Source organism: Deinococcus yavapaiensis KR-236 (genome assembly GCF_003217515.1).
GTDB classification, from domain to species: domain Bacteria; phylum Deinococcota; class Deinococci; order Deinococcales; family Deinococcaceae; genus Deinococcus_A; species Deinococcus_A yavapaiensis.
The window spans coordinates 114,514-172,184 of sequence record NZ_QJSX01000010.1; the positions used below are offsets into that span (position 1 = coordinate 114,514).

Below are 57,671 nucleotides of genomic sequence, written 5' to 3' on the forward strand. Positions count from 1 at the left end.
GGAAGACGTTCGGGGAACGTTCAAGAAAGCCTGAGCGCCGCTTGGCAGCTCTCTTCGGTAGCATCGACCCGAGAGAGCCTCGGTGTCCGAGCGTCCGTCTCGGGGCGTGGCCGTTTCCTCGGGGCGCTCGTCGAACCTCACCATGGCAGACCAAGATCCGATCGTCCACGAGCGACTCGCCGCCCTTTCCGCGCGCGTGCAAACTCTGGAAGCGGAAGTCCAGACCGCGACGCGGCACGCGATGACGCTCTTCAGCGAGGCGCCCGCTCCGTACTTCCGCCTCGACCGACAAGGCCGCGTGACCGCCGTGAACGCCGCCGCGTGCGGTCTGCTCGGGCGAGCGGAGGACGCACTGGTCGGCAAGACGTTGACGCCGTTCATGACCTCGTCGTCGCGCACGACGTTCGAGCGCTTGTTGCGGCAGGTGTTCGAGGACGAATTGAAGCAGCGCGGCGAAGTGCAGTTGCTGCACGCGGACGGCGCTCCGTACGACGCGCTGCTCGACCTCGCCTTGGACCGCCGAGACGGCGGCGACCCGGGTTGCTTGCTGATCGCCACGGACATCACGGCGCACAAGCGAGCGCATCAAGACCTTCTGAGCGCGAACGCCGCGCAGGACGTCGCCCTCAGGGATCACGCTTTGAAGGTGCGCTTGCTGAGCCAAGAGCTCGAAGCGATCGTGACGGCGTTCATTCAGCAACTTCATCCGTCCGTCGCGCGCGCCATGAGCTACCTCGGCATCGTCGGGTCGTCGCTGGGCGACGAGGCGGAGTCGGCTCGCCGTCCCCTGTTGCACGTGGAGAGGGCCGTGCAGGAGATCCTCGCGCTCCTCGCGTCCATGGACCGCCACATGCAGATGCGGCGCATGCGCGTCCACGTGCGGCCCGTGGACCTCAACCGGGTGCTGGCGGAAGTTCTCAAGAACGCGCAACCCGTCATGGCGGACCGTGACGTCGAGGTCACGAGCGACGTCCTGCCGACGGTGCAGGGAGACAGCCGAGCGTTGTACCTCGTGCTCGACGAGTACGTCGCCAACGCCTTGAAGTACACCAAGGGACGAAGTGGCGCGCGTGTGCACGTTCGCGTGCACGAGACGGTCTCGGAGTACCAGATCGGCGTGCAGGACAACGGCGTCGGCTTCAACATGCGCTCGAAGGACAAGCTCTACCAGTTGTTCGGCCGGTTGCATCCGTCGAGCGAGTTCGAAGGAACGGGCGTCGGACTGGTGACGGTGCGGCGGGTGTGCGACCGCTTCGGCGGGCGGGTCTGGGCGGAAGGCGTTGCGAATCGTGGCGCGACCTTCTGGTTCGCGTGGCCGAAGAAGCCGACTTTGCACGACGTGTGACGGCGGTCCTCGAGCGACGCCACGTTTTTGGCGCGCGGCTGTAGACGTGAACGACGGCTCAAGCTCGACCGCGAGGAAGGCGAAGCCGCGAGCCGAGCGGCGCCGCTACACTCTCGCCATGTCGACGCTCGGAGCAGGAGGCGCGAAGTGAGCCTCACCGTGATCTCGAATCGAGGGCCTTACACGCCGGAACGCGATTCGGACGGAACGTTGCGCTGGAAGCCTCCGGCGGGCGGCCTCACGGCGGCCCTCACGCCCATCGTGGAACGCCAAGGAGGCCGTTGGGTGGCGTGGGCCGACGCCGAGCCCGACGTGAAGTCCGTGGACTTGCCGCAGGAGGAGGCGCGCTTCACGTTGGACCGCGTTTCGCTCAGCGACGAGGAAGTCGAGCGGTACTACACGGGCTTGTCCAACGGAGCGATCTGGCCGGTGTCGCACGGCTTGTCCAACCTCGTGACGCTCAGCGAAGCCGATTGGCGAGTGTACCGCCAAGTGAACGCCCGCTTCGCGGAGGCGACGTCGCTTCACGAGGACGCCACGGTGTGGGTGCAAGATTACCAGTTGGCGCTCGTGCCGAACTTGCTGCGGCGCGCGAGTTCGCGAGCGCGCGTCGGCTTCTTCTGGCACATTCCCTGGATGCCGTACAGCATGATGCGCGTGCTGCCGTGGCTGGACGAGGTGACGCGCGGTATCCTCGGCGCGGACCTCGTGGGCTTTCACACCGAGGAGTACGCGCACGACTTCGTTCGAGCGGCGCTCGCCCTTCCCGGCGTCACGCGGACGGAGGGCGGCGTGCGGTTCGAGGGGCGCGACGTTCGCGTGGAAGCCCATCCGATCAGCGTGGACGCGCGCGAAATCATGGCGCTCGCCGAGTCCGAGGAGGTTCGCGAGACGGCGCGGACGTTGCAGGGCACTCTGGGAGGCTCGCGCGTGCTGCTCGGCGTGGACCGCATGGATTACACGAAGGGCATTCCCGAGCGGCTCGAAGCGTTCGAAGTGCTGCTCGAACGCCGCGAGGACCTGCGCGGTGAAGTCACGCTCGTTCAGTTTGCCGTGCCGGGCCGCGAAGGTTTGGAGGAGTACCGCGCGCTTCGCGAGCGCGTCGAGCACCTCGTGGGCCGGATCAACGGTCGCTTCGGCACGAGCTTGTGGTCCCCGGTGCGTTTCGTCGCGCACGGCGCGAGCCTCTCGGAACTCGTCGCGCATTACCTCGTGACGGACGTGATGCTCGTCACGCCGCTTCGCGACGGGATGAACCTCGTGGCGAAAGAGTTCGCGTGCGCGTCGAAGCGGGGCGTGCTGCTGCTGTCGACCTTCGCGGGAGCGAGCGAGGAGTTGCAAGACGCCTTGCCGTGCCATCCGTACAGCCCCGATCACCTCGCCGACGCGCTCGAAGCGGCCCTGGCCTTGCCCGAGGAGGAGCGCGAGGCGCGCATGACGCGCCTGCGCGAGCACGTGCGGACGCACGACGTGCACGCTTGGGCGCAAGGCTTTCTGTCGCGCCTCGCCGAGATCACGTCGTGACGAGCGGCGTCGAAGCGTTGGCAGCCTTGGCGCGAAGGCCGCTCTTGATCGTCCTCGATTACGACGGCACCCTCGCGCCGATCGCGCCGACGCCCGAGGAGGCCGTGCCGGAAGCGGGCGCGCGAGAAGCGGTGGCGGCGCTTTTGGCGGGCGGGCGGCACTTGCTCCGCGTCCTGAGCGGCCGACCGAGCGCGCAGGTGCGGGCCTTTCTGGGATCGCCCGACTTGCCGATCGTGGGCTTGCACGGGCTGGAGTGGCCGGGCGAGGCGTTGCCGCGCGAACACACGCGCACCGTGGCGAAGCTCGCCGCCGCCGTCCCCGACTTCCCGGGGCGGCGCCTGGAGGACAAGGGTGTGACGCTCGCCGTGCATTACCGCGCGACGCCCGACGACCTCGCGGGCGACGTGCAAGCGCGGCTGGAACGTCTGCCCGTGCCCGAGGGGTGGACGCTGCTGCGCGGCAAGCGGGTGGTCGAATTTCGGCCGAGCGGCGCGAACAAGGGCACGGCCGTGATGCGCCTCGCGAGGGACGCTCCCGATCACCTGCCCGTGTACGTCGGCGACGACGTGACGGACGAGGAAGCGTTCGAGGTCTTGGCGGACGTGGGCGGCGTCACGATCAAGGTCGGCGAGGGCGAGACGCGCGCTCGGCACCGCGTGGCGAGTCCGAGTGACGTCGTGACGCTCCTGAGGACGTGGGCGAACGCGCCGAGCGAGGAGGGCGAGCATGGCTGACGAAGGCGCCGTGGACATTCGCTTGCTGGACGTGGACGTGGCGGGACGCGAAGGCGCGGCGAACGTCGTGCGCTTGCGGACCAGCCGAGGCAGCGTCGACACGCGTCTGCACCGACCGGCGAGCGGCCTCGGCGGCGCGGGCGTGCTGTGGGTGTTCGGCGCGGGCGGCGGCCTCGGCGGACCGGCGGGCGGATTGTACGCGCGACTCGCCGACGTCCTCGCGCCGCAGGGCGTGACGTCGCTGCGCGTGGATTACCGCCTCCCGAACCACCTCGTGGAGTGCACGTTGGACGTGCAGGTCGGCGCGGCGTACCTCGAAGCGCTCGGCGTGACGCGCCTCGTGCTCGTCGGACACTCGTTCGGCGGCGCGGTCGTCATCAACGCGGGCGCGAACTGCGACGCGGTGATCGGCGTGGTCGCCCTGAGCAGCCAGACGTACGGCGCGGACGCCGTCGGGAAGCTCAGCCCGCGGTCCCTGCTGCTGCTTCACGGAGAGGCGGACGAGATCTTGTCCGACGCCTGCTCGCGCTTCTTGTTCGAACGGGCGGGCGAGCCGAGGGAGCTGCGCCTCTACCCGGGTTGTCGGCACGGCCTCGACGAGTGTCGAGACGCCGTCGACCGCGATTTGCTGGCGTGGCTGCGACGCACGCTGAACGTCTCCCCTTCCCGCTGATCGAAGGCCGCGCACGAAGCGCCGCTCAAACGAGCCGCAGCACCCGTCCGAAGGGAAACTCGTGGTCGAGCTTGCCGCCCGGAGGTACGGCCCACAAGGTTTCGCCGGACGGCTCGGTCGGCGGGAACGTGCCGTGCCCGTCGGTGAGGTACACGCGAAGCGTCGCGCCGGTCGTCACGTCGAAGAACGGGCGGAAGTCCGTGCCGCCTCCGCCTCGAGGCGTCGGCAAGACGTCTTCCCGATCCGGGTCGTACGGACCGTGCAGCGTGACGTCCGCGTAATACAACTCGGCGCGCACGTGCGGATAGCTGCCGAGGATGCCGCACACCTCGCCGAGGAAGCGCGCGAGGTGCGCGGGCGTCACGCTGCCCGACGTGTCGACGCACAGCGCGACGCGCAAGTCGTGGCTCTCGAGGTCTTCGACGTACAAACCGCGGTGCACGTGACGCCGATCGAAGTCGCCGAAGTCGTCGCGGCTCGGCGTCAGGAAGCGCCACAAGGCGCTGGTCCAATCGACGCTCGGCTCGCTCGACGTCAAGGCGCGGGCGGCTCCGACGGACAGCTCGCCTTGCAGACGCGCCGTCACCGCCGCGTTTTGCAGCGCGCCGCGCCAGAAGGCTTGCAAGTCGGCCGCCTCGTCCACACTTGCTTCGTCCGCGCGGTCGAACAAGTCGCGCGCCTCGTCCGGAAGTCGAAGGCGACCGGGAGCGCTCGGCAGCAACTCGTACACTTCCTCGACGCTGAGGTGCTCCAAGTCTTCGCGCCGCACCGTTCCCTTCGGCAGTCGGTGGCCGTCGCGCACGACGATGCCGTTCACGATGACGTCCGCCGCGACGTTCCAGCGGGTCGGCTCACGTCCGGCAGAGCGGGGAACGTGGCGCAGCGCGGCGTGCAGCACCTCGTGCACGAGCACGCCCGTGAGTTCGTCGTCCGTGATCGTCTCGGCGAAGCGCGGATTGACGTAGACGCGCCGCCCGTCGGTGCAGGCCGTTGGGACGGCGCGGTCCGCGACGCGCTCGGCGGCGCTCGGCTCGGCGTGCAAGGCGAGCACGCCGAAGAAGGGATGGCGGGCGCGCAACAGGATGACGGCGCGTTGCAAGCGCGTTTCGAGCGCTCGGGTCACGACAAGACGTCCGCGTACCGATCCATGAGCGCTTCGAGTTCCGAGTCCGTGGTGAGGAGCGCCGCGAACGCCGCGAAGTGCCCTTCGGCGCGCAGGCGCGGCAGCAGAAGGCTGGCGGTGAGTTGCATCCACTCGGCGTGCGCCGCGCCGATCCACTTCAAGGCGTTGCCCGCTTCGTGCGGCGTGCGGGCGCGCAACGCGAGCGCCGTCGTGATGGCCCAGCGCTCGTCACTGCCGCGCGGAAAGGAAACGCCCGCGCGAGGACCTCGCGCGAGGATCGCCTCCGCGTCCGGCAAGCGGTCGTACACGCGCAAAAACCCCTCGAATTCACCGGCGGCGGCGTTTCCGACGGCGGGCGCGACGCCGAGGCCCGCCGCGTGCAACTGGCCCGCCATCTCCCAGGTGCGCGGACTCGGAAAGGCGAGGTCGGAGCCGTTCATGTCGTGCAGCAGAGCGGGGCGGTACCCCAGGAAGGCGACGACGTGTTCGTGCACGCCGCGCCGCGCCGCGTACGCGCGAAAGTCGCCGAGGTCTTCTTCGAGGTGCAGGTGAATCATGCGGTTCGCGACGGGCCGCGTCATGTCGAACACGGCCGCGCGGTCCTCCTTGCGGTTTCCGGCCGCCCAGATGAACACGCCTTGGGGCACCTCGTAGTCGCCGAGGCGGCGGTCTAGGATGAGTTGCTGCGCGATGCCCTGCATGACGGGCGGCGCCATGTTGAGCTCGTCGAGGAAGAGGATGCCGCGTTCTTCGCGCGGCAGGAACTGCGGCGGCAGCCACCGCGCGACGCCCCGCTCGAGGTCCGGAATGGGGAGGCCGCGCAAGTCGGTCGGCGCGAGTTGGCTGATGCGCGTGTCGAAGACCGGCAGGTCGTGCGCGCGTCCGACGTCGTGCACGATGGCGCTCTTGCCGATGCCGGGCTTGCCCCACAACATGACGGTGAGGTGCAGGCGCCGTTCGATGACGGTGTGAAGGGTTCGTTCGAGTTCACTGGGCTTCATGCGGCTCCTGCGGCGAAGGGAAATCGGGCCTCACGATACGGGAGGCGCCGCCGCGCGACCGGGCGCGCGTCACCATGCCGATCGAGCCCACGGGAGATCATGTCGGTCGTGCGTATTCGGCGCGAAGGCCAACGAATCATGATGAGGGCGGCGCATGCCGACGTCGAGGTGTCGCCGGACGACGTGCGCGACGCGGCGGCGGCCGTGGTGCGCGCCGTCCTCGGCGTCCGCTCGGAAGGCTCTCGGGCGCGGCGGCTGCACATCGGCGCCGGGGAGCACGGCAGCGTCGCGCGGCTCGACGGCGAGGAGCAGACGACGCCGGTCGACGTGGGCGTGGCCGTCGAGTGGCTTCGCGCGCTCGGAGACGCGCCGCTCGCGTGGGACCTCAGGGACGCGTTCGTGTCGTTGCGACTGTGCGGCGTGACCGTGTGGACGGCGGGATCGCGAACGGCGGCGACGTTCGGACTGGCGCTCTCGCTGCCACTGGAGCACGGCGGGGTGTTCTTCGGCGAGGAGGCGCCCTTCGAGGGCGCGTCGCCGACGGCGCTCGTTCCCGAAGGGCATCCGGACGAACCGACCGTGCATCTGCTGGCGTACACGAGGCGGCGGTACGGTCTTCAGCTTCAGGAAGTGGGCCGCGTGCCCGTTCGCGCCGCCGAATTTAGGGCGCTGCATCGGCAGTTGCTGGGCTTGCTGCGCGCCTTGACGCTGGAGCAGCCGCAAGCGGCGGGCGCCTTGCGCACCCTCGAAGCGCTCGGTCGGTGAAGCGCCCGGATTCACTCGCGAGGCGGGGCGCGCCGTCGGCGGGGTGGGGGGTGCTCCTCGTTCGGAGCTTTCCAAGACGGACTTGGCGCGGGCGTGGGCTGTGCGTCGGGCACTTGGAGCAGCAGGGGGCGCAGCAAGGCCCGCAGGGCCGAGTCGTTCGGAGCGTAGACGAGCAGGCCGGTGGAACTCGGCAGGACGCGAGCGCCTCGAAAGCGCCACTCTTGGCCGTCGTGTCGCGCGAAGGCGTCGAGGGCGCTGCGAACGTCGGCCGCGTCGCGTAGGGCGTGCACGAGGGGAAACGTGGCGAGCAAGGTCGCCTGAGCCTTCCAAGGCGCGCCCGCCGGAAACTCACGGTGCAACAGCGAGAAGTGCGGGTCGTCTCGCCACGACAGGTGCGCGGCGCTCACGTCGGCGGGTTTGGCGCGCCGAACGCTCGCGATCACGGCGTCGTCTCCTTCGAGCAGTGCCCGCGCGACCACGGTGTTCTCCACGCCGAACCCCGCATGGTACGTCACTCGCCACGGCCGTCCGGCGAGACGGCCCGACACCACGAACACGGGGCGGCCTTCGAGGGCCGCGTGCAGCAACGCTTGCAAGGAAGACAGCAATTCCAAGTGCATACCCGCTCCTCGCTACGAGGCGTCCTCGCGCCGCACTTCGGCGAGGCGGACGGCTCGCCCGACATGCACGCGGCGGCCACGATCCATGACCACGTTTCGCCTGTCGAGGAGAATACGTTCCGCGGTGAGACGGAGGAAGCCGATCGAGAGACTGGGCGGGAGCGCCTTGCCCGCGCCGACGAAAGCAATGTTCTCCCCCGCCGGCACGTCGAGCGTCCGCGGCGCAGAGCGACGTTGAAACGCGTCGGTCAGGGCGCCGTCCCGTTCAGTCGGCGCGGAGACTTCAGGCGTGAGGACGCTCGTCGTGCGCGAGAAGCGAGGACACGAGATCATGGGTTCATCCTGCGGAGCGACGCGCCGCCATGATGAGCCCGCGCGTCGCTCCGCCCCACCGATTCTTGAGCGTGCGCGGCACCCGCCCGACTTCTCCTCCGAGTCTGAAGACGCCTTGCAGGGAGTCGAGGGGCGTTCACAGCGGCGCGGGAAACTGTAGGCACACGAGGAGGACCGCCATGACGCTCGAAGGAGACTTCCATCCCGAGCCGGACACGACCGCCGACCGCGTCTTCGATCCGGCCGCCCGCGACTTCTACGTGCGAACGCTTCAGGAGTTGCGGCGCGCCGAGGTTCCGTTCCTGCTCGGCGGCGCGTACGCGCTCGCTCGATACACGGGCATCGAACGGCACACGAAGGACCTCGACGTGTTCGTGCGACCCGAGGACGCTCGGCGAACGCTCGACGCCTTGGCGCGCGCGGGCTACGAAACCGACCTCACCTTTCCGCACTGGCTCGGCAAGGCGCACCGCGGCCGGGAATTCATCGACGTGATCTTCTCGGGCAGCAACGGCGTGGGACGCGTGGACGACGCTTGGTTCGAGCATGCCGTGCACGACGAGGTGTTCGGCGAGTCCGTCTCGCTGTGCCCCGCCGAAGAGATGATTTGGCACAAAGCCTACGTGCAGGAACGCGAGCGTTTCGACGGCGCGGACGTCGCGCACCTGCTGCGCGCACGCGCCGACCGCCTCGACTGGGACCGCCTCGTCTCTCGCTTCGGACCCCACCGGCGGGTGTTGCTCGCTCACCTCGTGCTGTTCGGCTTCATCTACCCCGGCGAGCGACACCGGGTTCCCGAGGCGTTGCTCGCCCGTCTGCTCGACGAGGTGCGGGCGGAGGCGGTCGAACGAATCGAAAGCGACGAGTGCGGCGGTCCCATTTTGTCGCGCGCGCAGTACTTGAGCGATCTCGAAGACGGCGCGTTGCGCGACGCGCGCGTCACGGGCGGGTACATGACGCCAAGCGACGTCGCGCAGTGGACGGCCGCCATCGACCGCGAGGATTGAAGCTCGCCTCGCTCTCATTCACTCTCGGAGGACCTTTATGCCAAGAGACACCGTCCGAATCGCCGCCGTGAGCGACGTGCACTGCACCACGTCGTCGCGGGGCGCGTTGCAACCGCTGTTCGCGCACATCGCCGAGCACGCCGACGTGCTGCTGCTGCCCGGCGACCTCACGGACTACGGCACGCCTGACGAAGCGCGCGTGCTGCTCGACGAGCTCGCCGGAATCCGCTTGCCGACGCTCGCCGTGCTCGGCAACCATGACTTCGAAAGCGGGCGGCAAGACGAAGTGCGGGCCGTGCTGAGCGAAGGAGGCGTCAAGGTGCTCGACGGCGACGCCTACGAAGTGCACGGCATCGGGTTCGTGGGCGTCAAGGGCTTCGCCGGAGGCTTCGGCGGGGCGGCGCTGGGCGCGTGGGGCGAGCGAACCGTCAAGGCGTTCGTGCAAGAAGCGCTCGACGAAGCTCGGAAGTTGGAGGCCGCCCTCGATCGGCTGCACGTGTCGCAGAAGGTGGCGATGCTTCACTACGCGCCCGTTTCCGAGACCGTGGAAGGCGAGCCGATCGAGATCTTCGCGTTCTTGGGTTCGAGTCGGCTCGAAGAGCCGCTCGAACGTCATCCGGTCGCGGCGGTGGTGCACGGGCACGCGCACGCGGGAAGTCCGCAAGGGCGAACGCGCGGGGGCGTCCCGGTGTTCAACGTGGCGCTTCCCTTGATGCGCCGCGTGCATCCCGACGCGCCTTACCGCGTGATCGAGCTTCGGCCCGACGGGTCGAGCGCCGAGCGTTGAAGCTCGGCGCTCTTTAGGCGAACGGTTGCTCTCGGCCGTACCACGCGAACGGGGCGGTCGGGGCGCGCTCGCCTTCGGTCGCGCGACGGACGCGGCGCAGTTCGATTCGGGCGCGGTCGAGCAGGACTTGAAGCTCGTCGGGCTTCGCCGCGCCGCGCGTCAAGTCCTGCAGGAACGCCGCGAAGGCCGTGTCGATGTCTTGAACGCGCTTCACGACGTCCTCCAAGAGGCTCGAGTCGAGATCGGAGCGCTCGAGCGCTTCCTTCCAAGTCGCCCGCAAGGTGCCGAACAATTCTTCGATCGCTGCTTCGACGTTGTGCATATGCACGATGGTAGTCGCGCTTCTCGCTTCGAACGTTCGCTCGCCCTTCACCAAAAGTGAAGCCTTCGGACGCGCCGCGCCGCCGTTGGCGTGGGCTCGGCCGACGATCGAACTTGGAAGTGTCGCCGTCACGACCAACCCGAGCGTCCCGATCTTCGAAGCGCGTGGTCGGCGCGGGTGGAGCCGCCCAGGGAAGAAGTCCGAATCGAGGCGCCGCTCGACGAGTGCGAGCACGAACGCGTGATTCGCTCAGGACGTGGGCCGAGGGCGCGAACGTACGGCTTGCTCGGCCGCGCGGCGCACGCGCGCCAAGAGGGAGCGTTCGCGGGAGAGAAAGCGGGAGGTGGGAAGTTGCACCCCGATCGCCGCGACGACGTCCCCGTCGTGCACGAGCGGCACCCCGAGCGCGCAGTAACCGGAGATCCACTCCTCGACGGCGTGGGCGAAGCCTTGCTGCCGCACGCGGGCGAGCTCACCTTGCCATTCGTCGAGGGTGGTGATGGTGCTCGGCGTGAACTTCACGAACGTCGGAGGAGGCAGATCGGCGTGCGCGTAGAGGATCTTGCCGGCGATCGTCGCGTTGGCCGGCAGCACGAAGTCGGTCTGCAAGGCGTCGGGTGGAGCGTCGGGGTCGCCGAGGGCGCGGTTGATGCACACCACGCGGGCATCTTCGAGGACGCACAGGAAACCGAGCGAGTTCGTGGCGAGGGCGAGATCGGCGAGCGCGGTTCTCGCGGGCGTGAACCACGGAAGGCTGGCCGTGAGCTCGGCGCCGAGTTCCGCCAAGTTCCAGCTCAGGCGGTAGCGGCCCTTGGAAGTGCGGCGCAGGAACCCGGCGGCGGCGAGGCTCGAGAGGTAAGCGTGCGTGGTGGCGCGCGCCAAACTTAGGTGAGCGGCGAGGTCGCGAACGCCCCACTCGGGCGCCTTGGCAGTGAACGACCTCAGGATCGACGCGGCCTTTTCGAGCGAGCGGACTTCCACCCTTCGAGTCTAGCGTCCAGCATGGCTGGACGCTCTGCTTGAGGGCGCGCGCCGCACGAACGACACTGAAGGCATGACGACCTCCCCGATCGTGCGAGCGCCGCGCGGCGCGACGCGCACCGCCAAAGGCTGGATTCAGGAAGCGGCGAAGCGCATGTTGATGAACAACCTCGACCCCGAGGTCGCCGAGCATCCCGAGCAGCTCGTCGTGTACGGCGGGCGCGGCAAGGCGGCGCGTGACTGGCCGAGCTTTCACCGCATCGTCGAGACCCTCGACCGACTCGAGAACGACCAGACGTTGCTGGTGCAGTCGGGCAAGCCCGTGGCGGTCGTGGGAACGCACGACCTCGCGCCGCGCGTGCTCATCGCGAACTCCAACCTCGTGCCGAACTGGGCGACGTGGGAGACGTTCGACCGACTGGAGAAGGCGGGCCTCATGATGTACGGGCAGATGACGGCCGGCTCGTGGATCTACATCGGCACGCAGGGCATCTTGCAAGGCACGTACGAGACGTTCGCCGCCGCGGGACGCAAGCACTTCGGCGGCAGCTTGAAAGGCACCCTGACGGTCACGGCGGGGCTCGGCGGCATGGGCGGCGCCCAGCCGCTCGCCGTGAAGCTTGCCGGCGGCGTGAGCATCAACGTGGAAATCGACCCGACGCGCATCCAAAAGCGTCTCTCGACGCGGTACGTCGACACGGTGGCCGCCAACCTCGACGAGGCGCTTCGCCTCGCCAGGGAGGCCAAGCGCGAGGGGCGCGCCCTAAGCATCGCGCTTCTCGGAAACGCGGCGGACGTCTTGCCGGAACTCGTGCGGCGCGGCGTGACGCCCGACCTCGTGACGGACCAGACGAGCGCGCACGATCCCCTGTACGGTTACGTGCCGTCGGGACGCGACGACGAGGACCTCGCGGCCTTACGGCGTCAAGATCCCGACGAGTACTTGGCGCGGGCCCAAGAGTCGATCGCGCGGCACGTCTCGGCGATCACGGAATTGCAGCGACGAGGCGCCGTGGCGTTCGATTACGGCAACAACTTGCGCGAGCAAGCGAGGCTCGCGGGCGTGACGGACGCTTTCTCGTACCCGGGGTTCGTGCCCGCGTTCATCCGCGATTCCTTTTGCGAGGGCCGCGGTCCGTTCCGCTGGGTGGCGCTCAGCGGCGACGAGGCGGATATTCGCGCGACGGACGAGGCGCTACTGAAGCTTTTCGCGCACGACGAGCGCTTGCAGTCGTGGCTGACGTACGCCGCGTCTCAAATCGCCTTCCAGGGCCTTCCGGCGCGGATTTGCTGGCTGGGCTACCGCGAGCGCGACCTCGCGGGACGGCTGTTCAACGAGATGGTGGCGGACGGACGCCTCAAGGCGCCCGTCGTGATCGGCCGCGACCATCTCGACGCCGGCTCGGTCGCCAGTCCGTACCGCGAAACGGAAGCGATGCTCGACGGTTCGGACGCCGTGTCGGACTGGCCGCTGTTGAACTTCGGCGTGGGCATCGCGTCGGGAGCGGGCTGGATGAGCTTTCACCATGGTGGCGGCGTCGGCATGGGCTACAGCCAGCACTCCGGTTTGGTCGCGGTGGCCGACGGGAGCGAGGAGGCGGCGTTCCGACTGTCGCGCTGCCTCACGAACGATCCCGCCATGGGCGTCGTGCGGCACGCCGACGCGGGATACGACCTCGCCGTGGACGTCGCGAAGCAGCGCGGGCTGGACTTGCCGAGCCTCGGCGTGAAGGACCGCGCGTGACGCACCCTCCGTACGGCGGCGTCGCGACCTTCGCGCGCGCGCCGCTCGTGGAGCCGAGCGGCGCGTGGCGAGCGGACGTCGGCGTGCTCGGCGTGCCCTTCGACCTCGCCTTGGGCTTCCGGCCCGGCGCCCGCTTCGCGCCGAGAGCGATTCGCGAGGCGAGCTTGCGGTACGCGCCGACGGGCGAGGGCTTCTACGACTTGACGACCGACTCGTTTCGCCTCGCGGGCGCGACGTTCGCCGACGCCGGGGACGTCGTCATGCCGACGTTGAGAGACGACCTCGTTCGCGAGCGAACGACCGACGCGGCGCGGCAAGTGCGGGCGAGGTGCCGCGTGCCGGTGTTCCTCGGCGGGGATCACAGCGTCTCGTTTCCGCTGCTGCGGGCGTTCGACGACGTCGAGGAGTTGCACGTCGTGCAGCTCGACGCGCACCTCGACTTCACGCACGAGCGCGGCGACTCGACGTTCAGCAACTCCAGCCCGTTTCGCCGAGCGGCGGAAAGCATGCCGAACCTCTCGCACATCTCGACGCTCGGACTGCGCGGCTTGCGCTTCGATCCGGAAGCGGTGCGCGCCGCGAAGGCGAGGGGACACGCCCTCGTGACGATGACGAGCGTGCGAGAACGCTTCGAGGACGTCTTGGCGAGCTTGCCGACCGGGAAGCTCGTGTACGTCAGCGTGGACGTCGACGCCTTCGATCCGGCCGTCCTGCCCGGCACGAGCAGCCCCGAACCGGACGGATTCACGTACGACGTCGCCATGAAGGTGCTGCGTCACGTCGCGCGGTCGAACCGCGTCGTGGGACTCGACGTCGTGGAGCTCGCTCCGAACCTCGACCCGTCGGGTCGCAGCGAGCTTCTCGCGGCGCGGCTCGTCGTCGAGACGTTGTGCGAGGTGCTGGCGTGAGCTCGCTGTTCACGAACATCTCCGAGGTCGTCACGCCGACGCTCGGCGCGAAGCGCGGGCGGGCCATGCGCGACCTCACGGTGACGCGAGACGCGGCGATGCTCGTGGAAGGTGGCCGCGTCGTTTGGATCGGCGCGAGGAAGGACGCGCCGATCGGGCACGCGGAGCGCGACCTTGGCGGCGTGGCGGTCGTCCCGGGCCTCGTCGATCCGCACACGCACCTCGTTTGGGCCGGCAACCGCCTCGCCGACTTCGAAGCGAGAACGTCCGGCGTCACGTACGAGGAGATCTTGAGGCGCGGCGGCGGCATTCGCTCGACGGCGGCGGCGACGCGGGCGGCGAGCGAGGAGGCGCTCGTGGCCAGTTCGCGGCCTCGCCTGACCGCCCTCGCGGCGTCGGGCGCGACGACGATCGAAATCAAGAGCGGGTACGCCCTCGACGTGGACGGCGAGTTGAAGATGCTGCGCGCCATTGGCGCGTTGCGCGATTCGTCTCGCGTCACGGTCACGCCGACGCTGCTGCTGCACGTGCCGCAAGGCGACCGCTCGGCGTACTTGCGCGACGTGTGCGAACCGCTCGTCGAGATCGCCGCGCGCGAAGGACTCGCCGAGGCCGTGGACGTCTTTTGCGAGCGCGAAGCGTTCACCGTCGAGGAGACGGCTCGGCTGTTCGACGCGGCCCGCCGAGCGGGCTTGCGGGTGAAGTTGCACGCGGACCAGTTTCACGCGATCGGCGGCACGAAGCTCGCGTGCGACGCTCGCGCGTCCAGCGTCGATCACCTCGAGGCGAGCGGGAGCGCGGAAATTCGACTTCTCGCCGAGAGTTCCACGGTCGCGACGATTCTGCCGGGCGTGAGCTTGCACCTCGGCTTGCCGTCCGCGCCCGGACGGGCCCTCGTCGACGCGGGCGCCGTCGTCGCCGTGGGCACGGACGCCAACCCCGGAAGCTCTCCGCTGCTGAGCGCGCCGCTCGCGCTCGCGCTCGCGGTGCGCCTGAACGGATTGACGCCGAGCGAAGCGCTCACGGCGGGAACCGTGAACGCCGCCGCGGCGCTGGACTTGCACGACCGAGGCGCCCTCGCGCCAGGATGCAAGGCGGACTTTCTCGCCTTGCGCTCCGACGATTGGCGAGACCTCGTGTACATCCTCGGCGCGTCCCCGGTGAGGGACGTGTTCGTGAACGGCGAAGTATTGGAGGCTGACGTATGATCCTCGACCAGCACTTGTCCCTCGGCGACTTCGAGCGCGTCGTGCGCGGCGGCGAACAAGTCACCCTCTCTCCCGCCGCCCGCGGGCGCATTCGCGCGTCGCGAGCCGTCGTCGACCGCATCGTGGAAGGTGACCGCAGCGTGTACGGCGTCAACACGGGCTTCGGAAAGCTCGCGACGACGCGCGTGAGCACCGAACGCCTCCAAGAATTGCAGCGCAACCTCATCGTGTCGCACGCGATCGGCGTCGGCGCGCCCCTGCCGAGGGAAGTGGTTCGCGGCATGCTGCTGCTGCGCGCGCAGTCGCTCGCGCTCGGCGCGTCGGGCGTGCGCGAGGACGTCGTGGAGCGTCTGCTGACTCTGCTCAACGAGAACGCCCTTCCCGTCGTGCCCGCGCAAGGATCGGTGGGCGCGAGCGGGGATCTCGCTCCGCTCGCGCACGTCGCCCTCGCCCTCATCGGCGAAGGCGAGATGACGTTCGGCGGCGAGACGCGAAACGCGGCGAGCGTCCTGAGCGACCTTCGCCTCGAACCGCTCGTGCTGCGCGCCAAGGAAGGGCTCGCGCTCATCAACGGTACGCAGCTGATGGGCAGCTTGTTGGCGTTGAGCGTGCTGGACGCCAAGCGTCTCTTGGCCGTCGCCAACGTCGCGGCCGCCACCACGGTCGAGGCGATGCGGGGCAGTCACACGCCCTTTCGCGACGACCTCGTGCGGCTGCGGCCGCATCCCGGCGCCCTCGCGGTCGCCGCGGAGATGCGCGAGCTTTTGCGCGATTCGCAAATCGCGCCTTCGCACGCCGATTGCGGACGCGTGCAAGACGCGTACAGCTTGCGCGCCGTTCCGCAAGTGCACGGCGCGACCTTCGACGTCGTCGAGCAGACGGCGCGCGTCCTCGCAATCGAGTTCGGCTCCGTCACGGACAACCCGCTCGTCTTGCCGTCGGGCGAGGTGTTGAGCGGCGGGAACTTTCACGGGCAGCCTCTCGCCCTCGCGGCGGACGCCCTCACGGTCGCCGTGGCCGAGCTCGCGTCCATCTCCGAGCGGCGCGTCGAGCAGCTTCTCAATCCGTCCTTGTCGGGACTTCCGGCCTTCTTGGCGCGCGAGCCCGGCGTGAGCAGCGGCTTGATGATCGCGCAGTACACGGCGGCGGCCCTCGTGAGCGAGAACAAGGTGTTGTCGCATCCGGCGAGCGTCGACTCCATCCCGACGAGCGCGAACCAGGAAGATCACGTCTCGATGGGCGCGCACGCCGCGAGGAAATTGCGTGACGTCTTGGAGAACACCTTCACGGTTCTCGCGATCGAGTTGCTGTGCGGCGCGGCGGCCCTCGACTTCCAGCCGCTCGCGCCCGGCCGGGGTGTGGAAGCGGCGCGGCGTCGTTTGCGTGAAGTCAGCGCGCCGTTCGACGCGGATCGGTACTTCAAGCCCGACCTCGACCGTGTACGCGCATTGGCGTACGGAGGGGCGCTTCTCGACGCCTCGGAGGTCGTCTCCTTGTAGATTGGCGTCATGCACCTGACCTGTGTGAACGTCGCCCAACCCCGAGAACACGAAATCAGCGGCAAGCCCGCGGTGACGGGCATCTTCAAGGTGCCGCAGGTCGGGTCGGTGTTCGTCGGCACGCTCGGCCTCGCGGGAGACTTCGTGGGCGACACGAAGCACCACGGCGGACCCGATCAAGCCGTGTACGTGTACTCGACCGCCGATTACGACGTGTGGTCCGAGCGGCTCGGCGAAGCGCTGGCGCCCGGGACGTTCGGCGAGAACCTCACCTTCACGACCTTCGGCGAAGGCGAGGTTCGCATCGGGGATCGCTACAAGATCGGGGACGTCGTGCTGGAAGTGACGTGTCCGCGCATTCCATGCGACACGCTCGCGGCGCGCATGAACGACCTCGCCTTCGTGAAGAAGTTCCGCGAGGTGGGCCGCCCCGGTTTCTACGCCCGTGTGCTGAGCGAAGGCCGCGTCGAGGCGGGCATGCCGATCGAGAAGGCTCATTCGACCGACTTCCCGACGATCGGCGAGGCGTTCGAGTTGTGGTTTCAAAAAGCGCCCGACTTGTCCGAGGTGCGCCGCATGTTGAGCGCCCCGATCGCCGAGCGGGGCCGCAAGGACTGGGAAGAGTACCTCGCGCAGAAAGCCTGAGGAGCCTTCGCTCACGGTGAGCCTTCACCGCGCGTGCTAGCGTAGCAAGCATGTTCGAGGCCCTCGGAAACAAACTGCAAGACATCCTGGAGAACTTGCGCAAGTCCAGCAAGCTCACGGAGAGTCAAGTCAAGGAGGCCATGCGAGAAATTCGCAAGGCCCTCTTGGAGGCGGACGTGAACTTCGGCGTCGCGAAGGACTTCGCGGCGCGCGTGTCGGAAAAAGCTGTCGGGCAAGACGTCTTGTCGAGCCTCAACGCGGGACAGCAAGTCGTGAAGATCGTGCACGACGAGCTCATCGAGACGCTCGGCGGCAAGGCCATGCAGCCCAACCTCAAAAACGAGGGCAACGTGTGGTTCCTCGTCGGGTTGCAAGGCGCGGGCAAGACGACGAGCGCGGGCAAGCTCGCCAACCTCTACAAAAGCAAGGGGCGGCGCGTGCTGCTCGTCGCCGCCGACACGCAACGTCCGGCGGCGCGCGAGCAGTTGCGCACGCTCGGCCAGCAAGTCGGCGTGCCCGTGCTGGAAGTCGCCGACAACGAGCCGCCCCAGGAAACCAGGCGGCGCGTCGACGAGTTCTTGCAGCGCGACTACCGCGACCTCGTCATCGTGGACACGGCGGGCCGTCTGCAAATCGACTTGCCGCTGATGGATCAACTCGCCGCCCTGCAAGACGCGATGCAGCCGACGGAATCGATGCTCGTCGTGGACGCCATGACGGGTCAGGAAGCCTTGAACGTCGCCAAGACCTTCGACGAGCGCGTGAATCTCAGCGGCCTCGTCATGACGAAGATGGACGGTGACGCGCGCGGCGGCGCCGCCCTCTCGGCGCGCTTCGTGACGGGCAAGCCGATCTACTTCGCGGGCGTGTCCGAGAAGCTCGCGGGGCTCGAGCCGTTCTATCCCGACCGCGTGGCGGGCCGCATCCTCGGGATGGGCGACGTCTTGAGCCTCATCGAGCGCGCCCAGCAAGCCGACATCGAAGCGACCATGCCGAAGAAGCCCGGCGAGTTCGACCTCGAAGATCTCCTGAATCAACTGCGTCAAATTCGCAAGATGGGCCCGTTGGGCGACCTTATCAAGATGATTCCGGGAATGAGCAAGATGCTGCCGGCGGAATTCAACGTCGACGAGAAGCAAATTCAAAAAATCGACGCGATGATCTCGTCCATGACGATGAAAGAGCGGCGCGATCCGAAGATCATCAACGGTTCGCGGCGCAAGCGCATCGCCAAAGGCGCGGGCGTGCAAGTCGCGGACATCAACCGTCTCCTGAAGATGCACGAGCAGATGAAGGACATGATGAAGATGCTGCAGAAGATGGGCATGGGCGGCAAAGGCGGCAAGATGCCGAAGATGCCGCCGATGGGTCCGAGCATGCGCCCGCCCAAGGCGTGACGCTCAAGGCAAGCGGGGCGACCGAAGGGTCGCCCCGCTTGCCGTTGCTCACGGTCGGCTGGTAAGGTCACTCATGCGAACCATTCCGCTCGGAACCAGCGATTTGAACGTTCCCGTCGTCGCCGTGGGCTGCATGCGCCTCAACTCCCTGGACGCCGACGAGGCGAAGCGGTTCGTGCATGCCTCGCTCGACCAAGGCGCGAACTTCTTCGATCACGCCGACATTTACGGTGGGGGACGCTGCGAGGAGATCTTCGCGGACGCCATCGACATGAGCCCGAGCGTGCGCGAATCGGTCATCTTGCAGTCGAAGTGCGGCATTCGAAAAGGCATGTTCGACTTTTCCAAGGAGCACATCCTCACGTCCGTGGACGGCATCCTCAAGCGCCTTCGCACCGATTACCTCGACGTGCTGCTGTTGCACCGTCCCGACGCGCTCGTCGAACCCGAAGAGGTCGCCGAGGCGTTCGACGAACTCGAACGCGCGGGCAAGGTGCGTCACTTCGGCGTGTCCAATCAAAACCCACGGCAAATCGAGCTTCTGAAGAAGTTCGTGCGCCAACCGCTCGTCGCGAACCAGCTTCAACTCAGCATCACGAACGCCACCATGATCACGCGCGGGTTCAACGTGAACATGGAGAACGACGCGGCGCTCGACCGTGACGGCGGCATTCTCGATTACTGCCGCCTGCACGACATCACCGTCCAACCTTGGTCGCCCTTTCAGTTCGGTTTCTTCGAAGGCGTGTTTCTCGGCAGCGACAAGTTCCCCGAGCTCAACGCGAAGATCGACGAGGTCGCCGCGGCGCACGGCGTCACGAATACCACCATCGCCATCGCTTGGCTGCTGCGCCACCCGGCGCGTATGCAGCCTGTGACGGGCACGACGAACGTCGAGCGTCTGCGCTACTGCTGCAAGGCGAGCGAGGTGCACCTTTCGCGCGAGGAGTGGTACGGGATTCTACGCGCCGCAGGAAACGTCTTGCCGTGAGCAGGCATCGTCGTTGCGAACGAGCAGTTCACGCGGACAGATGAGCGACGCGGCGCGCACCGGCCCGCCGCGTCGCGTCACGAGGTGGGCGAACACGCGCCGTTGCTCGTCGGAGGTGTTCACGAAAAACGTCAGCGCGTACTGCGCTTCGTGTCCCGCCGCCTCGTGATCGTCGAGCACGGCGTGCGCGTGGGCGACGACCTCGGCGACCGTGTCGAACTCCGCCTCGCCCCGGTCGATCAGCACGTACGGTCGGCCCGGCCCCTTCGTTCGACGCCACACGCGGAAGGTCACGGCGAAGCGCGATACGGCTCGGTCCGTCGGCAAGTTCACACGCGCGATGAACGTCGGAATGGCGGACTGTTCGAATTCGGTGAGCGTCAGGATCGACGCCGGATGCAGTGCGAGCTTCATCGTCCCTCCCTGCCCGTCGGCCTCATGTTCTCAGTGTGCGTCAAGATGAACGCCTCGGGAAGCGCAATTGCCGAGCATCGTACGACACGCGACAGTCGGTACCGCGAACGTCTCGCCGAATTTGTCATGGTGTTGTTAGAGACCGACCCATAGCATATGGCGTGCTGACGAACGTTGCGGAGCAAAAGCGAGCGATTTCCGAGCTGATCGAGGTCGCGCAGTTCGAGGTCGCGGCTTGCCCGCACGTCGACGAAGATACACGCGCCGAGTTGCTGTTGTGCTTGGACGACGTGCGAGGCGAACTCACGAAGTCCACGAGCGTGCGGTACGCCCTTTGCCTCAAGGCCGTGGTCGAACTCGTCCTCGACGATCTGGGACTCGATGACGTGGAGACTCGAGTGTCGAACGATTCGGGACCGATCGTGTGAAGGCGCGAAGACGAACCGCTTGAAGGTCCGACTCGCCGCGCCGAGCGTTGAGCGTTAGGCGAAGCCCCGTTCGATCGCCGATCGAGTTGCGCCGTCACGCTCAGCTTCGAGAAGATGGACCGAACGTGGCCGCTGACGGTGTGGGCGCTCGGGCCGAGGGACGCCGCGATCTACCCGTGCGTCAGGCCACGCACGAGCAGGCTCACCCCCTCCTGTTCTCACGGCGTGAAGTGCGCGCCCGAGGTGCCGAGGCGACTGGAACCCGTTTCCTCGGCGCGGGCGCGCCTCCTCCCGCGCTCCAGCCGCTCGCCCACTCGCGTCCACGGGTTCGAGGGCGTCCAACTCCAATCCTTGCGAGGGAAGCGCCAGCGGACCGAGCGTGAACTTGTGCTCGCTCGACAACCGCAGGGGCGCGCGACTCGTCGCCAGCAAGCCGTCGACGAACTCGGCGGCGGCGTCCAGCAAGTGCTCGAGGTTGTCGAGCACGAGCAGGGCGGACCGCCGAGGAATTCCGCGAGCCGTTTGAGGTCTCCGGCGACTCCATCGAAGCTCAGCGTGCGCGCCACTTCCGAGACGATGAGCCACGACTCTTGCAAAGCGATGCGCGCCTCGGCGTCCTGAAGGCGCCGAGGCACAGATGTCGGGCGGCGACGCTCCCCGGACCCCCTTCATTCGTGGGGGGGGTCAGCTCGACATCGAGGCGGTGCCACCACACGTTCGTGGCATGCGAAGAGCCTCCCATAGCAACTAACCTGGGCGCATCGAAGGAACGCGGTCCATCGGCGACCGACGTTTCACCGAAAGGAGATCGATGAAGCACCTTGCCCTTCGCGTTTCCCTGACTCTCGCCGCCGCGAGCGCGCTCGCGGCGCCCGCCTCGGCCGCCGCTCCCGCCGGAATGATCGGCGCGTGGATGTACAGCGCCACGAGCGGCACGACCTACGTGGACTCCGCGACAGGCTCCTCCGGCGCTCCGAGCGGCGTCGGCCTGTTCTACAAGTTCAACGCGGACGGCACGTACGCCTACGCGTACCGAGAAGCGGTCACGACCTACAACTGCACCACGATCTTCCTCGTGTACAAGGAAGGCCGATTCGACGTCGCCGGGGCGAAGCTCGTCTTGCATCCCGCCCAGGGTCGAGCGACGTACACGGCGAGTTGCAGCCCCAGCCTCGACAGCGACCGGTTTTTACGGCCCGACGAACTCGCGGACGACGTGTACACCTGGAAGCTCAAGGCGAATCCCGACGGAGCGGGCCGCCTGTTGAACCTCACGACGCCCGCGGGCGCCACGGGCGACTTGCGCCCGATGTGAACGTCCTCGAAGCGGACCGTGGCGCCTGTGCGGCGATCGGTCCGCTTTCGGCTTTCGCGTTACTTCTCGCTCTTCGTCGCCTTCGACTTGCCCGCTCGGTTGAGGAACACGGCCCGGCGTACGAGCGCTTGGAAGGCGACCTCGTCGATCTCGTCTTCTCGGCGAATGTCGATGGCGCGGCGCGCGTTACCCTTCAAGCTGGCGTTGAACAGCCCCGCGGGATCGTCGAGCGACGCTCCCTTGGGAAAGGTGAGCTTGACGACCTCCTTGTAGGATTCGCCGGTGCAAATGATGCCGTCGCGTGACCAGACGGGCGTCGTCCACTTCCATTCCTCGACGACGTCACCGTCGGCGTCCTTGATGAGCTCGCGCACGCGCCTCAAGGTGTCGGCGCGCCAATCGCCGAGTTCGGCGATGCGCCGTGAAATGAGCTCCGAGGCTGACTCGTTCGTCATGGGGTCATCTTAACCGCCGAACGCCTCAAGGTCTGTCGTTCCCCGTGACTTCCTCGGCGGGAACGAGCCCTTGCTGCAAGGCGAGCCGAACGGCGAGAACGCGGCTTCCGACGCCAAGCTTCGAGAAGATCGTGCGCAAGTGGGCGTTCACCGTCGGCAAGGAGATGCCGAGCGCGTCCGCGACGCGGCCGTTCGTCGCGCCGCGCGCGACGAGGGCGAGCACTTCTCGCTCGCGCGCCGTCAAGGCCGTGAGATCGGTGTCCGACCGAGCGGGCGGCTGGCGCGTCGGAGGTTCCTTCGCCAAGCGCTCGAGGCCTTGATTGGCGTCGCGCACGAACTGCACGATGTGGCCGACGCCGAGGCCGTCACGCATCAGCAAGAACAAGCGCTGCGCTTCCGCCGTGTCGCCACGCTTCTCGGCGAGGCGCGCCTTCGTCTCCATGATGCCTGCGAGGATGTGAGGCCCGCGCATCTCGACGGCCTTGTCGTGAGCGCGGCGCAAGAAGGCTTCCGCTTCGTCGAGGCGGTTCGTGGCGAGCGCCCACTCGGCGAGGCAGTGTTCGACGTTGAGCATCAAGGTCGCGAGCGGCAAGCCGTCGAGGAGCTCGCGCGCTTCGGTCAACGGCGCGAGCGCTTCCGGCGCGCGGTGCAAACGAATGAGCGACCATGCGTAGTACACGTTGCACGTCACGACCAAGCGAATGTTCGGAAAGTCGCGCGCTTCTTCGCGAACGCTTTCGATGAGCGCGAGCGCCTCGGGAAAGCGGCCGACGCTGTCGATGTGCGCGGCGAGAACGATCGAGGCGTCGAGACGTCCCTCGGCGTCCCCTCGACGCGTGCACCGCGCCAGGACGTCTCGAAACTGCGCTTCCACTTCTTCGGGCGGGGCCCCGCTCATTCGCGCGATTCGCGAGGAGCGCAGCAGGCAAGTCGTCAAGAACGCCTCGTCACCCGATCGCTCGGCGAGTTCGCGCGCCTGCTCGCTCATGCGAAGGGCCACGTCGAACTCCCCTTGCTCCAAGGCGAAGGTGCCGATGACGCTTCGCAGTTCGGCCTCGGCGCGATCGTCGGTCTCGACGAGGCGAGCGAGCGTCGACTCCGCCCACAACCGCCCTTCGGCCCGCGTGCCACTTCCGACGAGTTGCCAGAAGTTGAACAAGCCGCTCACGAAGCGCACGGCGAGGTTCACGGCGTTCGAGGAGATCACCCAGTCGAGCGCCGCGCGAAGATGCGGATACGTTCGCTCTACCCACGTGAAGTAGGCGCGGACGCCCGTTCTGCTCACGCTTCGAGCGGCGACGTGTCGCTCGAGTTCGGCGAGGTAGTACGCCGCGTGCGCTTGACGCGTCGCCTCCTCCAAGCCGCGCGCGCCGAGCTTTTCAGCCGCGTACTCGCGCACGGGTTCGAGGAGCGTGAAGGCGTCGCCGTCGAGCGCGCGCACGAGCCAGTGGTGTTCGACGAGGGCCGCCAGCACGTCGAGCCGCGCGACTTCACCGAGCGCGCCCGACGCTTCGTCGAGCGTGAACGTCGCCGGGAATACCGCGAGGCGGTCGAGCAAGTCCTGTTCCTCGTCCGACAGCAGCGCGTAACTCCAGTCGAGCGTGGCCCGCAGCGTCTGTTGACGTGGCGGAAGATCGCGCGGTCCGCGCGTCAGGACCTCGAGGGGCGCGTCGAGTGCCTGACACAGCGCGTCGAGGGACATCAAACGCATTCGGGCCGCCGCGAGTTCCAAGCCGAGCGGCCAACCGCCGAGGCGCGTCACGACGTTCGCGACGAGTTCCAAGGCTTGAGGCGTCCAAGCGGTGCGTGGACCGACTTGCGACGCGCGACGCACGAACAACGCCACGGACGGCACGGCGAGCAAGCCTTGAGGCGACGAACGGTCCGTGGCCGTCGGCAAGGCGAGCGGTCCGAGCGGCACTTCGTGCTCGCCGCTCAATTGCAGCGGGGCGCGGCTCGTGACGAGCACCTTGACGCGAGGCGCCTCGACGAGCAATTCCGCGATGAAGCTCGTCGCGTCGAGCACGTGCTCCAAGTTGTCGAGGACGAGCAAGGACACCTCGTCGCTCAGCGCGGCGAACACCGCCTCGGCTGCCGCGCGGTCCCCGGCGAGCCCCAGGGCCGTCGCGAGCGCTTCGGGCACGAGGTCCGCCGTCGTCACGGACGCCAACGAGACGAAGCGGATTCCGTCGGGAAAGGCGGGGGCGAGGTCGCGCGCGAGGCGGCGCGCGAGCCTCGTCTTTCCGACGCCGCCCATGCCCGTGACCGTCACGAGGCCGACGTCGGGCCGTTTGAGCAACTCCGCGCACACCGTCAGCTCGAAGTCCCGTCCGATCAAGTCGTCGGCGCTCGTCGCGTCCATGCCTCGCCCTCGCGCCGTCATGCACGACCTCGTTCCTGCCGCTTCGTCCGCTCGACCACGTTCACCTGTAATGTACTCCCGCCGACATTGCGCAGGATGAAACCGCCTTCGACTCCGTCGGGTGGACGTGGGCGCGGCGACTCAGCGGGGAATCAAGCCGAACAGGAACTTGGCGCGCACCATCCACCAGATGACGGCGATGACCGCGGTGTGCACGAAGGTGTTCACGAGCGTGCTCGACCAGCCCGGGCTCCTCGACGCGAAGCCGAACTGTGCGACGAGCAGCACGAGCAGCACGTGCACGAGAAAGACGTACAGAGTTGCTTGCCCGAGGGGCACCAGCACACGCTCGGCCGCCCGCAGGGCCGGGCCGCGCAAGCGCGTGAGGGCGAGGTACAGAACGACGACCACCACCATGGTGTTCAGGGCGCGGCCCAAGCCGAGTTCGCGCCGCTCGAACAACGCGCCGTACACGCGGCCGTACGCCCCCTCGGGAATGAAGTGCATTCGCAAGCCGCCCGGCACGTCGACCCAGGGATTGTTGAGCGCGAAGAAGCACAAGACGGCGAAGGCGACGACGGTGAAGGCGAGCAGCACGCGGCCCGCGCTCGACCGGGCGAAGGTGGCGAGGCGGCGACGCTCGTACCCGGCCGCGAGTCCGTGCACGAACAGCACTTGCCAAAGTTCGAGCGGGAACGCGTTCTCGGACTGCGACGGCAAAAGGCGCGACAAGTGAAGGTGTCCGAGCGCGAACACGCTCCAGCTCAAAGCCAGCAGCAACCACCACCGGCCGCGTCGCAGCGACCACAACGCGAGCGGGGCGAGCAGCAGCAACGCGACGTACAGGCCGAGCACGTTGATTTGTCCCGGACCGAACTTCAACGTCACGAGGCCCAGCGCGAGATGCGCGGGCGACGCGGCGTCGTACAGGGAATACACGACGCCCGTGCTTTTGTCCGTGTAGGACGTCAGCACGCGCGCATCGAAGCTTGGCACGAGGCCGAGAAGGTACACGAGGACGTTCACGGTGAGCGCCGCGAGGTAGATGGTGCCCGCGCGCCTGAAGCAGCGCGCCACCACCGCCCGGAAGCCGTCTCGCTGCAAGCGAACGCGTGACACGAAGCCGAGGACGAAGCCCGAAAGCAACACGAACGCCTCGGCCGCCGTGACCACCCCGATCGCTTCGACCGAGAGCACGTGGTACAAGGATCTCAAGTCCACGTGATTCACGAGGATCACGACGATCACGAGGCCCCGCAGGACGTCGATGCGCGTGTCGCGCCGCGCGCGCGGTTCGGTCGCCGCGGCGACGCTCGGCGCGGACGCCGTGCTCGGCGAGTCGAGGGTCGCCAACGCTTCGTTGCTGTTCATGGACGTATCCTCCGGAGCGAGCAATTCGGGACCAAAGGCCTCGCCGACGGTGCGCTTCGTGCCGTCCGGCGTGGTCGGCACGAAGCGGCACGGCACCGCTTTCCGGGGAAGCACACGGCGAGTCGACCGACCATGAAGTCATCTTTCAAGGTCTCGCGTTACGAACGCGTAAAAGGGCGCGGTGACGCTCATCAAACGTACGGAACAATCGGGCGCGTTCACGAGGAGGCGACGAAGGCGACGCCCGACTCGTGGGTTCGATCTCGTCAGGCATCCGAGGTAGACCGAAAATAAAGGTCCGTTAAAGAAAAAGACGTAAGACTCCTCACATGAAGCACAGGAATGATGGAGAAGCCAGAGCGGGCGCGCCCTGTGGCAAAGGAGCCGACCATGCCCAACCCGCTTCCACTTCCGTCCGGCTGGGACTTGTCCCAGCTCCACGCCGCCCTCGCCGCGTTCCTCGAAACTCTGCCAGCCAGGCCCCGTCTGCTGGGCCTCGGCGAGCCGACCCACGCCATCGACGCCTTCGCCGACCAACGAAACCGCCTTTTCGAGGCTTTCGTCGAGGAGCACGGCTTCCGGTCCATCGCCCTCGAAAGCGACATCGTCGCGGGCCTTCGCGCGTCCGCCTTCATCTCGGAGGGCGAAGGCTCGTTGGACGACGTCATGAACTCCAGCTTCAGCCACGGATTCGGCGCCCGACGCGCCAACCGCGACTTGGTCGCGTGGACGCGCGCCTACAACTCGGGCCGTGAACCGAACGACCGCGTGCGCCTCTACGGCTTCGACCCGCCCCTGGAAAACGTGTGGGCGGCCAGCCCTCGCTTCAGCCTGCTCGCCCTGCACGCCTTCCTCGCCGCCCACGTCGAGGTCGTTCCCGCGGACCGCGAGACCTTGGAGCAGGCGTGCGGAAACGACGCTCGCTGGGAGAACCCGTCGGTCGGCATGCACCCCGAGTTGTCGGTCGGAAACAGCGCCGAAGCACGGCAACTTCGCGTCCTCGCCGACGACCTCTTCGGCCTTCTTCGCACCGAGGCGCCACGACTCGCCACGTTACCGGGGTTCTGGGAAGCGGAACTGCACGCCCGCACGGCCGCCGGACTGCTGCGCTACCACGCGATCATGGCGGACCCCTCGCCCGCGCGCGTCGGGCGCATGATGGCGTCGCGCGCCCTGATGATGGCCGACAACCTCGTCGCCATCGCCGAGCGCGAACACGAGCGCGGACCGACCCTCGTGTTCGCGCACAACGTCCACCTTCAGCGCCAGGCGGGCACGATGAAGATCCCGAGCATGGGAGGTATGCGCGTGCACTGGTGGAGCGCCGGGGCTCACCTCGACGCCCGCCTTCACGCCCGCTACGCCGTCATAGCGAGCGACTTGGGCGCAGCTCCGGACAAGGAGATCGGCGCGCCCCCGCCCGACACCTTGCAAGAAGGGCTGATGCACCTCACGAGCGAGGCGGCGCTCGTGCCTTCACGAGACCTCATCGCCGCCCTGCCGCCCTTCCTGGCCGCGAGAAGCGACGCGCCCGCTCGGTCCGGGTACTTCCCCCTGGGAGCGTCGCACCTGCCGTACGTCGACGGGGTGCTCTTCCTCAAAAACGCCGTGGACCGAACGGGCTGAAGGCCCGCTCACGCGACCCACGGCCTTCGCCTGTCCTCGCACGTGCCATCGGGAAGCCACGTGGCACGTGCGAAGATGAGCACCGCCGCGCTCGAGTGGCGGTGAGGACGAGGAGGACGATCGAGTGCAAGGACCGGAGTTGCGAGAAGACACCGTGAAGCTCCACGCGGCGACCGAGACGGATTACCGCCCGCTGGCGCAAAGTTGGGCGGACCCCGACGTCACGCGGTACGAAACGTCGTTCGTCGCTCGGCAGACGACCGAGTGGTGGGAGGCGTGGATGCGCCGCCTCGACGAGGGAAGCGACGGGGTGCTGTGGGTGATAGAGGCGCACGGTGACGCCGTCGGCATCGCCACGCTTCGAGACATCGACGTCCACGACCGTCATGCCACGGGAAGCGTCGCGCTGTTTCGTCGCTGCTGGGGCCGAGGTTACGCGAGCGCGGCCGTGCGTCTGCGCAGCGAGTACGCCTTCGACACGTTGGGATTGGAGAAGGTCGAGACCTGCACGGCCGCGTGCAACGACTCTATCATTCGTGTTCGGCGCAAGAACGGGTACCGCGAAGTGGGCGTGTCCCGCCGTGAACGCTTTCGGCATGGCGCGTGGCACGACGAGTGGCTCGGAGAACTTCTGGCCGGAGACTGGCGGGCCTTGAGAGGACGGGGGACGGCCGATGCTTGCTCCGAGTGACGCCCGCGCCGGTCGATGGAGCGAGAAAGACGTCGGCTCGACACGGGTCGAACGAGCATGAGCTCGTTCGTCCTCGTTCACGGCGCGTGGGGCGGCGGCTGGTACTGGCGGGACGTCGCGCGTCGTCTGCAAAGCGCGGGCCACGACGTCGTCACGCCCACCCTGACAGGCCTTGGAGAACGCTCGCACCTCGGTGGCCCCGACATCGATCTCGACACGCACGTTCGCGATATCGTGCAGGCGCTCGAATACGAAGATCTGCGTGACGTCTTGCTCGTCGGTCACAGCCTCGGCGGCATGGTCGTCACGGGCGTCTCGAACGAGGTGCCTCACCGCCTCGGTCACCTCGTGTTTCTCGACGCCGACCTGCCACGCCACGGACAGTCACGCTTCGACTTGCAGCCCGAGGCGCGCGAGTGGTGGGAGGAACGGGCGCGTGAGGGAGACGGGTGGCGCGTGACCCTCGACTTGCCCGACGAAGCCCTCGCCGACATCATTTCCGATCCGGGCGTCCGCGCGTGGTACGTCGCGCGGTCGCACGGACAAGGCCAACCGATCGGCGTGTTGCGGCAAGCCGTGCGGCTCACGAACGACGCGGCCAAGGCGTTGCCGCGAACGTTCATCGCGTGCACGATCGATGCCTTCGGCATGAGGTCGGGCCTGTACGGCCGCATGGCCCGAGTCGCCGCGTCCGACGGGAACACGCGCTTGGTGGAGGTGCCCGCGAGTCACTTCGCGCCCGTGTCGCATCCAAACCTCATCGCGAACGCCCTGATGGAGGTGGCGCGAGGAACGGCGTGAACAATGAGCGCGGGCGTGGCGGGAGTCGGTCATCGGCGCGAACGGTGAGCCCGACACGTAAGACCGCTTGATGCCTCCTGAATCCCCTTCCAATGGGACGCGCGTAAGGTGAGGCATGCTGATCGCGCTTGCAAGCTTACTGGCGCTCGCACCGCAAGCGCCATTGACGTTGGCTCTGGAAGACGTCCTCGCGTCGGCCAAGGGCTCGTACGGCGACTTTCGAAAGCGCTCGGCGGAATCGAGCGATGGCAAGGTCGTCTACGACTTGACCTTCGACAACCCGAACACCGACACGACCGACGTCATGCGCGTCACCTTCTACCTGGATCCCTACAAGCTCGTGAAAACGTACGAGGTGCAGTACGAAGGCCGCCCGAACGACGCCTCCTACAACTTCGGTTCCTTCCTCGGGTTCTTCGAGCGTGCCTGCTTCGGGCACCCCGGCTCGGCCGATGAAGCGGCCTTCGTCGCGAGCGCGGCTCAGCGAGCGAGCGAAACGGGTCGGCGAGAATCGAAGGAATTCGGAAACTACCGCCTCGAAGTCGAAGGTGGGAACACGAGAACGGTGGAGGCCGCTTCGGACCTCAGGTTGACGATGCGTCTGAGCTCCGCCGATCCCCGGGTGCCGAGTCGGTGCATCGCCACGACATGAAACTCGGCGCCCTCATCCCACATCGCCGGAACCATGAGCGACCCGCCCGGTTCATGATGGACGCCTCCTCGACATGATGAACGACGCGAAGCCCGGGAAGATCATCTTGCTCAACGGCGCGTCGAGCGCGGGCAAGTCGACGTTGGCGCGCGCCCTCCAAGCGCACCTCGACGAGCCCTTCTTGCAATTCTCGCCCGACTTCCTGCTGTTTCACGAAGCGGTCTTGCCTCGACGCCACGACCTCGGCGGACCTTTTTCATGGCACGCCATGCGCCCGAAGTTCTTCGAGGGGTACCTCAACTGCTTGCCCGCCCTCGCGAGCGCGGGCAACAACCTCGTGACGGACTTCGTGCTCGAAACGCGAGAGCAATGGTTCGGGCTCGTCAAGAGACTTGCCGCCTTCGACGTGTTCTTCGTCGGCGTCCACGTGGCGCTGGAGGAGCTCGAGCGGCGAGAGCGACAACGCGGAGATCGCCGTCTCGGTGACGCACGGCGAGATTTCGAGATCGTGCACTCCTTCGGACGCTACGATTTCGAAGTCGACTCGTCCCATCCGCCCGAGGAGAACGCTCGGCGCATCATCGACGCTTGGCGCGCGAGGTCGAGCGTCGGCGTCTTCGCGAGGGCGGCGCGCGAAATAGAATCGGCCGGGACGTGAGAGCATGACGGCGGACGCTCAAGACGTCGGAGTTCGCGCCACGAGCGAAGGCGGGCATCGTGGTGCTCGCCCTCCCCCATCCTTTTTTCCAGAAGCTCTCCGTTGCCGTGCCGTCCGTGGTTCTCTGCATCTTCCTGCACTGATCGCCGACTCGCAGGAATGAGTGCTGACCGTGCAGTGGGCGTTCTAACGCGAGCAGTCACGGACGCGATATCGCCGGAACCGGGGGGCAGTTTGTTCCCGTGGCGCGCGCCCAACTTGAGAGGCAGCATACAATGTGAATTATGATAAATATCTAAATTGAGCCATGGAATCGAAGCCCAGCGTCGTCTTGTTCATCGACGACAACGACGCCGACAGCATCCTGCTGCGCGAAGCGTTCGCCTCGGTCGTCACACCGCGCGCCTCCATCCTGCTGCGCGTCGAAGACGACGGAACGGCCGGCTTGAAGGTCGCACGACAACTGCATCCCGACCTCATCCTCCTCGACCTCACCTTGCCCGACGTCGACGGATTGGACGTCTTGCAGGCGCTCAAGAGCGACGAGGCCACACGGCACATTCCCGTCATCGTGTACAGCGAACGGGGCAGCGAGGAGCGCATCCGACGCGCGTACGAGTTGCATGCCAACGCCTACGTTCGAAAGTCCGTCACCTTCGAGGAGTTGTGCTGGACCATCGACACGCTCAGCCGATTCTGGCTCACGACGGCCAAACTTCCAGGCGAGGTCAAGCGCGCGGCGTTGTGCTGAAGCGCGGCCCGAGGCGCCGCGGCCGCCGTCCTTCCAGCGCTCCGCGCTCGTGAGGCGAAGCGAACCCGCCCGACTCTCGCCATGCGAGCCACGACCCACGCGACCGCGAAAGTCGTCTCAGTTTGAAGCGAGCGGACGCGGTGAGGACGTCGCGGGAACGGCCCGAGCCGATTCGGACAGGAACGTCAAGACGGCCTCCTCGAAGGCGCGCGGCTTGGACTTCACGACCGCGTGGCCGCCCGGCAAGAGCACGAGGCGGGCGTTCGCGATGCGCGCCGCCGTCTCGCGAATGTTCTCGGCGCCGTAAAACGGATCTTGCTCGCCGCCGATCACCAAGGTGGGAGCCGTGATGCGCGGCAGTTGATCGGCCACGTCGAGGTCGAGGTCGGCGGCCATCACGACCGCGAGGTCTTGGCCGTTGCTGGACGGAACGCCGAGCACTTTCGGGCCGAGCAGCCGCATCACGGGGCCGAGCAGCCAAGCGGGCGTCCGGCCTTCCGCGACGTCGATACTCATTCGTATCCACAACTTCGGCCAGTCGCCCTCCAGCGCGAGATCGCGCCAAACGCGCCCCACGTCCATTCCGTGGGAATTCAGGCGGTAGCCCGTCATGGCGAGCACGAGCTTGTCGACGAGGTGCGGATGATCGGCGGCGAGGTGCATCGCGCTCGACCCGCCGCTCGACATGCCGACGATGTGGGCGGGTTGGCCGATCTCGCTTTCGATCATGAACGCGAAATCGTCGCTCATGTCACGTGCGGTGGTTCCGAGGGGCAAGCCGGGCTTTCGACTGCACAGGTACACGCTGTACGCCATGAGCGTGCGGCGCAGCATGAAACGGTAGCCTTGCTGCACCGCGCGCGTCGGCGGCCGGTGCTGCAACTCCGATCCGGTGAGGAAGACGAGCGGCGGCCCGCTTTCGCTGAGCTTGGCGTACGGAAGACCGTTCTTTGCGAATCCGGTGAACAAGGACATGAGCGCCTCCTGCCAAGAGAGTGTGCGCCCCGAGCCCTGATTGCAGCGTGATTCGCGGAAACGACGCGCCGCTCGACATCGGAGCAGGGCGCGCTCGGCGTCAAACCGGCTTTTGGCAGGTGACGCTACTCGCGCGCGCCTCTCGGAGCAGTGACGTCATGAACGCGCTTCGTCCAGTACGACCGCACGGCGAGGTACTCGTCGCGGGTACAATCGCCCATCAGTCGCCCCAGCGGATCGCCCGCGTCCATGAACTCCACGAACGCCAAGATCGCTCGGCATTGCTCGGACGTGAACGCCTCCAAAACGTGAATCAGGGAGTCGAAGCGTTGCGCCATGGACAAGGCCTCGAACGCCACCCACGCGTACGTCCCGATGTCCTCGTCCTCCGAGAGACCGTAGGTCATGTACGTCGGCAGATAGAACCGGAAGCCCGCCGCGTCCATGAAGGCAAAGACGCTCGTGTACTCCTTGAGGTCCTCGCGCGGCACCGCCCACCACGGCCCGTGAAAGTCCAGCGCCCGAGCGGCGGTCCGCTCTTCGGGGGTGCCGAATCCATCGATCATGTCCGCCTCCCTCAACGTGACGCCGGAACCGAGCGTGACGTCCTCGAAGGCGGCTCGAATGAGTCGAAGGACTTCGTTTCGCATCATGTTGCACCTCCGCCGAATGGTAATCCACTGGCACGACGATGCGAAAGGGCGCCTCGGCTCGGAGAAGTTCGACGAGGCTGGACAAGCGCGCCGCCCGACCCTACTGTGAATCGAGGCCATTCCCCCACGTCCTGCCCGCCTCGAAGGAGGCATCCATGGCACAGATCAAGGTGTACCTGCACGACGATCCCAACGGAGCACCCCGCGAAATCGAATGGCGCTTCCCCTATCCACCCAGCGAAGGCGACACCATCGTCTTGGATGCCGACGACGGTGACGAGGGCGTGTACGTCGTCGACGGTCGCAGCTTCACCATCCCACTGCCAGGCTCCCGCCTCGACGACGACACCCTCTACATCACCGCCACACGCGCCGAGATCGTCGACAACCCCGACGAGGAATAAGCTTCGTCATCGCACCCGGCGCCCCACCTCCGACGAGGTGGTCGATTCGTCGTCCTCGCGGTTCGGGCGGTCAACACAGGGCGTTGCGGCCTTCGATGACCGCACCGACGTCATAGAACGCGGTCGTCCTCGGGCTTGAACCGTTGCGGGACCCGCCCTTCGAGGGGCGGGTCCCGCAACGGAATGGCTTTGGAAGTGAAGTCCGGGCGCCTTTGCCGTGCGTCAAGGATGCACGTAGAGCTCCGTGGTCGCGTCGCCGTTATAACCCCCGGCGACCAGGACGTTCCCGTTCGAGAGGAGCGTCGCCGTGTGAAAGGAACGAGCCCTCAGGATGTTGGGCCCCACGGTGAAGTTGTTCGCGCCGGGGTCATACGATTCCGTGACTTCCTGCAGGAACTCGTTGTATGCCGAGTCGACGGTGATGCCTCCCAGCATCAGAACCTTGCCGTCCGGAAGCAAGGTCGCCGTGTGCCACGTGTGAATGCTGTTCATGTCCGGACCACGACTCAAAGTGTTCGTGAGGGGGTCGTACATGTCCGTCGTACGCAGGTAATCATCGCCGACGCCACCCGCGATCAGCACCTTGCCGTTCGGCAGAAGCGTCGCCGTGTGAACCGTCCGTCCGGTGGACATGGTGGGCCCGAACGCGAAGGTGTTCGTGGCAGGGTCGTACAACTCGGTGGTGTTCCAACGTCTCCCGTTGGTTCCGTCGCCACCCACGATCAGCACCTTGCCGTCGGGGAGAAGCGTCGCGGTGTGGCTGTAACGAGCCGCGATGGTGGTGGGTCCTGGTGTGACGGTGTTCGTGTTCGGGTCGTACAATTCCGTGCTCGTCAAGATCGTCCCGCCCAAACCCTGACCGCTCGCGATCAGCACTTTGCCGTTCTGAAGCAACGTGGCCGAGTGATCGTAGCGACCGACGGTCAGGGTCGGGCCGGGCGTGATGGTATTGGTGACGGGATCGTACAGGTCCGTCGCCCTGGAAGCGTATGGATCTCCGATGTGAAAGCCGCCCGCGATCAACACCTTGCCGTTCGGCAGCAACGTGGCCGTGTGCTCGCGGCGATTCACGGTCATGTTGGGTCCGGCAACGAAGGTGTTCGTGGCAGGGTCATACAACTCGGTGGCCGTCTGCTCGTTGCTCCCACCCGTGAGCAGCACCTTGCCGTTCGGCAGCAACGTCGCCGTGTGTTGGCGGTGAACCATAATCGCGCTGGGCCCGGCTTGGAATGCGGGCGGGGTCAGCAGGAAGGAAGTCGGAGCGCCGCTCGTGCCGGTGAGGCGAAGGTTCGAAACCGATACGGTGGTGCAACCCGTGCAGGACGACACGCCCGGGTCGGCGGGCAGTCGAACGACTTCCACGGTTACCCCACCATTGGTGCTGCGCAGCGAGCTCGAGCGAGCGGTCGTCGCGCTGCCCGTCGGATCGCTCGCGCGCTCCAGCAAGTCGCGCGTGGTCCGCACGGCGGTGTCCGTGACGGCGACCATGGACAGGGTGAAGCCCGTGACGTTCGTACTTTTCGGCGCGCGCACGGACAACGTGAACGTGCCCGATTGCCCGGCTTGCAACGTCCGGTTTCCGCCCGCCTTCGTGGTGACGAAGCCCCACGGAAAGGCGTTGGTGACGCCACTCTTGCCCGTGAGAGGCGTGACGTCCGCTTCCTGGTACGCTTGAAAGCTCGCGCGCACCACGCCGAGATCGGGCGTGGCCGCGCCCGTGGTGCCGTGCGTGGGACGCACTTGCTTCGCGAGATCGGCCGCGAGGGCGGGGTTGGAAATGCCGTCGACGAGGGTCCCGTCCGCGAGGCGGAAGCTACGCCAAGGCGTGCCGGGGATCGTGTTCGAAGCGCCGGCGGCAAGAAGCGTGACGTTGCTTCTCGGGACGGTGGAAGTGTTCTGGACGGTGTACTCGGTGTTCACGTATCGGTACGTGCCGTCTTCGTACGTGGTGGTCGCACCGCGCGTGAAGGTGAAGCCGCCGATGGTGGTGCTGCTCACCGCTTGCGGGTCGATGGCGCCGCCGACAGTGAATTGCACGACTCCGTAAGCGGTGATGTTCGCCGAGGGGGCAGAGGCGATGGGCGCGGGCGGCGTGAGGGTGGAAGGTGGGGCGCCGCAGGCAGCGAGGAGCACGGTGAGGAGCAGCGCAGCGCGCCTCACTCTTCACCCCCGCCGAAGTCGACCGGAGAGCTGCCTTCGAGGGTGAGGCCTTGGTAAGTTCCGATTCGTTCGAGTCGCGGCGCTTCATACGGCGGCTGGGGATCGCTGGGGGTCGGTTCGACGGACGTTGTCATAAGTCAGCTCCTATGCATGAGGGTGCGGACGTTTATTGGCGGCGCGTGAGGAGCTCCTATGAATTGTGGCTTTTCGATCACCAATAGTATATGAAGAAATTGGGCCGGAAGACACCATTTGAATAGCCGTGCATGAACCGGGATGGCGAGGGCAAAGAGAGTAGGGCCGTCCTGTTTGCACTTGTCCTCTTTGCTGCGTCACGCGAGGCATGCTTTTGCAGGACGTGGCGCATGCGCCGACCGCCCTCGTAAAGTCACTCGGTGCGTCCTTCCAGCGAGGCTGCGGCTCGGTCTCTCACCGCTCGATGGCAAGCGACGGACAAGAACTCCATCGTCGCCCGGCCGATCTCCGGGACCTTCTCGATCCGTCGTCCTCCTCTCACGCCAATCCGGCGAGTTGCCATCTTGACGGCCCGGCCGAACCGCCGCCCTCCGAGTTCTGGGGCATCACCCGATTCCGCCTGCGATCCGCTTGGCTTCGGGCCGTCGTCCCAAGCGCCACATCGCCACCGCTCCCAACAAGGGTCCAATGGCCAGAAACGCCAGCACGGGACGCCATCCGACGAGCGGCTGCCACACCCCCACGGCGGCGATCGTGACGGCCGTGAGGCTGAACCCGAGCGCGAGTTGCAGAGTGAGGGCTGTTCCCACGAAACGCGCGTCGGCGATTTCGGAAGCGATGGTCGAGAATTGCGCCGAGTCGGCGATGATCCAAAAGCCCCACACGAGGCTCACGGCGAGCACCAGTGGAAGCGACGCCGAGCCGAGCGCGGACAGGGTGAGCGCGCACGCGCCCGACAGGAGCATGGCGAGACTCGTCAGGCGCGTGCGTCCCCAACGGTCGCCGAGTACGCCCCCGACGACGCATCCCAACGCGCCCACGGCGATCACCAGGAACGTGGCGTACGCGGCGAGCGACGACACGTTCGCACCGAAGCCATTGCGGCGAAGGACGTCCGTGAAGTACAAAGCGAACCACGCCCACATCGCGTACAACTCCCACATGTGCCCGAGGTACCCGAGCGTAGTCAAGCGCATGGCGGGCGTCAGCAGCACCCCGAGGGCCTCGCGCGGTCGAAACACCGCCACGGGAAAGGAGTAGGGACCCACCGGAACGCGCGCCGCGACGACGCTTCCCAGAACGGCCAACGCGGACGTGCATACCACCACGACGCGCCACTCCACGCCGCCCAGCCCGTTGACGAGGTGCGGCAACGCCGAACCCAACGTGAGGGCGCCGACGAGAACGCCGAGCGCGACGCCCCGGCCCGTGACGAACCAAGCGGACATGGCCTTCAATGCGGGCGGGTACACCAACGCGAGGGCCGCGCCCGTCAAGGCGCGCCAACCGAGGGCCGTGTCGGGCGTCGCGACGAGCAGCAACACGTTCGAGACGGCGGCGATCAGCGCGCCCCACGTCATGAGGCGACGAGGCGCCACCCGATCCGCGAGGCCGAAGACGGCGCTGGCGAGCGCTCCGGCCACGAAGCCGAGCTGCACGGCGAGCGTCAACCAAGCGCCTTGCGCCGTGCTCAATTCCCAATACTGGCGCAACTGCGGCAAGACGGCGGCAGCCGAGAACCAAGGCGCCATGGCGAGAACGACGGCGAGCGCGAGGGCGGCGAGGGCGCCTCCCCGCCCGCTTGGAGGAACACGCTTCGGGTCGTCGGTACGCTCGTCCGTCGAACGGCGTGAAGGGGGCGTGGGCACGAAGTCAGCGTACCGGATGCCGAGGCGCGAGGAGCTCGCGCACCGCGTCGAAGCGCTCGCCACCGAGGGCCTGAGAGGACGAGCGCTTCGACGCGGTTCAACTCGTCGTGCGCCCACCGCGAACGCGACCCGACCGGCTTGGCGGGCTCGAACGACGCCGGGGCAAAAGCTCCAAGCGCCGAATGCCGACCGAAGCCCTCCCTTTTTGCGTTCGACCTTCCCATGGGCGTCCTCAAGGGACAAGCACCGATGTGCGTCGAGACACTCCGCCCGGAAGCTCCCGTTGCACGACTCGACGTAGGAATCGTCCGTGGACCCCCCAGGACGAAAACACCCAGGATGGCGCCGTGCTCATCCGTTCAGCGGTCAAGCGTCGTGCCGTCTCCGTGCCGGGCGCTGAAGGGTGACTCGACCACGTGCCTACACGTGATGTCCCGTTCGTTGCGCGTGCGTTCCCGCTAGACTCTGAACGTGTCCACGACAACTTCTTGGCATGTCGAGGTGCTCGGCACGCCCACCTTACGAAACGTGGAAGGAGCGGTGTCGCTCCTCGACCGCAAGACGAGCGCCGCCGCGGCCTACCTCGCGCTCGAAGGCAAGACGAGCCGCGCGAAGCTCGCCGCGCTCTTGTGGCCCGATTCGCAGGAGGGCACGGCGCGCAACAACTTGTCGCAGATGCTGCGCAAGTTGCGGCTCGCCTCCGGCGCCGACCTCATCGTCGGCCGAAGGGAATTGTGGCTCGCGGACGACGTGCGGGTCGACGCGCGCGTGGTGCGCGACCTGTATCGAGCAGGGCAGTTCGAAGCGTTCGTGACGTCGTTCGAGGACGTGCTGGGAACCTTCGACTTCGACGACTGCCCGGAATTCGAGGAGTGGTTGCTGAGCGAGCGTGAACGCTGGCAGGAGTGGCATCGCGCGGCCCTACGCGTCCTCGCGCAAAACGCGGGCGACGCGGCCGCGTCGCTCGCGTGGGCTCAGCAACTTCTCGCCGTCGATCCCTTGTCCGAGGAAGCGTACGCGCTCGTGACGCGGTTGCAGTTCGCTCTCGGCGATCGGTCGCGCGCGCTCGAGACGTTGCGTGCGTGCGAGGAGATGCTTCGCCGCGAGTTTCAGGCAGAACCGACGCGGCAAACCCAGTCGCTCGCGCGCCTCGTTCGAAAAGGTGAAGCGCCGAGTGAGCCGACCGTCACGACTCGCTCGATTCCCTTGTCCGTCCTGCGCCCTCCCGTCCTCGTCGGACGAGCGCGCGAGTGGGCCCTCATGGAAGAAGGCTGGTCGAAAGGGCAAGGCGTGTGTCTCGTCGGCGACGCGGGCGTCGGCAAGTCGCGTCTCGTCCAGGAATTCGCGCGGGCGCATGGCGGCGACTTCTACTTCGAGTGCCGACCCGGCGACGAGAAGATATTGTACGGCACGACGACTCGCATGCTGCGAAAAATCTTGGAGCGCTATCCGCACCTCGCCATCGAGCCGTGGGTGACACAGCAGCTCGCTCGCATCCTGCCGGAGTTCGGCCCGCCTCCCCCACCGCTGACGTCCGACGCGGACAAGGTGCGCTTCTACCAAGCCATGACGGAAGTGGTGCACGCCGCGATCGAGGCGGGCATGACGGTCCTCGCGTACGACGACACGCATCACTTCGACGACGGCAGCGCCGAGGCACAGCTGTTCATGTGGGGAGCGCTCGGTTGGGGGGACGTGAACGCGCCGTTTCGCATCGTGTTCAACTCGCGGCCGCAAGAATACACGTCGTTCGCCGCCCAGGCGCTCGTGGAACTCGTGCAGACGGGTCGGGTGCTCGTCATCGAACTCGGTCCGCTCTCGGCGGACGCGGTGGAGCGTCTCGTGGCCAGCATGAACGTGCCGCACCTGACGTCCATGACGTCCACGTTGCAACGTTACACGGGAGGCAATCCTCAGTTCCTGCTCGAGACGGTGAAGCACCTTATCGAGACGGGCGTCGTCGAGCACGGGTTTCCCGAGCGCCTGCCGCCACCCGAGCCGGTGCGTGAGGTCGTGACGCGGCGCCTCGGACGCCTCTCGCCCACCGCCCTTCACACGGCGCAAGCGGCGGCCGTGCTGCGAAGCGACTTCACGCTGGAAATGGTGGCGGAAACGTTACGCACGCCGCTCTTGGAAGTGCTGCCCGCTTGGCAAGAACTCGAGCGAGCGCAGGTGATCGCCGAGGACCGCTTCAGCCACGACCTCGTGTACGAGGCGGTCGAGGCGGACTTGCCGTCCGACGTGGCGCGGGCGCTTCACCGAAGCGCGGCTCGCGTCCTCGAACGGCACGGCTTCTCGGCGGCCCGAATCGCGAGGCACTGGCTGGAAGGCGGCGAGCCGCTGCGAGCCGCGCCGAGGTTTCGCGCCGCCGCCGAAGAAGCGCGCGCCGCCCTGAGATTCGTGGAGGCGGCGACCTTCTTGGAGCAGGCCTCGACCCTCCTCGAGGCGAACGGCGACCGCGACGCGGCGTTCGACCTTCGGTACCTCATGACGCTCGACCTCCTCGAGGAGTTCGATCTCGGGGCGCGTCATGAAGCGTCCGTGACGGGTCTGTTCGATCTGGCGCGTACGGACGCGCAGCGTGCGCGCGCCTGGCATTGCAAAGCCCTGCTGCACAACCGACAAGGTGATCGAAGCTTGGCGCTCGAAGCGGCTCGACGAGGATGGTCGTGCGCCGAGGACAGCGGTGACTTCTCCGTGAAAGCCGAGCTATCGCAGGTGCTGAACGTCGTCGCGCCTCCACCGAACGAGTTGTAGGAAGCCGCGGAGGCGTGGCGGCGAGGGCTTGCGGACTCAGGTCCCGCCTTGTGGAGCAAGGGCCGCGAGGCGAGCCCGAAAACGCCCCGAGGGTCTACGAGGAGCTTGGCGTCGAGGCGTCCGGGGAGCCGAGTGCGAAACGCCGGACGGAGGCGAAATACGACGAATGCCGTGTCAGACGTTCTCAAGCGAGGGTTGTGAGCGGCTTGCTATAGTTTGTTGGTGCTTGCAACAACCAACGTGCGTGTCGCGCTGCTCGGCACGCCCACCTTGACCGGCACGAACGGGAGCGCGGCGCCTCTCGATCGCAAGTCGGCCGCCGTGCTGGCGTTCCTCGCCCTCACGGAAGGCGTCACGCGCTCGCGCGTCGCCGGGTTGCTGTGGCCGGAATCGAAGGAGAGCACGGCTCGAAACAACCTCGTGCAATTGCTGAGGCGGTGGCGTCTCGCGCTCGGCGAGGACGTCGTCGTGGGTGGGGACGTGGTGCGCCTCGCCAACTTCGTCGCCGTGGACGCCCTCGACCTTCGAGATGCCTTCTTGCTGGGACGGCACGAGGCGTTCGTCTCGCGAAACGAGGCCTTGCTGGGCGCGTACACGTACGACGACCTGCCGGAATTCGATGAATGGCTGCAAAGCGAACGGGCCCGCTGGAAAGGCTGGCGCCGCGACACGCTCGCCGTCTTGTGTGATCGCGACACGGAGCGTGGCGCGTACGAGCGAGCCTTGTCGTGGGCGCGGCAGTTGCTCGACGTCGACGCGTCGTCCGAGGACACCTTCGTGCGCTTGATGAAAGTGCAGTACCTGCTGGGAGACCGAGACGGCGCGCTCGCGACGTTCGCGCGCTGCGAGGACGTCTTGTGGCGCGAGCACGGCGTGAAGCCGCTTCCCGCGACGCTCGATTTGGCGGGCACCATTCGGGGCGGCGGCAACTTGTCGCGCACCTTCGCTCGGTCGAAGCCTGCCATTCCCCCGTCCGTGCTGCGCCCGCCGATCTTGGCGGGACGCGAACGCGAGTGGGCCCTCATGGACGAGGCGTGGTCGGTCGGCAAGAGCATCGTCATCAGTGGCGCGCCCGGCGTGGGCAAATCGCGTCTGATCAAGGAGTTCGCGGCGAGCAAAGGGCCGTCGTTTCACCTCGACGGTCGTCCCGGCGACACCTCCGTTCCTTACGGCACGTACGCGCGGGTGTGGAGAAGCTTGCTGCGCGCCCGTCCCGACCTCGACTTGCCCGACTGGGTGCGTGAACAACTCGCGCTGTTCATTCCGGAAGTGTGGCCCTCGAAAGCCCCGGCGATGACGTCCCAGGCGGACAAGGAGCGCTTGTACGCGGCGATCGGAGAGCTCGCGTTTCGAATCAGCCGCGGAATGAAGTGCGTCATCGCGGACGACATGCAGTACTACGATTCGGCGAGCATGGAACTCGGGGCGTCCATCGCGCAACGCTTCGTTCCGTTCGACGCGAATCACGGCGTCGTTCCGATGATCGCGGCGCATCGAGCGGGCGAACTTTCCAGCGAAGTCGAAGCGCAGCTTCGAGGCATGTACGAGGCGGGACTGTGCATCTGGCTCGACGTTCAACCGCTCGACCAAACGGCGACGGCGCGCGTGCTCGTGAGCTTGAACCTCCCGCTCGTGGAGGCGAACGCCGCGCGTCTGGTGCGCTCCAGCGGCGGCAACCCGCTGTTCCTCCTCGAGGCGGTCAAGCACCTTCTGGAATACGAGGGCGCCTCGGACGACGAGGTGCCTTCCGTGCCGGAGAAAGTACACGAAGTCATCGGCGAGCGCCTGCGCCGCTTGTCACCGAAAGCCCTGTTGCTCGCGCAGGCGGCGGCGGTGCTGCAATCGAACTTCGACCTCGACCTCGTGAGCGCCGTTCTCGACGCGCCGCTCTTGGACGTTCTGCCCGCGTGGCAGGAACTCGAACGCGCGCAGGTGCTCGCGCGCGGCCAGTTCAGCCACGACCTCGTGTACGAAAGCGTGCGCGCGGGCTTGTCGAACAGCGTTCGTCAAGCGCTGCACCGCAGCGTGGCGCGGGCGCTCGAACGGCAAGACGAGAATCCGGCGCGCATCGCTCGCCACTGGCTCGAAGGAGGCGAGGTGCGCCGCGCCGTGCCGAACTTGCGAGAAGCGGCGCGCGCGTCGTGCGCGTCCTTGCGTTTCGCGGAGGCCGCCGAGGCGCTCGAGCAGGCGGCAACGATTCTCGAGTCGAACGGCGAACTCGACGAAGCCTTCGACGTTTGGCGTTCACTCGTGGATGACGTCCTGCGAACCGGGGCGCTCGAAGCACGGTACGAGGCGACGCTGCGCCGCATGACGGACCTCGCGCGCACGCCCGCTCAACGAGAAGTCGTCGAGCGATACGAGGCCGAGCGAACCACATCGGGCCCTTCCTCCGGGACCTCCCCCTGACGCACGCTTTATCACCGGAAAATCACGTTTCCGATCGTACGCTCTCCTCGTTCGGTGCTCAGCGCACCGTCGAAGGAGATTCGCATGCCTCGATCCACCCGAAATTTCGCACTCGCCCTGACCCTTTCATCTCTCGCCGCGTTCGGTCTGAGCGCGTCCACGAAGCTCACCCCTAACACCGTGAGCGGAAGCGTGATCGACGAGCGCGGCAAGCCCGTGGCAGGCGTCAAGATCATCATCGAGCCCGCGATGTTTCGGGGCACGATCTTCACGAGCACGAACGCGCAAGGCCGCTACCAGTCCATCGAGCTCAATGCGGCCACGAATCCGTACTACGTGAAGGCTTACAAGGAAGTGAAGTACCACGACCAGCAGTACTGCCTGCGAATGGCGGGCGCCCCGGAGGCGTATCAGGAGGCCTTCAACGCGAAGGCGGGAGCTACGCGCAACTTCGTGTGGCGAATTCGGGGCGAGTCGGACATGCCGTCGACGCCGTATGGAGGAGGCAGCTGGGGAGGAACGCTCGCCTTCGAGAGCGTGTACATCGACGACGCCCACCTCATCGACCGCGAGGCGACGATCGAGGTGACGCTCGTACCCGACGGTCCGCTCATCGACGGCAGCAAGGGAGCGACCATCACGCGCACGATTCAGGTCCTCAAGGGTTTGACCGACATTCCCGTCGGGTACTACAAGTTCTCGGCGGTGTTGAGGAACGCGAACGGCACGAAAACGGCCCTGCGCGTCGGTTCGAGCAGCGAGCAAGAGAAATTGGGAAGCACCACGATGATCCTCTTCAAGGGCTTCGACACGTGCGGGCATAGCGGCACGCTGCGACAGACGCCTGTTTGGCTGGCGATGCCGTGAAGCACTGAGCGCGCCGATTCGATCAGAAAGGGCGGCGAGGCCTTAAGGCCTCGCCGCCCTCGTCGTACGTTCAGGAAAAGAGTTCGAAAGCTCGGAAGTTCCCAGGGTGGACGGGACGTGTGACGATTCAACTCGGTTCTTCGGCGATATCGACGGAGCGGGAGAGATACGCCAGGAGAGCCTTCGGGGACGAGAAGGACGTACGCAACGCGTTCTCACGAACGGAAGCTCGCCATACGAGCCGATCGCCGTCACGCTCGAACCACACGCGCAGGACGTACCAGCGGCCGGAGTGCTCACCGTCGTTCTCGGGGATCACGGGTGCCTCGCGCCCTTCGAGGCCCGAGCTGCTTTGACGGACGGCACAGTGAGTCGTCGACGTCGCTCCAGCCACGTCGAGACGGGCGCGACGGTGCGGACGAACACGCCCGCACCGATCAGCAGCACAACGACGCTCACGGCGAGCGCGCCGAGAACGAACACATCGGTGCCCGGCTCGAGCACGGCACGTGCGGGCGCGGCAGGATCGAAATGAACGCTTACCCGGCGCCCTTTCGGCAGGCGCGCGACGATGTCCCGCGCGTACGCCTCGCTCGATTCCGAGGAGCGGTACGTGCGCTGTGACGAGCGGTAGGTGCGCCCCGCGACCGTGTAGACGTACTCCACGCGCGCAGAGTACCGAGTCTTGCCGTCCGAGAGGCTCCATGCCACGCGACTGTCCGTGACGGTTCCCGAAGTCGTCGGCCAGGCAAGGCTGCGAAGGCCTCGCTGCGTGAGCGCGCCGAGCAGGAGCGTGAAGATCAGCGCGACGACGAGGAGGCCGAGACCCACGAACCGCTCGAGCGGCCACGACGCGAACACGCTTTTCATCATTTCGCTTGGCTCACGTCGAAGACGAGCGCGTGAGAGTCGTCGTTCTCCACGACGCTCAAGCTCTGCCCCTTCACGTTGGCGGGCAGTTTGAAGTAGACGCGGAAGCGTGCCTCCTCGCCGGGCCTCAACGTTCCGCTCGTGGCTTCGGCGCGAGACACTTTCAGCGGGTAGTCGTCGTACTCGGTCACGTCACCATCGGCGTCTCGCAGTTTGAACGAGAAGGTGCGCGCGAAGAACGATCGGGCCGACGCCGCGCTCGCCGCGCCGTTACGGACCGTGAAGACTGCGACGAGGGTGCGTTCCCCATCCTCGAGTTCACGCCCCTGGATGGACGTCGCCATGAGCGCGACCGAGTCGAGCTTCAAGTCGAAGTACCCGAGCGGACCGTACACTCCCGTCTTCATCGGCGTGGCTTCGAGCGCCGTCACCTTCGTCGCGTCCGAGGTGTCGGCGAACGGAGCCGGAAGTCCTTTCACCTTGCCGCGCAGATCGTAGCGCACCACCTGCTTGTCGTCCCTGACGTTCACGAGGAGCTTCGGAACGGGACCGGCAGCCGGAACGGCGATGACGACGTACGCGCCTACCTTCTGCGCGGGCTTCAGCGTCGTCTCGAGTCGGTCCGTCGTACCTTCTCGCCCGACGTTGTTCTCGTTTTCGTGGTTGATGTCCTTCGCGTCCACGACCGTGAACTGCAGCGTCCTGGCGAAGTAGTGCAAGTCTTCTTTTTGCGGATTGTGCACCGTGTAATGCAAGATCAGCAGTTTCTCCTTCGCTTTGGGAATGTACACGTTCTCGCCGATCGTGACGCGCGAAACGCTGAACTCGGCGCCCGTGAGGGTGAAGTTGACGGCCTTGCCACCCTTGCCGAGCGTGAACGTCTTGCCGATCTCACCGACGTCACCGGCGAGTTGCGTGGTGCCTTGCACGGTCCTCGCGGGCGGCGTGGCAGGCGTGGTTTGAGCGAAGGCGGGCGAGGTCAGAAGGGCGGTGAGGGCGAGCGTCAACGTGCGTCTTTGAATGGGCATGGGTTCCTCCGGGGCGGCGGTCACTTGGATCGCCGCGTCGAAGGACAACTTGCCGGACGGACGGTGATTTTTGGATGAAGGCGGGTCACCTTTCGCCGCCTCGCGTCGATCCCCTATTGAGCAGTGAAGTGCGGACCCGCGGGTGAAGGTATTGGCAACGTCGCTGGGCGGTAGCATCGGGTATGCCTGGGTCGTTCAAGCTCGCCACCTGGAACGTGAATTCATTGAACGTACGCCTTGCGCAGGTGCTCGACTGGCTCGCAGAGCATGAACCGGACGTTCTGGCCTTGCAAGAAACCAAGGTGCCCGACGACCGCTTTCCCCTCGCGGAGTTGCAGGCGGCGGGGTACCACGTTGCCTACAGCGGCCAGCGCGCGTACAACGGCGTGGCGATCCTCACGCGCGAAGTCACGAGCGACGTCTCTGTGGGCATTCCTGGCTTCGAGGACGAGCAGCGCCGAGTGATCGGCGCGACGGTGCGGGGCGTCCGGATCGCGTGCCTGTACGTGCCCAACGGCCAGGTCGTCGGATCGGACAAGTTCGAGTACAAGCTGGGGTGGCTGCACGCCGCGCGTGAATTCCTGCGCGCGGAGCTCGCCGTGCACGAGCGGCTGGCCGTGGTCGGGGACTTCAACATCGCTCCAGCCGAGCGAGACGTGCACGATCCCCGGCGCTGGGAAGGCAAGGTGCTGTTCAGCGACGTCGAGCGCGCGGCCTTCGCAGGGCTGCTCGATCTCGGGCTGAGCGACGCCTTTCGCCTGTTCGAGCAGCCCGCGAAGGTGTTCAGTTGGTGGCCTTACGGCAAGGTGGGCTTCCCGCGCAATCTCGGCCTGCGCATCGATCACGTGCTGGTCTCGTCCACTTTGGCGGGCGAATGCCGGGAGTGTCGTGTCGACACGCGGCCCCGCGCGCACGAGCGGCCCTCGGATCACGCGCCGGTGATCGCGCAGTTCGAACTGCAGGGTTGACGGTTCATGTTCACGTCTCGCCGTGTGATGCTGTGGCCGTGACGGCCGTTCGACCATTCGGCAAGTTTCGAGGGAAAGCGGGTACCGAGCGCACTCAGGGGATGACCGCGCCCCTACACGTGCCCGTGACGAACGTCGATGGTGTCGAGTTCGCAACGAAGTGTGTGTGGGCGCAGGACTGCACCTCCCGGCATCGTTCGGAGCGCAAGTCCTGATCCGCGCGCTTTCGCGAGTTGCTCCACCCTCGGCTCGAACACCCGACGCTTGTTGATCGAGGCACGTTTGCGGGCGGGTAAGGATTCGGATGGCGTCGAAGTCGAGTGCCGTATCGCCGTGAGGCGGGTCTGACTTCATCACCTGATCCCAAGGCAGTCGTCCGACCATTCGTCAAGACGTCGTCGAGTTCTTTATTGGAAGGTACTCCTAACTCGACTTCCAGCAATGATCATGAATAGCGTCGATTGGCATTGCCATATCTGTCAATGGTCGTAGTACGATATGGCCGTGAAAGCAAAACCCACCGTCTATGTGATTTGCGGATTTATTGGTGCGGGGAAAACCACTTTTGCAAGAAAACTGGAAGAAAAAACTGGCGCCGTGAGAATCACGAAGGACGAGTGGCTCATACGCTTGATTGGAAACGATCCGACCGTGGAGGGATTCGAGAAGTTGGATGGCAGGATTTGCGACCTCTCCAGAGATTTCGCGTTCGAACTTGCCAAAAAGGGCATCGACGTCATTATCGATGAGGGATTCTGGGCAAAGGAGCAACGAGTCGAATTGAGCAGGAGAATCGAGGAAATCGGCGCAAAGGAAGTCTTATATTATGTCGAGACTCCTGTAGAAACGATGCGCGAAAGGGTTGTCGGAAGAAACGCCACGCCAAAGAAGGATTCGTTCGAGATCAGTGCCGAGATGTGGGAAGGTTACCTGAAATTTTGGCAGCCTCCGAGTGACGACGAGCATTACATCCTCGCCGGCGACGTGAAATAAAACGTGGCATGCGACTGGAAAGAGTAGTCGAGGACGAGGCGTGGAGCGGTAAGTTCGGCAGGGCACCGTGGCCGAGCAGCATAGCCGTGCTCTTTGCGCTTCGCCCTCGAGCGTGACGCACCGAGCTCCCGCGGAAAGGACGACCGCGGAAAAGCGAGCGACGGCGCGACGGCGTGCGATTGTCGTGACACCTGGCGTCCAGCACAGCGAAAAGCTGAACTACCGAGGGTCGCCGACAAGACCAAGGCATCGATGGCGCGGCCGCCCAGCTTCATGATCGTGATGAACGACAGAGCGCGGGGCGGTCGTCTGGAAGGGTCACCTGCGCTCCACCTCGCGTCGCGGTGGGCGTAGGGCGCGCCTACACGCCGCCCTCGTCGACGGGGGGAATGTCCACCGTGACGCTTTGCGCTCCGCTCATCGTGACGTTTCCGGCAGCGTCGTAGGCTTTCGCGGTGAACGTCAAGGTGCCGTTGTCCGCGCTCGTGATCGCGAACGAGGCCTCGTACGGAGTCGTGCTGTCGGTCTCCAGGAGGGTCGCGCCTCGGTAGAACTCCACGCGCGTCACGCCGACGTCGTCCGTTGCTCGAGCGGTGAGGGTGTACGTGTCGGCGCTCGTGATGGTCGCCGACGGAGCCGTGAGATCGACCGTGGGCGGCGTGGTGTCCGGGCGAGGAGGAGCGGTGGGGATGTTCACGGTGACGTTGCGCGTCGTACTCGTCGTCACGTTGCCCGCGGCGTCGTACGCTTTCGCGGTGAACGCGAGCGTCCCGTTTTGAGCGCTCGTGACGTTGAACGACGTTTGATACGGGTTGGTCGTGTCCGTGGCGAGGAGGGTGGTGCCTTGATAGAACTCCACGCGCGCGACGCCGACGTTATCCGTCGCCACGACGCTCAGGTCGTACGCACCGGCCGTCGTGACAACCGCCGTGGGCGCGGTCAGTTCCACCGTGGGCGCTGTCGTGTCCGCACCCGGGGGGGCGTCGGTGATGTTCACGGTGACGTTCACGACGCCGCTCGTCGTACTGTTCCCCTCGGCGTCCTTGGCAACCGCTCTGAAGGCCACCGTTCCGTTCTGCGCGCTCGTGACGTTCACGGTCGCCTCGTAGGGCGCGGTGGTGTCCGTGGCAACGAGGACGCCGCCACGGTAGAACTGAACGCTCGACACGCCGACGTTGTCGCTCGCGTCGGCAGCGAGCGTGATGGGACCGGCGGTCGTGACGGTCGTGGGGGCGGCGGTGAGCGTGACGGTCGGCGCGGTGGTGTCCGCCGGAATGAAATCGACGGTGAGAGTGGCGTTGCCGCTCCTGCCGACGTTGCCCGCGGCGTCGTAGGCGCGGGTGGAGTAGCGGATGGGCCCCTCGGGGGTGCCGGCGGGAATGGTGTCGGTCGTGGTGTACGGCGCACTGGTGTCGGTGTCGAGGAGGATGCCGTTCTTGTAGAACTCGACGCGGGTGACACCGACGTTGTCGGTGGGTTTCGAGGTGAGGGTCACCGTGCCGGGCGTCGTGAGCGTCGTGGCGTCGACTTTGATGGTCGCGCTGGGCGCGCTGAGGTCGATTGTCGGACGGGTGCAAGCGGCGAGCATGAGGGTCAGGGCGGCGAGGGCAACGGGTCGTTTCATACGAGCCTCCAGTTCAAGTGCGCCAAGTGCACGATGCACCTCAGTTTACTCACAGCTGTCAGGAGCGAGGGCGGCGCCTGCAACGCGACCATGTTCAGGGTCGAGACAACCGTGGCGTGTGGACGGGTGCATTTTGTCGTGCGCGCGGCGAGGGAGGTCAAGGCCCGACGGTGCTTCGTCGGGCGGTTCCTCGCGTCGCGTCGTTCACGTTGCCCGCCCGAACATGATGTTCTATGCCGTACCGCGCGAGTCGAGGTCCTGCGTCAACGCGCTGGAATGCTCAGGGGTGCGTCGCGAGAGCCGCGCGCATTCCCCGGTGGGCGTCTCGAGCGGCACGCTCCTCGCCTGTCGTCACTTCGTGTCGCGCAACGTCACGCTCGGTTGACGTGAAGTGCGGTGTAAGTGCGGCCGTCGTGTCGGAGGACGTTTTCGTGCCGGTCATGGCGTAGCAGTCGCTTTGAGTTCCATTCGCGTTTTGGTAGTAGCAACCGCTGACGCTCGTGTTGCTCGCCGCCGCGAAGTCGAAGATGAAGAATCGGTCGAACGTACTGTCTTCGTCGAGCAGGGTGAATTTGCTCAAGCTCGGAACGTACCCCGCGACGATCACGTTGCCGAGTTGATCTCGACCGTAGATGTCGTACACCGTGTCGTCGAAGCTGTTTTCTCGAACGTCATCGAGACGGTACGTTTGCTGGAACGTGGTGGAACCGATGTTGTACGTGAACACCCACGTGCCGATGAGCCGTCGGGTTTGCTCTTGATTGAAGGACGACGGAACGTCGATGTTCGTGTTGGCCGTCGCTTGCGCCTGATTGCCTTCTGTGTCGAAGGCGACGGCGCGGTAGACGCGCGTGGCGACCGTTCCACTCGTCGCGGCGCGCGTCGACTCGTAAGGCGCGGTGGTATCGGTGGTGACGAGTTGCCCGTTTTCGTAGAACTCCACGCGGTCGATTCCGTTGGCGTCGGTGGCCGTGGCGCTGACCTTGTACTCCCCGGCGGTCGTGATGCTGGCGGGCGCGGCGATCGTGACGACCGGCGGCGTGGTGTCGGGGGTGATGTCGACGGTGACGTTCACGGCGCTGCTGGTGGTGGTGTTTCCAGCGGCGTCCTTCGCGACGGCCGTGAAGGACAAGGTGCCGTTCTGAGCGCTCGTCGTGGTGAACGTGGCGGTGTAGGGCGACGTGGTGTCCGTCGAGATGAGGGTGGCGCCTCGATAGAACGCCACGCTGGTCACGCCGACGTTGTCGGTCGCTTGCGCGGTGAGGGCGTACGTGCCAGCGTTCGTGATGGTGGGCGCGGGCGCGAAGAGTTCGACCGTGGGAGGCGTGATGTCACGGCCGGGCAAGGGGTCGGAGGGAAAGTTGACGGTGAGAACGGCGTTGTCGCTCGTGCCGACGTTCCCGGCAGCGTCGTACGCGCGGGTGTTGTAACGAATGGTGCCGTTGGGAGTGCCAGCGGTGATGGTGTCGGTGGTGCTGTACGGCGCGGAGGTGTCCGCGCCGATGAGGATGTCGTTCTTGTAGAACTCGACGCGGGTGACGCCGATGTTGTCGGTGGGATTGGAGGTGAGGGTGATGGGACCGGGCGTCGTGACGGTGGTGGGGTTGAGCGTGATGTTGGCGCTCGGGGCAATTTGATCCGGGACGGGCGCTGCGGTGTTGCAGGCGACGAGGGCGAGCGTGATCGTCGTCAGGGCGAAGGCTTTCTTCATTGTTCTCCCATCATGAAGCCTTCGGGTGCAGACGTCACGTCGGGCAGTGCACTCCTCGTGCATACGTCGCTTCACTCAGGCACTTCCCGTCCGGTCACCCGCGCGTCGGTCGAAGACCCGGAGGAGTTCGACACGGCAGGGAAGCATGCTCGTTGGGGCCGTTCGGCACGCCTTTGTCGTGTCCGGCAGTCATCATGAACGCCGGACACGACAGGCAACGCGGCCCTCGTTTCGGCAGTTGCTGGATATCGCGCCTTGTCTCCGAAAGACACAATTGGGCGCAACCTTGAGGTTTGCTCCACGCTTCTCGCATATTCTTGGAACGTGACGTCGACGCACGCTTCCGACATAACGCGTCTCACAGCGCATCTGCACGCTTTGCAGCACGTTACGAGGGCGCTCACCGACGCCACGACCACCTCCGACGTGTCGCGTGTCGTGTTCGACGTCGCCTTCTCCGTTCTGGACGCATGTGAAGCCGGCTTCGCGTTACAGCGCGGCGATACCTTGGAGTTTCATGGCGGCGTGAACACTCCGGACGTCGTGCGGCAGTCGAACCACACCCTCCCCCTCAAGTCTCCCCTGCCCATCGCTGACGCCTCACGTATCGGACAGGCGGTGTACCTGGAGACGCTCCAAGCTCAAATCGACGCCTACCCGAAACACGAAACGTACCTGCGCGATCGCGGCATCCAGGCGACGACCGCCGTGCCGTTCGCCTCGCTCGGTGTGCGCGGCGCACTGGTTCTGTGCTTCACAAGCAAGCAAACGTTCGACGTGACGACGCGCGCCTTCCTCGAAGCGCTCGCCATGCAAATCGGCGCGGCCGTCGCGCGAGCCGAACTCATCGCCGCCGAACGTTCCGCTCGTAGCGCGGCCGAGCAGCACGCCTCCCGCTTGCGCGCGGTCGTGGAAGCCTCGACGAGCTTCGTGTGGTTATCGGGCGCGGACGGGCAAAGCGATGAAGTGGCTGCCTTCTGGTCGGATCTCACCGGCCAGACGCGTGAGGAGGGCGCCGGGTGGGGCTGGTTGAACGCCGTGCACGAACGAGACCGCCAACGCGTCCAAGAGGCGTGGACGCAGGCGTTCACGACCCGGACGCGCTACGACCTCACCTTCGGTGTGCGCGCCAAAGGCGGAGAGGAGCGCTTCGTGAGCGTACGCGGCGTCCCGAGGTTCGAGGACGGACAGGTGGTGGAGTGGACGGGCAGCTTCGATGATGTCACGGAGCGTGTGAAGGTCGAAGCTCAGCTCAGAGAACGTGAGGCGCGCCTCGCATTGCTCTTGGAGCACGCGCCCGCCGCCATCGCGATGTTCGATCAGGAGATGCGTTACCTCGCGGTATCCAATCGCTTTCGCTCCGACTTCCGCCTTCCACACGACCTCGTCGGGCGCTTCCACTACGACGTCTTTCCCGACACCCGTGACCGCTGGTTGGATTTCAACGCGCGCGCCTTGGCCGGTGAGGAGTTGAGCTGCGACGAAGACGCGTTCGAGCGTACGAACGGAAGCGTCGATTTTGTTCGTTGGACGCTCGCACCTTGGCGCGCGGCGACCGGGGAAGTCGGCGGCGTCATCCTGTTCGCCGAGGTCATCACGGAGGCGGTGGAATCGCGACGGCGTGACGCCTACCTGCTCGCGCTCGAAGAGCGTCTGCGCGCCGCGCCGAGTGGAGGGGACGCCGTGCAAGCAGCGCTCGAACACCTTGGCGTGCAACTCCAGGCGTCGTTATGCGTCTTGATGGACGTGCAACCTGACGGCGAGACGGGGGTGATCGAGCGCGAGTGGCGCCGCGTGTCCATTCCGTCCGTCTTGGGTCGCCACCGCCTCGCGGATTACGGCGAAGTGCGCGCCCGACTCGTGTCGGACGGACATACCGTCGTGGTGAACGATGTCGAAGCGGACGTACGCACGGCGAAGACGAGCGTGGTCGGTGCGTACGAGGCGATCGGCGTGCGCGCGTCGCTCGACGTGCCGCTCATGCGCGGCGGTACGCTGCGAGCGCTCGTGTCGCTGGCGTCGAGCGAGCCCCGTACGTGGCGGGGCAGCGAGATCGATTTGGCACGTGAAACTTTGGAGCGTGTTTGGCAAGCCGCCGAACGCTCGCGCGTCGAGGACGCCTTGCGAGCGAGCGAGAGCCGTTTGCGGCTCGCGACGGACGCCGCGCAAACCGGGACGTGGGATTTCGACCTCGTGACGAACACCTTGCGGTGGGACGAGCGCGCGAAAGCGTTGTTCGGCTTGCCTGCCGACGCTGAAGTGACCTACACGGACACCTTTCTAGCGGGGCTCCATCCGGACGACCGTGCCGCGACCGACGCGGCGGTCGAAGCGGCGTTGGATCCGTGCGGATCGGGCGAGTGCGACCTCGAGTACCGCGCGATCGGACTGCAAGATGGCGTGGAGCGCTGGATCGGCGCGCGAGGCCGCGCCTTCTTCGAAGGAGGTCGAGCGGTACGCCTGATCGGAACGGTGATCGACCTCAGCGAGCGCAAGCGCGTTGAAGCGCAGCTTCGAGAGATGAACGAGACACTCGAGCGGCGCGTGCGCGAGCGAACGCAGGCCTTGGAGCGGTCGAACGCCGAACTCGAGCGTTTCGCCTACATCGCTTCTCATGACTTGCAAGAGCCGATTCGAACCGTCACGAGCTTTTCGGGCCTTCTCGAGCAGCGTTACGATGCGTCGTTGGACGAACGCGGACGCCTGTACTTGAAAATGCTTCGGCAAGGCGCGAGTCGAATGAAGACCTTGGTGGACGATTTACTGGCGTTTTCGCGTCTCAAGGGGGACGCGGCACCTCTCAAGCCCGTGGATTTAAATCTGCCGCTTTCAGAAGCGCTCGCGCGTCTCGAGCGGCGTCTGGCGGAGACGGAGGCACACGTCACCTGCGATACGCTGCCCACCGTGCTGGGGGACGGTCCGGGACTCTCGCAAGTGTTTCAGAACCTCATCGGGAACGCCGTGAAATTCGTCCGGCCCGGCGTGACGCCCGAAGTGCACGTTGGAGTGGCCCAGGAGAGCACGTCGTGGCACGTGACCGTGGCCGATAACGGCGTCGGCATCGAAGAGGCGTACTTGGAGCGCATCTTCGAGTTGTTCCAACGGTTGCATCCCAAGCATGAGTTCGAGGGAACGGGCTTGGGCTTGGGCATTTGTCGCATGGTCGTGGAGAGACATGGCGGACGCATCTGGGCCGAATCTACGATTGGCGTTGGGAGCGTCTTCCACTTCACCTTACCGGTTCGTTCGCCCGAAGCGTAGGATCGCAGAACGGTACGGTCGAAAATGGGCCACCTGCTGGCACCTTCCGTGACTCGAGCGGCGAGGCGAGGTTAAGCGGCGTGTTGCTCGGCGTTCTTCATGACGACCAGTCGCATGACCGGGCTCGTCCGCAGTCCATCGACATGTACTGGCAACCATCCTGCCTTTCGAGCGCGAGGGGGAGCAGGGTCGGCGGAAGGAACGCCGCCGAACTCGCCTCGAGCTTACGCGGGTCGTACGAGGTCCTCGCTCACGCTGGAAGTTGGTAAAAGGTCGTATTTCCGTCGGCTTTCTTCGGCTTTCCTCGCGCTCAGCAACGCTTCGGCGCGTCACGCGAGGAAAGGCCATGAGGGGATCGCGCACCGCGCTGATCACCGGATGCGCTTACGTCGTGTTCCCCTTGCCGTTCACGAGCCGGTCTCTGAGAAGCGAGATCACGGTGCATGCGGTGACACTGGCTCAGGAAGGCCTTCAAGGTCATCTGATGCGTGGTGTTTCTGTGAGCGTGGTGTCGTGACCCCGTTGTCGGAGAGGCGGCCGCGCTCACCGACGTCTTGTTCGCGAGCATGCACGTCCCGATCGTCACTTCGGATCCGCGCGTGGCCTTCGCACCGATTGCAGGGTCGTCGGGTCTGCTCGGCTTGATCTACGCCGGGCTCACCCTTCGCACCGGTCGTGTCTGGCGGGCGCTGCTGTTGCACAGCGCCGCCGAATGGAGCCTCGCGCTGATCAGGGTCGGCGTCTCACTCGCTTGAAACGCAGTCCTCGCCTTGGGGATACCCAGGCGACCCGTTTGCCAGCCCTGGGTGTCACGTTACCGTCTGGCGATCTTTACATGAGGAGGGCCGCCTGCCTTGTGAGAGCCCGGCTGGAAGAACAACTCCTTGCACCGTCATCCATTACCCCTCCCCTTCCCGTCGCTCTTGCCGAGCTTCCGGTTGGCGCGTCGAGAATGAGCCACAGGTCGCCGGGATGAAGGAGTTTCAGGACGAAAGGGGCACGTGTCCCAAGTGCGTTGCCGTCTACCTGCACTGTATCTATATCTATGCGTTCGGAAGACTCACGCACGCCTCGGCGACTGCCGTGACATGGCGAACGTCGGTGCCGCAGCAACCACCCAGCACCGTGATTTGCGGCTGTACGTCGAGGAGCTTGCGGTAGAGGCGGCCAAGTTCGACTGGATCTCCCGCATCGAGCTCCGTCATGGCGTCGAGTTCCGCGTGACTGCAGCGCGAGGCATTCGCGCGCACACCGCGAATACGCTGAGTCCAGGCCGCTCGATCGCGCAGAACCGCCGCGAAATGGTCCGGATGGGCGCAGTTGATCATGAAGTAGGTTGGATACCCGCCGGTCGCCTCGTCGACGGCCCGCACGGCGTCCATCAGAGAGTCGCCCGTCGGGAGCCGCCCGTCCGTCTCCACCGTGAATGAAATCGCGATCGGCAGACCGACCTGGGCCGCGGCCAAAGCGATCCCGGTCGCTTCGTTCACGTTGTTCATGGTGATTGCCGAAAGCATGTCGACGCCTGCCGAGGCCAGTACTCGCGCTTGATGCCCGTGGTAGTCGGTCGCCTCCGCGACGCTCATGATCCGACCGGGATCGTAGCCGTCACCGCGTGGGCCGACGCAACCGCTGACCACGATTTCGAGCGCGTCACCCGCGAACTCGGCTCTCAAGCGGTGCAGCAACTCGACCGCCTCGACGTTGAGCCGATCGAGTTCGGCTTGTTGAAGTCCGAGCGGCGCGGCCCAATCGGGGCTGGCACGCCAAGTGGCGCTTTCGAGGATGAACCCCGTGCCGAGACGACGTGCGAGCTCGAGATAGGGACGGTAATACGCTTCGAGCGCAGCCCGACCCTCCGCCGTGCCGAGCAGGACGACGGAGGCGAAATAGGGAAGGTCGATGCCGCGGTTGAAGAGAAGATCCGTCTCCAAACCGCCGTCGGTCAGGACAAGACGCGTGAGTTGAGGCAGCGGTCCTTTCATATTGTCCTCCACCCGTCAGGCGGGTCGTGGGCAACGCGATGCAGAGCGAGTTTCAGTTTACAGGTAAGGCACGTCGGAGTGGGACACGTTGTAGCAGGCCAGTGCGAAGGGTCGCCGTCAGGGACCCGTTCGACCCCCCGCCGGCCACATGCCCTGAACAAGGAAGTGAGCGTCCGTGCCGTCCAGGCGGATCACCCAAACGTCATCCGCCCGTTCCGCGGTACGACCGTGTTCGAAGGCCAGTTCCCATCCGTCCAGGGAGACCGTCACGCGAAACGCGTACTCGTCGTGAATGACGAGACCGGCCGAATTTGAAGTCGTCCAGCCACACGTTGCTGTTCACACGCGTCGGGCCATGCTCGTCCAAACCGTCTTTCGTGTACACGAACCCGCTGGCGTCGGGCAGCCAAGCGACGCTGTAAATCGTATTCGCCGTGAGCAGTTCCTCGCCGACACGCTGCCCCTCCGCACCGAGCATGATGCTCGCGCCTTCGAGCGGATCGCAGGACGTGTACAAAAACTCCTGAGCGCGCGCTTTCGTGGGAGCATAAGCGACCTTTCCCAAGAAGCCTGGCGTCTCGAGGAGGTTCTCGCCCATGTCGATCATGTCGATCGGTCGAGGCTGGCTGCTGACGCGGTTGATGCAGCATTCCGCGAAGCGGTACAGGAACGCCGCTCCGTCGAATCGCCACGACAACTTGCTCGCCTGAACTTCACGCAACCCGGAGGCCGTCACGTCGATGGTTCCGAGCGCGTTCACTTGCCCGCCGTGAGTGGCGCTCCTGGACCAATCCAACGGTACATCCCGTTCATGCCTGGCATGAATTGCGCACGACCCGGAAACACCGCGACGTTGTCGAAGCGAACCGAGCCGCTGGCCGAAACGGCCTTCGGGGCGTCCGCACCCTGCATGTAAACCAGCCGGGGCCCGTCGGTGCGAGTTCCGCTTGCCGTAGGGAGCTTCACCGTGGCCGTCACGGACGCTTTCTTGGAAGTGCCGAGCATGGACGGTGGACGGAGCGGGGCTGTTCGTGACGCGCCGCGGCTCGGTTCCGTCCGGCTTCAGGGCGTAGGTGTCACTCGAGTACAGCGACCTTGCGCTGTCCCGCGCGCCGATGAACGCCAACTCGCGACCATTCGGGCGCCAAGCGAGTTCCGGCAAAAAGACGTCCGCGTTGCTGTTGAGGATCAGGAGGACTTGGTCATGGTTTCCGTCCGCATCCACGGGGTGCGATTCCGTCTTGGGGACCGCGTTCGCTTTCACGTACGCGATGAGTCCGTCGGTCTGCGCGGCCGCGACGCTGAGGGCAGCGAAGATGGTGTGGACCAGCCGAGCGCGGTGGTTCGCAAGCTCCTCCTGTCGTTCCAGCCTACACCCGGTCATGAGTGGAGCGGGGCACCGCCGCGTACGTGATTTCCGATGCAGCGTCAAAACCTCGCTGCATCGTCCCCCGATCGTATGGCTGTGCGAACGACGATGAGCCGCAAAGAAAACAGACTGCGACAACTCAGGAAAAAGCGCCCCATCGAAGCGCTAGTCACTTCAACAGGGCGTCGGGTGCGCAGAGCGGTGGCTTTATGGGCATGACGGGCGTTCATTGGAGTTCGAAGTGTCCGCCCTGAAAGTTTATATGGACGAGTAATATTTTCAAAATCCTTTTTATTCAATCCTTTATCCCAAAGACTAACTGCTACCTCCGCGCTTCAGGAGAATGTGCAGACGGTAATATCCGTAATTGTCTTCGAACTTATGATCCCAGGCGTTGATAATGATATCGCCATCCATAGTAGAGGTACGCGAATTGTACTCTCTTCCCTCACGAAGGAAAAACGCGTTAGAAATATGGTCTGGGAGGTTCCTGTCCGTTCTAGGCTGGTGATCCTTGATCCAGCGTTCTTTATGATCCGAATCTCCGCTGTAGAACGTTTGACCCGCGGCCGGCATGCTGATCAAAACGCCGCCTTCCGCGCGAGCGCGTTCGCCGGTCCCAGGGTCGTACCCGAATGGGTCACGCCTCTTGCTCTTGACCT

Annotated in this window: 50 protein-coding genes and 1 pseudogene (1 of these 51 running past the window's edge); 30 read left to right on the plus strand and 21 right to left on the minus strand. The window is 66.2% G+C overall.

From position 1 onward, the window contains the following. Positions 1-142: 142 nt before the first annotated feature. The 4 genes from DES52_RS13420 to DES52_RS13435 all read left to right on the plus strand — a co-directional run bounded on the left by DES52_RS13420 (position 143) and on the right by DES52_RS13435 (position 4,276). A complete protein-coding gene (locus tag DES52_RS13420; RefSeq protein ID WP_170131053.1) occupies positions 143-1,345 on the plus strand; it encodes a sensor histidine kinase in 1,203 nt (400 codons plus the stop codon). A 147-nt stretch (positions 1,346-1,492) separates the two neighbouring features. Then, positions 1,493-2,869: an alpha,alpha-trehalose-phosphate synthase (UDP-forming) gene (locus tag DES52_RS13425; protein WP_110887327.1), complete on the plus strand. Its 1,377-nt coding sequence runs from the start codon at positions 1,493-1,495 to the stop codon at positions 2,867-2,869. Next, positions 2,866-3,603 (plus strand): trehalose-phosphatase, encoded by a 738-nt coding sequence (gene otsB / locus DES52_RS13430; protein ID WP_110887328.1) that lies wholly within the window; start codon positions 2,866-2,868, stop codon positions 3,601-3,603. Before DES52_RS13425 ends, otsB begins: the two co-directional genes overlap by 4 nt. Next, on the plus strand, positions 3,596-4,276 hold the full coding sequence (locus tag DES52_RS13435; protein WP_110887329.1) for an alpha/beta hydrolase: 681 nt from the start codon (positions 3,596-3,598) through the stop codon (positions 4,274-4,276). The genes otsB and DES52_RS13435 overlap by 8 nt, the downstream gene beginning before the upstream one ends. 25 nt (positions 4,277-4,301) lie before the next feature. Here the strand turns inward: DES52_RS13435 and DES52_RS13440 are convergent, their stop codons facing one another. Beyond that, positions 4,302-5,399, minus strand: coding sequence for a vWA domain-containing protein (locus DES52_RS13440; RefSeq protein ID WP_110887330.1), 1,098 nt, complete (start codon positions 5,397-5,399; stop codon positions 4,302-4,304). Continuing rightward, positions 5,396-6,400 (minus strand): ATP-binding protein, encoded by a 1,005-nt coding sequence (locus DES52_RS13445; protein ID WP_110887331.1) that lies wholly within the window; start codon positions 6,398-6,400, stop codon positions 5,396-5,398. Before DES52_RS13445 ends, DES52_RS13440 begins: the two co-directional genes overlap by 4 nt. Before the next feature lie 99 nt (positions 6,401-6,499). Here DES52_RS13445 and DES52_RS13450 point away from each other — a divergent pair, with 99 nt between their 5' ends. Continuing rightward, a complete protein-coding gene (locus DES52_RS13450) occupies positions 6,500-7,165 on the plus strand; it encodes a hypothetical protein (protein ID WP_110887332.1) in 666 nt (221 codons plus the stop codon). 11 nt (positions 7,166-7,176) lie between these two features. Here DES52_RS13450 and DES52_RS13455 read toward each other — a convergent pair whose 3' ends face one another. Then, complete coding sequence (locus DES52_RS13455) at positions 7,177-7,785, minus strand: hypothetical protein (RefSeq protein ID WP_110887333.1); 609 nt, start codon at positions 7,783-7,785, stop codon at positions 7,177-7,179. A 512-nt stretch (positions 7,786-8,297) separates the two neighbouring features. On the opposite strand from DES52_RS13455, the gene DES52_RS13465 reads away from it, so the two are divergent. Both DES52_RS13465 and DES52_RS13470 read left to right on the plus strand, forming a co-directional pair. Then, positions 8,298-9,125, plus strand: coding sequence for a nucleotidyltransferase family protein (locus DES52_RS13465; protein WP_110887335.1), 828 nt, complete (start codon positions 8,298-8,300; stop codon positions 9,123-9,125). Positions 9,126-9,162: 37 nt separating this feature from the next. After that, positions 9,163-9,912 (plus strand): metallophosphoesterase family protein, encoded by a 750-nt coding sequence (locus DES52_RS13470; protein WP_110887336.1) that lies wholly within the window; start codon positions 9,163-9,165, stop codon positions 9,910-9,912. Between the two features lie 13 nt (positions 9,913-9,925). Here DES52_RS13470 and DES52_RS22590 read toward each other — a convergent pair whose 3' ends face one another. Then, positions 9,926-10,234, minus strand: coding sequence for a hypothetical protein (locus tag DES52_RS22590; protein ID WP_146237291.1), 309 nt, complete (start codon positions 10,232-10,234; stop codon positions 9,926-9,928). Positions 10,235-10,483: 249 nt separating this feature from the next. Continuing rightward, positions 10,484-11,215, minus strand: coding sequence for an IclR family transcriptional regulator (locus DES52_RS13480; RefSeq protein WP_110887338.1), 732 nt, complete (start codon positions 11,213-11,215; stop codon positions 10,484-10,486). A 73-nt stretch (positions 11,216-11,288) separates the two neighbouring features. Between DES52_RS13480 and hutU the strand changes: the two genes are divergently transcribed. The 7 genes from hutU (at position 11,289) to DES52_RS13515 (ending at position 19,607) form a co-directional block, all read left to right on the plus strand. After that, a complete protein-coding gene (hutU, locus tag DES52_RS13485) occupies positions 11,289-12,959 on the plus strand; it encodes a urocanate hydratase (RefSeq protein ID WP_110887339.1) in 1,671 nt (556 codons plus the stop codon). Continuing rightward, complete coding sequence (locus DES52_RS13490) at positions 12,956-13,867, plus strand: arginase family protein (RefSeq protein ID WP_110887340.1); 912 nt, start codon at positions 12,956-12,958, stop codon at positions 13,865-13,867. The genes hutU and DES52_RS13490 overlap by 4 nt, the downstream gene beginning before the upstream one ends. Then, on the plus strand, positions 13,864-15,075 hold the full coding sequence (gene hutI, locus DES52_RS13495) for an imidazolonepropionase (RefSeq protein WP_110887341.1): 1,212 nt from the start codon (positions 13,864-13,866) through the stop codon (positions 15,073-15,075). The genes DES52_RS13490 and hutI overlap by 4 nt, the downstream gene beginning before the upstream one ends. Further along, entirely contained in the window at positions 15,072-16,574 is a 1,503-nt protein-coding gene (hutH, locus tag DES52_RS13500; protein ID WP_110887342.1) for a histidine ammonia-lyase, read from the plus strand. Before hutI ends, hutH begins: the two co-directional genes overlap by 4 nt. Positions 16,575-16,583: 9 nt before the next feature. Further along, the gene (locus DES52_RS13505; RefSeq protein ID WP_110887343.1) at positions 16,584-17,219 is read left to right on the plus strand and encodes an MOSC domain-containing protein; all 636 of its coding nucleotides are present in this window, start codon (positions 16,584-16,586) and stop codon (positions 17,217-17,219) included. Between the two features lie 50 nt (positions 17,220-17,269). Beyond that, positions 17,270-18,616: a signal recognition particle protein gene (ffh, locus tag DES52_RS13510; RefSeq protein WP_110887344.1), complete on the plus strand. Its 1,347-nt coding sequence runs from the start codon at positions 17,270-17,272 to the stop codon at positions 18,614-18,616. Between the two features lie 73 nt (positions 18,617-18,689). Further along, on the plus strand, positions 18,690-19,607 hold the full coding sequence (locus DES52_RS13515; RefSeq protein ID WP_110887345.1) for an aldo/keto reductase: 918 nt from the start codon (positions 18,690-18,692) through the stop codon (positions 19,605-19,607). Here DES52_RS13515 and DES52_RS13520 read toward each other — a convergent pair. Then, positions 19,578-20,021 carry a hypothetical protein gene (locus DES52_RS13520; RefSeq protein WP_110887346.1) on the minus strand — a complete coding sequence of 148 codons (444 nt, stop codon included), beginning with the start codon at positions 20,019-20,021 and terminating at the stop codon, positions 19,578-19,580. The two genes, DES52_RS13515 and DES52_RS13520, sit on opposite strands and share 30 nt — an antisense overlap. A 161-nt stretch (positions 20,022-20,182) precedes the next feature. On the opposite strand from DES52_RS13520, the gene DES52_RS13525 reads away from it, so the two are divergent. Then, on the plus strand, positions 20,183-20,449 hold the full coding sequence (locus tag DES52_RS13525) for a hypothetical protein (RefSeq protein WP_110887347.1): 267 nt from the start codon (positions 20,183-20,185) through the stop codon (positions 20,447-20,449). 811 nt (positions 20,450-21,260) lie between these two features. Continuing rightward, entirely contained in the window at positions 21,261-21,764 is a 504-nt protein-coding gene (locus tag DES52_RS13535) for a hypothetical protein (RefSeq protein ID WP_110887349.1), read from the plus strand. A 59-nt stretch (positions 21,765-21,823) separates the two neighbouring features. Here the strand turns inward: DES52_RS13535 and DES52_RS13540 are convergent, their stop codons facing one another. The 3 genes from DES52_RS13540 to opgC form a co-directional block, all read right to left on the minus strand. Continuing rightward, a complete protein-coding gene (locus tag DES52_RS13540) occupies positions 21,824-22,219 on the minus strand; it encodes a DUF1801 domain-containing protein (RefSeq protein ID WP_110887350.1) in 396 nt (131 codons plus the stop codon). Between the two features lie 25 nt (positions 22,220-22,244). Then, complete coding sequence (locus DES52_RS13545) at positions 22,245-24,602, minus strand: ATP-binding protein (protein ID WP_110887351.1); 2,358 nt, start codon at positions 24,600-24,602, stop codon at positions 22,245-22,247. A 120-nt stretch (positions 24,603-24,722) separates the two neighbouring features. Then, on the minus strand, positions 24,723-26,066 hold the full coding sequence (gene opgC, locus DES52_RS13550; RefSeq protein ID WP_110887352.1) for an OpgC domain-containing protein: 1,344 nt from the start codon (positions 26,064-26,066) through the stop codon (positions 24,723-24,725). Between the two features lie 276 nt (positions 26,067-26,342). Here opgC and DES52_RS13555 point away from each other — a divergent pair, with 276 nt between their 5' ends. The 6 genes from DES52_RS13555 (at position 26,343) to DES52_RS13580 (ending at position 31,131) form a co-directional block, all read left to right on the plus strand. After that, entirely contained in the window at positions 26,343-27,578 is a 1,236-nt protein-coding gene (locus tag DES52_RS13555) for an erythromycin esterase family protein (protein WP_110887353.1), read from the plus strand. Between the two features lie 124 nt (positions 27,579-27,702). After that, on the plus strand, positions 27,703-28,269 hold the full coding sequence (locus DES52_RS13560; RefSeq protein ID WP_110887354.1) for a GNAT family N-acetyltransferase: 567 nt from the start codon (positions 27,703-27,705) through the stop codon (positions 28,267-28,269). A 57-nt stretch (positions 28,270-28,326) separates the two neighbouring features. Further along, positions 28,327-29,070: an alpha/beta fold hydrolase gene (locus DES52_RS13565; protein ID WP_170131054.1), complete on the plus strand. Its 744-nt coding sequence runs from the start codon at positions 28,327-28,329 to the stop codon at positions 29,068-29,070. Positions 29,071-29,185: 115 nt separating this feature from the next. After that, complete coding sequence (locus DES52_RS13570; RefSeq protein ID WP_110887356.1) at positions 29,186-29,722, plus strand: hypothetical protein; 537 nt, start codon at positions 29,186-29,188, stop codon at positions 29,720-29,722. Between the two features lie 73 nt (positions 29,723-29,795). Next, on the plus strand, positions 29,796-30,380 hold the full coding sequence (locus DES52_RS13575) for a phosphotransferase-like protein (RefSeq protein WP_110887357.1): 585 nt from the start codon (positions 29,796-29,798) through the stop codon (positions 30,378-30,380). Between the two features lie 307 nt (positions 30,381-30,687). After that, the gene (locus DES52_RS13580) at positions 30,688-31,131 is read left to right on the plus strand and encodes a response regulator (protein WP_110887358.1); all 444 of its coding nucleotides are present in this window, start codon (positions 30,688-30,690) and stop codon (positions 31,129-31,131) included. 117 nt (positions 31,132-31,248) lie between these two features. Here DES52_RS13580 and DES52_RS13585 read toward each other — a convergent pair whose 3' ends face one another. Both DES52_RS13585 and DES52_RS13590 read right to left on the minus strand, forming a co-directional pair. After that, positions 31,249-32,106: an alpha/beta fold hydrolase gene (locus DES52_RS13585; protein ID WP_110887359.1), complete on the minus strand. Its 858-nt coding sequence runs from the start codon at positions 32,104-32,106 to the stop codon at positions 31,249-31,251. Between the two features lie 125 nt (positions 32,107-32,231). Next, a complete protein-coding gene (locus tag DES52_RS13590) occupies positions 32,232-32,759 on the minus strand; it encodes a DUF6714 family protein (protein ID WP_110887360.1) in 528 nt (175 codons plus the stop codon). A 155-nt stretch (positions 32,760-32,914) separates the two neighbouring features. Here DES52_RS13590 and DES52_RS13595 point away from each other — a divergent pair, with 155 nt between their 5' ends. Next, on the plus strand, positions 32,915-33,163 hold the full coding sequence (locus DES52_RS13595; RefSeq protein ID WP_110887361.1) for a hypothetical protein: 249 nt from the start codon (positions 32,915-32,917) through the stop codon (positions 33,161-33,163). 222 nt (positions 33,164-33,385) lie between these two features. Here the strand turns inward: DES52_RS13595 and DES52_RS13600 are convergent, their stop codons facing one another. The 3 genes from DES52_RS13600 to DES52_RS13605 all read right to left on the minus strand — a co-directional run bounded on the left by DES52_RS13600 (position 33,386) and on the right by DES52_RS13605 (position 37,167). Beyond that, positions 33,386-35,323, minus strand: a complete 1,938-nt coding sequence (locus DES52_RS13600) for a Kelch repeat-containing protein (protein ID WP_110887362.1) — start codon at positions 35,321-35,323, stop codon at positions 33,386-33,388. Then, a complete protein-coding gene (locus DES52_RS22995; protein WP_170131055.1) occupies positions 35,320-35,457 on the minus strand; it encodes a hypothetical protein in 138 nt (45 codons plus the stop codon). Before DES52_RS22995 ends, DES52_RS13600 begins: the two co-directional genes overlap by 4 nt. A gap of 447 nt (positions 35,458-35,904) precedes the next feature. Continuing rightward, positions 35,905-37,167: an MFS transporter gene (locus DES52_RS13605; protein WP_245900991.1), complete on the minus strand. Its 1,263-nt coding sequence runs from the start codon at positions 37,165-37,167 to the stop codon at positions 35,905-35,907. 471 nt (positions 37,168-37,638) lie between these two features. Between DES52_RS13605 and DES52_RS13610 the strand changes: the two genes are divergently transcribed. The 3 genes from DES52_RS13610 (at position 37,639) to DES52_RS13620 (ending at position 43,200) form a co-directional block, all read left to right on the plus strand. Beyond that, a complete protein-coding gene (locus tag DES52_RS13610; protein WP_146237292.1) occupies positions 37,639-39,924 on the plus strand; it encodes an ATP-binding protein in 2,286 nt (761 codons plus the stop codon). A 222-nt stretch (positions 39,925-40,146) separates the two neighbouring features. After that, positions 40,147-42,333 (plus strand): ATP-binding protein, encoded by a 2,187-nt coding sequence (locus DES52_RS13615; RefSeq protein ID WP_170131056.1) that lies wholly within the window; start codon positions 40,147-40,149, stop codon positions 42,331-42,333. An 84-nt stretch (positions 42,334-42,417) separates the two neighbouring features. Next, a complete protein-coding gene (locus DES52_RS13620) occupies positions 42,418-43,200 on the plus strand; it encodes a carboxypeptidase-like regulatory domain-containing protein (protein WP_110887365.1) in 783 nt (260 codons plus the stop codon). A gap of 315 nt (positions 43,201-43,515) precedes the next feature. Here DES52_RS13620 and DES52_RS13630 read toward each other — a convergent pair whose 3' ends face one another. Together DES52_RS13630 and DES52_RS13635 are read right to left on the minus strand one after the other, a co-directional pair. Then, complete coding sequence (locus DES52_RS13630; RefSeq protein ID WP_110887367.1) at positions 43,516-44,073, minus strand: DUF3592 domain-containing protein; 558 nt, start codon at positions 44,071-44,073, stop codon at positions 43,516-43,518. Beyond that, positions 44,070-45,098, minus strand: coding sequence for a DUF4352 domain-containing protein (locus DES52_RS13635; RefSeq protein ID WP_110887418.1), 1,029 nt, complete (start codon positions 45,096-45,098; stop codon positions 44,070-44,072). Before DES52_RS13635 ends, DES52_RS13630 begins: the two co-directional genes overlap by 4 nt. A gap of 182 nt (positions 45,099-45,280) precedes the next feature. Here DES52_RS13635 and xth point away from each other — a divergent pair, with 182 nt between their 5' ends. Both xth and DES52_RS13645 read left to right on the plus strand, forming a co-directional pair. Next, positions 45,281-46,066, plus strand: a complete 786-nt coding sequence (gene xth / locus DES52_RS13640) for an exodeoxyribonuclease III (protein WP_110887368.1) — start codon at positions 45,281-45,283, stop codon at positions 46,064-46,066. A gap of 504 nt (positions 46,067-46,570) precedes the next feature. Then, the gene (locus tag DES52_RS13645; RefSeq protein WP_170131057.1) at positions 46,571-47,059 is read left to right on the plus strand and encodes a P-loop nucleotide/nucleoside kinase family protein; all 489 of its coding nucleotides are present in this window, start codon (positions 46,571-46,573) and stop codon (positions 47,057-47,059) included. Between the two features lie 361 nt (positions 47,060-47,420). Here DES52_RS13645 and DES52_RS13650 read toward each other — a convergent pair whose 3' ends face one another. Then, positions 47,421-48,683 (minus strand): Ig-like domain-containing protein, encoded by a 1,263-nt coding sequence (locus tag DES52_RS13650; RefSeq protein ID WP_110887370.1) that lies wholly within the window; start codon positions 48,681-48,683, stop codon positions 47,421-47,423. A gap of 280 nt (positions 48,684-48,963) precedes the next feature. Continuing rightward, on the minus strand, positions 48,964-50,394 hold the full coding sequence (locus tag DES52_RS13655) for an Ig-like domain-containing protein (RefSeq protein ID WP_110887371.1): 1,431 nt from the start codon (positions 50,392-50,394) through the stop codon (positions 48,964-48,966). Between the two features lie 324 nt (positions 50,395-50,718). Between DES52_RS13655 and DES52_RS13660 the strand changes: the two genes are divergently transcribed. Both DES52_RS13660 and DES52_RS13665 read left to right on the plus strand, forming a co-directional pair. Beyond that, positions 50,719-53,655: a PAS domain S-box protein gene (locus tag DES52_RS13660; protein WP_170131058.1), complete on the plus strand. Its 2,937-nt coding sequence runs from the start codon at positions 50,719-50,721 to the stop codon at positions 53,653-53,655. A 545-nt stretch (positions 53,656-54,200) separates the two neighbouring features. Continuing rightward, positions 54,201-54,410, plus strand: a pseudogene (locus DES52_RS13665) (CPBP family glutamic-type intramembrane protease); the annotation flags it as partial. Positions 54,411-54,698: 288 nt separating this feature from the next. Here the strand turns inward: DES52_RS13665 and DES52_RS13670 are convergent. The 3 genes from DES52_RS13670 to DES52_RS13690 form a co-directional block, all read right to left on the minus strand. After that, complete coding sequence (locus DES52_RS13670; RefSeq protein ID WP_110887374.1) at positions 54,699-55,640, minus strand: homocysteine S-methyltransferase family protein; 942 nt, start codon at positions 55,638-55,640, stop codon at positions 54,699-54,701. Positions 55,641-55,842: 202 nt separating this feature from the next. Further along, positions 55,843-56,436 (minus strand): hypothetical protein, encoded by a 594-nt coding sequence (locus DES52_RS13675; protein WP_146237294.1) that lies wholly within the window; start codon positions 56,434-56,436, stop codon positions 55,843-55,845. An 888-nt stretch (positions 56,437-57,324) separates the two neighbouring features. Beyond that, positions 57,325-57,671, minus strand: the 3' end of a protein-coding gene (locus tag DES52_RS13690) for a hypothetical protein (protein WP_146237295.1). It continues 646 nt past the right edge of the window; 347 of the gene's 993 nt are visible here — the last part of the coding sequence; its start codon lies off the right edge, out of view; it ends in the stop codon at positions 57,325-57,327.

Bases quoted from the DNA above. Each gene is read 5' to 3' on its own strand.
- DES52_RS13435 (WP_110887329.1), top strand. From the start codon at position 3,596: ATGGCTGACGAAGGCGCCGTGGACATTCGCTTGCTGGACGTGGACGTG.
- DES52_RS13555 (WP_110887353.1), top strand. From the start codon at position 26,343: ATGCCCAACCCGCTTCCACTTCCGTCCGGCTGGGACTTGTCCCAGCTC.
- DES52_RS13565 (WP_170131054.1), top strand. From the start codon at position 28,327: ATGAGCTCGTTCGTCCTCGTTCACGGCGCGTGGGGCGGCGGCTGGTAC.
- DES52_RS13540 (WP_110887350.1), bottom strand. From the start codon at position 22,219: ATGACGAACGAGTCAGCCTCGGAGCTCATTTCACGGCGCATCGCCGAA.
- DES52_RS13575 (WP_110887357.1), top strand. From the start codon at position 29,796: ATGATGAACGACGCGAAGCCCGGGAAGATCATCTTGCTCAACGGCGCG.
- DES52_RS13630 (WP_110887367.1), bottom strand. From the start codon at position 44,073: ATGATGAAAAGCGTGTTCGCGTCGTGGCCGCTCGAGCGGTTCGTGGGT.
- DES52_RS13670 (WP_110887374.1), bottom strand. From the start codon at position 55,640: ATGAAAGGACCGCTGCCTCAACTCACGCGTCTTGTCCTGACCGACGGC.
- DES52_RS22590 (WP_146237291.1), bottom strand. From the start codon at position 10,234: ATGCACAACGTCGAAGCAGCGATCGAAGAATTGTTCGGCACCTTGCGG.
- DES52_RS13580 (WP_110887358.1), top strand. From the start codon at position 30,688: ATGGAATCGAAGCCCAGCGTCGTCTTGTTCATCGACGACAACGACGCC.
- DES52_RS13535 (WP_110887349.1), top strand. From the start codon at position 21,261: ATGAAGCACCTTGCCCTTCGCGTTTCCCTGACTCTCGCCGCCGCGAGC.
- DES52_RS13445 (WP_110887331.1), bottom strand. From the start codon at position 6,400: ATGAAGCCCAGTGAACTCGAACGAACCCTTCACACCGTCATCGAACGG.
- DES52_RS13450 (WP_110887332.1), top strand. From the start codon at position 6,500: ATGTCGGTCGTGCGTATTCGGCGCGAAGGCCAACGAATCATGATGAGG.
- hutU (WP_110887339.1), top strand. From the start codon at position 11,289: ATGACGACCTCCCCGATCGTGCGAGCGCCGCGCGGCGCGACGCGCACC.
- DES52_RS13505 (WP_110887343.1), top strand. From the start codon at position 16,584: ATGCACCTGACCTGTGTGAACGTCGCCCAACCCCGAGAACACGAAATC.
- DES52_RS13635 (WP_110887418.1), bottom strand. From the start codon at position 45,098: ATGCCCATTCAAAGACGCACGTTGACGCTCGCCCTCACCGCCCTTCTG.
- DES52_RS13590 (WP_110887360.1), bottom strand. From the start codon at position 32,759: ATGATGCGAAACGAAGTCCTTCGACTCATTCGAGCCGCCTTCGAGGAC.
- DES52_RS13655 (WP_110887371.1), bottom strand. From the start codon at position 50,394: ATGAAGAAAGCCTTCGCCCTGACGACGATCACGCTCGCCCTCGTCGCC.
- DES52_RS13470 (WP_110887336.1), top strand. From the start codon at position 9,163: ATGCCAAGAGACACCGTCCGAATCGCCGCCGTGAGCGACGTGCACTGC.
- DES52_RS13515 (WP_110887345.1), top strand. From the start codon at position 18,690: ATGCGAACCATTCCGCTCGGAACCAGCGATTTGAACGTTCCCGTCGTC.
- DES52_RS13420 (WP_170131053.1), top strand. From the start codon at position 143: ATGGCAGACCAAGATCCGATCGTCCACGAGCGACTCGCCGCCCTTTCC.
- ffh (WP_110887344.1), top strand. From the start codon at position 17,270: ATGTTCGAGGCCCTCGGAAACAAACTGCAAGACATCCTGGAGAACTTG.
- DES52_RS22995 (WP_170131055.1), bottom strand. From the start codon at position 35,457: ATGACAACGTCCGTCGAACCGACCCCCAGCGATCCCCAGCCGCCGTAT.
- DES52_RS13595 (WP_110887361.1), top strand. From the start codon at position 32,915: ATGGCACAGATCAAGGTGTACCTGCACGACGATCCCAACGGAGCACCC.
- DES52_RS13520 (WP_110887346.1), bottom strand. From the start codon at position 20,021: ATGAAGCTCGCACTGCATCCGGCGTCGATCCTGACGCTCACCGAATTC.
- DES52_RS13455 (WP_110887333.1), bottom strand. From the start codon at position 7,785: ATGCACTTGGAATTGCTGTCTTCCTTGCAAGCGTTGCTGCACGCGGCC.
- DES52_RS13585 (WP_110887359.1), bottom strand. From the start codon at position 32,106: ATGTCCTTGTTCACCGGATTCGCAAAGAACGGTCTTCCGTACGCCAAG.
- hutH (WP_110887342.1), top strand. From the start codon at position 15,072: ATGATCCTCGACCAGCACTTGTCCCTCGGCGACTTCGAGCGCGTCGTG.
- DES52_RS13545 (WP_110887351.1), bottom strand. From the start codon at position 24,602: ATGACGGCGCGAGGGCGAGGCATGGACGCGACGAGCGCCGACGACTTG.
- DES52_RS13570 (WP_110887356.1), top strand. From the start codon at position 29,186: ATGCTGATCGCGCTTGCAAGCTTACTGGCGCTCGCACCGCAAGCGCCA.
- xth (WP_110887368.1), top strand. From the start codon at position 45,281: ATGCCTGGGTCGTTCAAGCTCGCCACCTGGAACGTGAATTCATTGAAC.
- DES52_RS13465 (WP_110887335.1), top strand. From the start codon at position 8,298: ATGACGCTCGAAGGAGACTTCCATCCCGAGCCGGACACGACCGCCGAC.
- DES52_RS13620 (WP_110887365.1), top strand. From the start codon at position 42,418: ATGCCTCGATCCACCCGAAATTTCGCACTCGCCCTGACCCTTTCATCT.
- DES52_RS13650 (WP_110887370.1), bottom strand. From the start codon at position 48,683: ATGAAACGACCCGTTGCCCTCGCCGCCCTGACCCTCATGCTCGCCGCT.